Source organism: Pantoea sp. GL120224-02, assembly GCF_900215395.1.
Taxonomy (GTDB): Bacteria; Pseudomonadota; Gammaproteobacteria; order Enterobacterales; family Enterobacteriaceae; genus Pantoea; species Pantoea communis.
Window position 1 is genome coordinate 1 of record NZ_OBEC01000014.1, and the last position, 57671, is coordinate 57671.

A 57671-nucleotide genomic window follows, 5' to 3' on the forward strand; every position below is an offset into this window, starting at 1 on the left:
ACGAACTGACTCTTCGCCTTCAGAGATTTCCAGCTCGGAGATGCCGGACTCTTCAACCAGTTCGATCAGTTTCTTAATTTTACGAATATCCATGAGTGTGGTTCCGTACTCTGTTTAATTGGAATGTGACAGGCGTTTTACTGCCGTTTGTAAAGCCCATGAGTATCCATCAGCGCCCAGTCCACAAATGACGCCAGCAGATACATCAGAAAGATAGGAGTGATGTCGGAACGGCTCACGTGCATGCACGTTCGAGAGATGCACCTCAATAAAAGGGATGCTAACCGCCAACAGGGCATCACGCAGTGCAACGCTGGTATGCGTGAATGCAGCCGGGTTGATGATGATGTAATCCACATTGCCACGGGCCTCGTGAATACGATCAATCAACTGAAACTCTGCATTCGATTGCAAATGACTCAATTTCACATGGTGCTGATCGGCCTGCTGGGTCAAATCGCTGACAATTTCTGCCAACGTGGTGTGCCCATACTTCTCAGGCTCGCGCGTTCCCAACAAATTCAGGTTGGGGCCGTTTAAAAGCAGTATGTGAAATTCGTGCGCCATCTTGCTGCTATCTCCTGCAATCAGTAAGGCATCGCGTAAAATACCGCGACATCTGTCGTTTGTCACTCCTGAGAGTGAAAAAGACGACTTCGCTTGCAATAAAGCCGGGCATTATATCCGTTTCGTCGCAATTCGCAGCAAAATACTGGTCTTATCTGCGAAGTTGATCCGATGCGGCCCGAAGGCCACACCTTTTATCAGATTTCACAGCAGGAAGACAACCATGCGGGGATTATCGATGCAGAAGTTTACGCAACTTATTGTAACGCCAACCTAACAGCACTAAAGCCACCAGCGCATAAATCCAGGGCTGCGGGGAGAAGACTTTCACCGACCAAAGATAGTGGATAGGTGCGAGGATCGCGACAAGATAGATGCCGTTGTGCAGGGTTTGCCAGCGACGGCCAAGCTTACGTTGGGCACGTTGAAATGAGGTGATGGCGAGGGCAAACAGCACCAGCCAGCAGATCATACCCAGTAACAGATAAGGACGTGAAACGATCTCACTACCCAGCAGTTGCAGGTGGTTATAACCCAGTTCAAGCAGGTAATAGCTGGTCAAATGCAAACATGCCCAGGCAAAACACCACACGCCGAGCAGGCGGCGTGTGCGAATCAGCAGAGGCTGTTTCAGGTAACGCGTGAGTGGGCTCACCAGCAGCGTCGCCAGAAGCAACTTTAACGCCATTCTGCCGGTAAAATGCTGGATATCTTTCGCCGGATCGGCACTTAACCAGCCCTGGCTGGCTGCCATAAACAGATACACAAACGGCAGGAAATCCGCGAGATGCAGCACCACTTTTAACAGGGTGATATGGCGTAACGTCAGTCGCACTCAGTAATTCTCCCGTAAATCGAGCCCGCGATACAGTGAAGCCACCTCTTTAGCGTAGCCGTTAAACAGCAGGGTTGGCTGGCGTTCGACATTCAGAATGCCGCCGGAACCAATAAAACGCTCGGTGGCCTGCGACCAGCGCGGGTGATTCACATGGGGGTTAACGTTGGCATAAAATCCATATTCGTTATTGGCGATTTGGTTCCATGTGGTAGGAGGCTGGTCGCGCGTCAGGGTGATTTTAACGATGGATTTGATGCCCTTGAAACCGTATTTCCACGGCACCGTCAGGCGAATCGGGGCGCCATTCTGTGGCGGCAGCGCTTTACCGTACACGCCGGTGCTTAATAGTGTGAGAGGGTGCATCGCTTCATCAAGACGCAACCCTTCCACATACGGATAATCCAGCCCACCGCCAATAAAGCGATCTTTCTGACCTGGCATCTGGTCCGGAGCATATAACGTCTGAAAAGCGACAAAGCGGGCATTGCTGGTGGGTTCAGCCAGTTTGAGTAATTTATTCAGCTCAAAGCCCACCCAGGGGATCACCATCGACCACGCTTCAACACAGCGCATGCGATAAATACGCTGCTCCATGGCAAAACGTTTAAAGATGTCGTCCATATCCAGCGTGATCGGTTTCGCCACTTCACCTTCAATGCGCAACTGCCAGGGCTCAGTTTTCAGCGTGCCGGCGTTGGCAGCTGGATCGGCCTTATCCAGACCAAACTCATAAAAGTTGTTATAGCCAGAAACCTTGTCAAACGGTGTCATCGGCAGATCGGCCTGATACTGCGCGGGTTTGGTAAATTGCAGATCGCGACCTGCGGGGGCAGGTGGACGGTCATTGCCTTTAAACCAGCTCAGCACATCTGCCTGCGCCGCGCCGGGTAAACTTGCCGCAGCGGCGCCTAATCCCAGCGCTTTCAACACCTGACGGCGGCGCATATTAAAGATGCTCTCGGGCGTCACGTCGGATTCGGTAAGGTATTGCTTCAGCTTCATGGCATTCTCCGGCGAAAAAGGTGGTGTTGTACTCAGCATGATCAACTCGCGCTGGACACGCCACTTTGCCCGGAAAAATATGAAATTTCCTGGCAAGCGGGCTCTGTTGAGAATAGGACGAAAAAGTCCGTGTGAAACGCAAGCCATCACACTTTGCGGCTATACTCGCGCCGCAGGTCCGATTAGCATGGCGCACCGCCTAATTTGATGCGCGTCTGGCGCTGATTCAGACGATGTTTTGTGCTATTTTGCTCAGGTTTATGCCAATGAGCAGGTTGGCGCCGTCGGATGGCGACCGTTTAGAACCGCAGTGATACAGGCACAGGGATGCGATTAACAACTAAGTTTTCTGCGTTTATTACATTATTAAGCTTACTGGCAATGTTATTGATGCTGGTCGGCTGCGCTTTTAGTTTTATCTGGCTATCGCAACAGCGCGTTGAAACACGCGTCAATACGCTAGCGACCGAAGTCGATAAAGCGCTGACAACGCAATCGCCACAAGAACTGACGCAGTGGTTGACGCGCATCATGCCGGTGATCAATGCGGAACAAATTGAGATGCATAACGGCAATACCGTGGTGTTTCAACTCGCTCGCCATGAAAATCCTATGCTCGAAGATGAGCCGAATCGTTTTATTCAGTTCGATCTTCCGTTAGTGCACTCTCCCGGCCTTGAGCTGCGTGTAGTGGTACTCGATCCTGCGAAAACCTGGTTCCGTTCCTTTACCGGTGCCTATACGCTGATTGTCCTGCTCAGCGTGGTGGCGATTATGTCGGCTTTACTGGTGATGACGCATCGCTGGATCAATCGTCGCTGGCAGCACATGGAGCGTTTAGAAGCTCGCTCCGAGCGTATTCTGGCGGGTGAGCGCGTGCCCTACGTCGGCCATTATGCCGAATGGCCGCCAAAAGCCAGTCGCGCCATTGACACTTTGCTTAACGATCTTCAGGAAGCGGGCGAGCAGCGCTTACGCATTGATACGCTTATCCGTACGTTTGCCGCACAGGATTCACGCACCGGCCTGAATAACCGCCTGTTCTTCGATAACCAGTTAGCCACGCTGCTGGAAGATCAGGAAGATGTGGGCGCGCATGGCGTGGTGATGATGGTGCGCCTGCCCGATCTCGACACGCTTCATGAAACGCTGGGCCAAACGCTGGTGGATGAATACCTGTTTGACCTGATTAATATGCTGTCGACATTTGTTCTGCGATATCCAGGCGCTTTACTGGCACGCTATTTCCGCAGCGATTTTGCCGTGTTATTGCCGCACCGCACGCTCAAAGAGGCCAACAGTATCGCCGATCAGTTGATCAACGCGGTCGACTCATTGCCGCCGATGCGTATGGTCGATCGCGATGATTTAATCCACATTGGCATCAGCGCCTGGCGCAGCGGAGAAACCGTGCCGCAGGTGATGGAAAATGTCGAGATGGCGACCCGTCGTGCCGCCTTGCAGGGCGGTAACAGTTGGTCAGTCGGTGAAGGCAATACCTTAGACATGGGACGTGGTAGTGTGCGCTGGCGAACGCTGCTGGAAAACACGCTTAATCGCGGCGGCCCACGTCTTTACCAAAAACCGGCTGTGTTGCTGGATGGCAAAGTGCATCACCGGGAAATGCTGGCGCGCGTGTTCGATGGCGACAAAGAAGTGGTGTCGGCCGAGTTTATGCCACTGGTGCTGCAACTGGGTTTGACCGACAGTTGGGATCGCCAACTGGTGACGCGAATCGCGGCACTCTCTGAAGTGTGGCCTGATGAAACGCTGGCGTTACCCGTCAATATTGACTCCTTATTACAGCGTCCATTTCAGCGCTGGCTGCAAAAGCTTTTGCTGCAATGTACAAAATCGCAAAGAAAACGTTTTTTATTTGAACTTGCTGAGGCTGATGTTTGTCAACACATCAATCGCTTAGTGCCGGTTTTCCAAATGTTGACCGCGTTTGGTTGCCGTGTGGCGGTGGATCAGGCGGGCATGACCGTGGTGAGCAGTGCTTATATTAAGCAGTTCCCAATCGAAGTGATCAAACTCGATCCGGGGCTGGTACGTAATATTGAACGTCGTACTGAAAACCAGTTATTTGTGCAAAGTTTACTGGAAGTGTGCAAATCCACCTCGACACAAGTTTTTGCTGCGGGCGTGCGTACGCGCGCGGAGTGGCAAACGCTGGCGAATCTGGGCGTGGCAGGTGGGCAGGGCGACTTCTTTGCCCCATCATTGCCGGTGAACAGTAACGTGAAAAAACATTCACAACGTTATCGAATTTAGGTCTTCAGCCAGTAAAGTGGCGCTGAGGGGCCTTTTTCTGCCCTTTGGTGGATTACGTCCGCGCTTATGATGGCTGGAAATGTTAAATTTTATGTCGAAATTCGCCCGGTGATTAAGGGGGAATTTACGTTTAATAGGGCGGCTTAGCGCTATTTAACGGCGGCCAGGGATAAGCGAATCGGCCCAAAAAATTATTCAGCGTATTTTTTCACCGAAGCAGAACGTTTTTGCGCCTTGTAGCGGCTTCGCGTGGTTGGTAAAGTAGGCGGATTTTATTTTCCGCCCCCAGCTTGCAGGATTATCCCTTAGTATGTTTAAAAAATTTCGTGGCATGTTTTCCAATGACTTGTCCATTGACCTGGGTACCGCGAATACCCTGATTTACGTAAAAGGACAAGGCATCGTGCTGAACGAGCCTTCCGTGGTTGCCATTCGTCAGGATCGTGCCGGTTCGCCAAAGAGCGTTGCGGCCGTAGGTCATGACGCCAAGCAGATGCTGGGTCGTACTCCAGGCAACATCGCGGCCATCCGTCCTATGAAAGATGGCGTGATCGCCGATTTCTTCGTGACTGAAAAAATGCTCCAGCACTTCATTAAGCAAGTGCACAGCAACAGCTTTATGCGTCCAAGCCCACGTGTGCTGGTCTGCGTACCGGTTGGCGCCACTCAGGTTGAGCGCCGTGCTATTCGTGAATCTGCACAAGGTGCAGGCGCGCGCGAAGTGTTTCTGATTGAAGAGCCGATGGCTGCCGCAATTGGTGCAGGCCTGCCGGTATCTGAAGCAACCGGTTCGATGGTGGTGGATATCGGTGGTGGTACCACTGAAGTGGCCGTTATCTCCCTGAACGGCGTGGTCTACTCTTCTTCTGTACGTATCGGTGGTGATCGCTTCGATGAAGCTATCATTAACTATGTGCGCCGCAACTACGGTTCACTGATTGGTGAAGCCACTGCGGAACGTATCAAGCACGGCATTGGTTCTGCCTATCCGGGTGATGAAGTACACGAAATTGAAGTACGTGGTCGTAACCTGGCTGAAGGTGTACCGCGTGGCTTTACCCTGAACTCCAATGAAATCCTCGAAGCGCTGCAAGAGCCGTTGACCGGTATCGTGAGTGCAGTGATGGTCGCGCTGGAACAGTGCCCACCAGAACTGGCTTCTGATATCTCCGAGCGCGGCATGGTGCTGACCGGTGGTGGCGCATTGCTGCGCAATCTGGATCGTCTGCTGATGGAAGAAACCGGTATTCCGGTTGTCGTTGCAGAAGACCCGCTGACCTGCGTCGCGCGCGGCGGTGGTAAAGCGTTGGAAATGATCGACATGCACGGCGGCGATTTGTTCAGCGAGGAGTAAATCCTCATCGGCTGAGACCGTGGTCAAATTGCGCAGGGAGTCGCGCCTATCGACGCTGCGCACGACGGCGAGATGCGTCCAGCCCTGGAGGCGTTAGTCATAAGACTGGCGCTTCTTCCCTGATGTCGAGGAACACGCAGAATTTATGAAGCCGATTTTTAGCAGGGGGCCTTCCCTGCAGTTGCGTCTCTTTCTGGCAGTCATTGTGGCTATCGCGATTATTATCGCAGACAGCCGCGTGAGCTCCTTCTCCCAGATCCGCAACTACCTGGACACGTCGGTAAGTCCATTTTATTTTCTGGCCAATGGGCCGCGACAGCTTCTTGACGGCGTCTCAGAAACGCTGGCTTCACGCCAGCAGCTCGAGCTGGAAAACAAAGCGCTGCGCCGTGAGCTCTTCCTGAAAAACAGTGACCTGCTGATGCTGGGGCAATACAAGCAGGAAAACGCACGTCTGCGTGAGCTGCTCGGCTCGCCGCTGCGTCAGGATGAGCACAAGATGGTGACCCAGGTGATTTCAACCGGCACCGATCCGTATACCGATCAGGTGGTTATCGATAAAGGCAGCGTAAACGGTGTTTACGAAGGCCAGCCGGTGATCAGTGATAAAGGTGTAGTGGGTCAGGTGGTGGCTGTGGGTCAGGTGACCAGCCGTGTACTGCTGATTTGTGATGCTTCGCATGCGTTGCCGATTCAGGTGTTACGTAATGATATTCGCGTGATTGCGGCGGGTAACGGCTGCAGTGAAGATTTGCAGCTGGAACATCTGCCGGGCAACACCGACATTCGTGTCGGCGATGTGCTGGTGACGTCAGGTCTCGGCGGGCGTTTCCCTGAAGGCTACCCGGTTGGCGTGGTCTCTTCCGTGAAAGTCGATACCCAACGTGCCTACACCGTGATTCAGGCGCATCCGACGGCTGGCCTGCAACGTCTGCGTTACCTGCTGCTGTTGTGGGGCGCGGATAAGAATGGCGACATGCCAATGGCACCAGATGAAGTTCACCGCGTGGCGAATGAGCGTCTGATGCAGATGATGCCGCAGGTCTTGCCGCCAGCAGGCGAAATGGGCCCACCGGCACCGGATATGATGCAGCCTACGCAGCAAATGGGGCCGCCGGCACCCGCTAACAGCAGTCGTTCGCAAGGGATCCCAGCGAACACACGCGGAGGCCAGCCTTGAGTCGATATCGCAGCCAGGGCCGATGGGTTATCTGGCTGTCCTTTCTGATTGCCCTCATTCTGCAAATCATGCCCTGGCCGGAACAAATCTACATGTTCCGGCCTTCATGGCTTTTGTTGATCCTGGTTTACTGGGTTCTGGCATTACCTCACCGGGTTAATGTTGGTACAGGCTTCTTTTTAGGGGCCGTGATGGACCTGGTGGCCGGTTCGACGCTGGGGGTGCGCGCGCTGGCGTTCAGCATCATCGCGTATCTGGTGGCCTTCAAATTTCAGCTATTCCGAAATCTGGCGTTGTGGCAGCAGGCATTAATGGTTATGGTGCTGTCGCTCGCGGTGGATGTCATTGTTTTCTGGGCTGAATTCCTGGTCATCAACGTCTCATTTCGCCCGGAAATCTTCTGGAGCAGTGTGGTCGACGGCATTCTATGGCCCTGGCTATTCTTATTAATGAGAAAGATTCGCCGACAGTTCGCTGTTCAGTAAGGAAGACTATGATAAGCCTGTATCTCGCATCCGGTTCACCGCGTCGACGTGAACTGCTCACGCAATTGGGTCTGCAGTTTGAACGTCTGATTACGGACGTTGAAGAGCAGCGCCAGCCAGAAGAAGCGGCGGAAGTGTATGTTCGCCGTCTGGCTTTGGACAAAGCGCGAGCTGGCGTGGCGGTCGCGCCGCAGGATTTACCGGTGCTGGGTGCAGATACCATCGTGGTACTCAACAATGACGTGCTGGAAAAGCCGCGCGATGCTGCACACGCAGCGCAGATGTTGAGTCAACTCTCCGGGCAAACGCATCAGGTGATGACCGCCGTCGCGCTGGCTGACAGTGCACGCGAGCTGGATTGCCTTGTCACCACTGACGTGACATTCCGCAATATCACGGCAGAAGAAATCTCGCACTATATTGCTAGCGGCGAGCCGATGGACAAAGCCGGCGCGTACGGAATACAGGGTCTGGGCGGCAATTTTGTCCGCAAGATTAATGGAAGCTATCACGCCGTAGTGGGATTACCGCTGGTTGAAACCAATGAGTTGCTGAGCCACTTTCAGTCACTGCGTGCGTTAAGGGGACAAGATGACGGCTGAGCTGCTGGTTAACGTTACACCTTCTGAAACCCGTGTCGCCTATATTGATGGCGGCATTTTGCAGGAAATCCACATCGAGCGCGAAGCACGGCGCGGTATCGTGGGGAATATCTATAAAGGTCGCATCAGCCGCGTGTTGCCCGGTATGCAGGCTGCGTTTGTCGATATCGGCATGGATAAAGCCGCCTTCCTGCACGCTTCTGACATCATGCCGCACACCGAATGCGTGGCGGGTGATGAGAAGAAAAACTTTGTCGTACGCGATATCAGCGAGCTGGTGCGTCCCGGCCAGGATCTGGTGGTACAGGTGGTGAAAGATCCACTCGGCACCAAAGGTGCACGACTCACCACTGATATTACGTTGCCTTCTCGTTATCTGGTGTTTATGCCAGGTGCATCACACGTTGGAGTATCACAACGCATTGAAAGCGAAGCCGAACGTGATCGCCTGAAAGCCGTCGTGGCGGCCTACTGTGACGATCTCGGCGGCTTTATTATTCGTACTGCTGCCGAAGGCATCTGTGAGGAAGATCTGGCGCAGGATGCCGCCTTCCTCAAGCGTCTGTGGACCAAAGTCAGCGAGCGCAAAAAACGTAATCAGACGCGCTGTCTGCTGTACGGTGAATTAGCGTTGGCACAGCGCGTGCTGCGCGACTTTGCCGGCGCAGCGCTGGATCGCATTCGCGTTGATTCACGTCTGACCTGCGATCTGCTGGTGGAATTTACCGGCGAATATATCCCGGAAATGGCCAGCAAGCTGGAGCTGTACAGCGGCAAACAGCCAATCTTCGATCTGTTTGATGTTGAGAATGAAATCCAGCGCTCACTGGAGCGCAAGGTTGAACTCAAGTCGGGCGGCTATCTGATCATCGATCAAACCGAAGCCATGACCACCGTCGATATTAATACCGGTGCATTTGTTGGGCATCGTAATCTCGACGAAACCATCTTCAACACCAACATTGAAGCCACACAGGCGATTGCTCGCCAACTGCGTCTGCGCAATTTGGGCGGCATTATCATCATCGATTTTATCGACATGAGTAATGACGACCATCGTCGCCGCGTACTGCATTCGCTGGAAAGTGCGCTGAGCAAAGATCGGGTGAAAACCGGTATCAACGGCTTCTCGGCGCTCGGTCTGGTGGAAATGACGCGCAAACGCACGCGGGAAAGTATTGAACATGTGCTCTGTGCCGATTGCCCGGTGTGCAAAGGGCGCGGCACGCTGAAAACGGTGGAAACGGTCTGCTACGAAATCATGCGCGAAATCGTGCGTGTGCATCATGCTTATGATTCCGATCGTTTCCTCGTTTATGTTTCCCCGGCAGTGGGCGAGGCGTTAAAAAGCGAAGAGTCACATGCGCTGGCTGAAGTGGAAATCTTTGTCGGTAAGCAGGTTAAAGTCCATGTTGAGCCGCTCTATACTCAGGAGCAGTTTGACGTCGTCATGATGTAAGTCGTGAGGCTGAACGCCGTTATTCAACGGGAAGCAAGGAGAGGTGTGTGAGGCGGTTGCCGAGGATTTTGTTACTGCTGCTCGCCGCAATCATCGTTATTGTGGCGCTGCTAGTCAGCGGGTTGCGCCTCGTGATGCCGCATCTCAACAGCTATCGCAGCGACATACTGCAGACGATTTCACGCGTCAGCGGAGTGACGGTGGATGCCAGCGAGCTGCAGGGTAAATGGGAGAACTTCGGCCCAACCCTGCAGGTGCGTAATCTCAACGTTGTGATGCCGGAAGATGGCAAACTCACCATTGGCCGCGTAAATCTGGCGCTTAACGTATGGCAATCGCTGCTGCACTGGCGCTGGCAGTTCCGTGATCTTACCTTCTGGCAACTGCGTCTCGAAACCAATCATCCGCTGCTCACCAGCGATCAACAAAAAAATAGCTTTAAGCCGGCGCAAATCAACGATCTGTTTCTGCGCCAGTTTGACCACTTTGATCTGCGTGATAGCAGCATCCGTTTTCTCACGCCCTCTGGCCAGCACGCTGAGCTGGCGATTCCGCGCCTGACCTGGCTCAACGAAAGCACGCGTCACCGTGCGGAAGGGGAAGTCAATCTCTCCAGCTTTACCGGTCAGCATGGTGTAGTGCAGGTGCGACTCGATCTCAACGATACCAACGGATTACTCAACGATGGCCGCATCTGGATGCAAGCGGATGACGTCGATGTGCGTCCGTGGATCGGTCCGTGGCTGCGCGACAACACCAGCCTCGAAAGTGCCCGTTTCAGCCTGGCGGCATGGGTGAATCTGCGTGATGGCGATGTCTACGCCGGTGACCTCTTGCTCAGTAAAGGAGGTGCACGCTGGCGCGGCGAACAGGGCGATCACCAACTGCAGGTCGATGGCTTAACCGCGCATCTGGCGCGTTTCCAAAATGGCTGGAGTTTGTCCGTCCCGCAAACCCGACTCAGCACCGATGGCATCGCCTGGGCGCCGGGGCACTTCTCACTTCTGTGGAAGCCGGAAGACCAGCAGATGCTGGGCGTCAACAGTGGTGCGGAGGTGCGTGTGCGTGCCACGCAACTGGATCTGGAGCGTCTGGCACCGTTGGTGCCGCTGTTCAAACCCTTATCCCCTGCGTTACTGGATAACTGGCGTGCATTGCAGCCGCGCGGCAACATCGATGCGCTGGCGCTGGATATTCCGCTCAATCAGCCCGAACAAACCCGCCTGCAAGCCAAATGGCGCAACCTGGCGTGGCAGCATTGGGAGCTGTTGCCAGGGATCAGCAATCTAAACGGTACCGCCAGCGGCAGCGTGAGTAACGGTCGGTTGGATGTGGCGATGGGGCAAGCGGAAGTGCCTTATGGCGACATGTTCCAGGCGCCACTGCAAATTCAACAGATCACTGGCAAACTGAACTGGCAGCGCGATGCCAGCGGCCTCACGCTGGACGGTCAGAATCTTGATGTTCAGGCACGTTCCCTGTGGGCGCGCGGTGATTTCCGCTATCAGCAAAATATCGGCAAAGCGCCACAGCTGAATATTCTGGCGGGCATTCGCGTCACCGATGCGGGTGATGCCTGGCGCTACTTCCCGGAACCGCTAATGGGCCATGATCTGACCCATTTCCTCAGCGAGTCGATCAAAGGCGGGAAGGTGGACAATGCCACGCTGTTGTTCGCCGGTAATCCCAGCCTGTTCCCGTTTAAGCACAATGACGGCATGTTTGAAGTATGGGTGCCGCTGCGTCAATCCACCTTCCAGTTCCAGCCCGGTTGGCCCGCGCTGGAAAACCTCGATATCGACCTCGATTTTGTTAACGACGGCCTGTGGATGAAAGCCGAGAAAACCAAATTGGGAGAAGTGGATGCGCGTAACGTCAGCGCGGTGATCCCGGACTACCTCAAAGAGAAGTTGATTATTAATGGCGATCTTAGCGGTCAGGGCAAGCAGATTGCCGATTACTTCGAACAGACGCCTCTGAAATCGACGTTGGGCGCGGCACTGCAGCAGTTGCAAATCGGTGGCAATGTGCGCGGTTCATTGAATCTCGATATTCCGCTGGATGGTGAATTGGTACATGCCAGCGGTAATGTTGTGATGAACAATAACAGCCTGCACATTAAGCCGTTAAACACCACGCTGGAAAACCTCACCGGACGTTTCCGTTACAACAACGGCAACCTCGAAAGTGAAGAGATGCAGGCCAACTGGTTTGGTCAGCCCACTGGCGTCAGTTTTACCACTACCGAAAACCCTGACAACTTCGGTGTCAATGTGAAGCTGCTGGGCGACTGGCAGCCGTCGAAACTGAAAGTGTTGCCAACCAGCGTCAGCAGTCAATTGAGCGGCAGTCTGCCGTGGCAGGGCAATGTCGACATCACGCTGCCACACAAAGGGGGCGCGACCTATAAAGTCGATTTGCAGGGCGATGCAAAAACAGTAAGTAGTCACTTACCTTCGCCACTGGATAAGCAGGCGGGCGAAGCGATGCCGATCGCCATTAACGCCACCGGTGATCTGAAAGGATTCACGCTAAGCGGCAGCGTGCGCGAGCATAACCGTTTTAACAGCCGCTGGATTCTCGAACCTCAGCTGCGCGTGGATCGCGGCATCTGGCTCAACGATGCGAAAAGCACGCCGAAGCTGCCAGAAAAACGCGGGATGGAACTCAATTTACCGCCGCTGGATGGTGAAGCCTGGATGGGGCTGCTGGCGGGAAGCAGTGGTTCGCGTAATGCTCAGGGCGAAACGGAAGTCGGCGGCGCGCTGTTACCAGGCGATGTAACTCTGCGGACACCGGCACTTATGCTCGGTGGCCAGCAGTGGCATGACGTTAATGCCACCGTCACGCAAGGGCCGACCGGCAACACACAACTCCAGCTGGAAAGCCGCGAAGCGCGAGGCAGTTTGCAAACCGCACAGCATGCGCCATGGCAAATCGACCTTAGCTATCTTTACTACAATCCAGAATGGGCGAACAGCAGCGACAACAACGCCTCGCCGTTGGGTGACAACAGCAGCACAGTAGACTTCAGTAACTGGCCAGCGATGCAGCTAAACTGTGATGAGTGCTGGCTGCGCGGGCAGAAGTTTGGACATATGCAGGCCAGATTACAGCCGCAGGGAGATACGTTAGCACTTACTAACGGTAGCGTGGATTCCGGCAGTGCAAAGCTGAAGATCAACGGAGAATGGGTCAATAAGCCGGGCAATCAGCGTACCTCATTAAAAGGCAGTCTGAGCGGTAAAAACATTAATGATGCCGTTAACTGGTTTGGGATGAATACCCCACTTCGTGACGCGCCGTTTAACGTGGATTATGACCTGCACTGGCGTTCCGCCCCGTGGCAGCCTTCAGCGGAAACGTTGAGCGGTACGCTGAAAACCCATTTTGGCAAAGGCCAGATTGCGGATGTGAACACCGGGCGTGCGGGGCAGTTGTTGCGCCTGATGAGTTTTGACGCCTTGCTGCGCAAGCTGCGCTTCGATTTCAGTGACACCTTCAGTGAAGGCTTCTATTTCGATTCAATTAACGGCACGGCGTGGATCGAAAACGGTGTGATGCACACGGATAACCTGCTGGTTGATGGCCTTGAAGCGGATATCGCCATGCAGGGGCAGATCGACCTGGCAAAACGCCAGATTGATATGGAAGCGGTCGTTGCCCCTGAGATCTCCGCTTCGGTGGGAGTGGCAACGGCCTTTGTGGTCAACCCGGTGATCGGGGCCGCCGTATTTGCCGCCAGTAAAGTATTGGGCCCGCTGTGGAATAAGATCTCGCTACTGCGTTATCACATTAGCGGACCGTTGGATAAACCGGAAATCAATGAAGTGCTGCGCAAACCGCGCGAAGACGACAAGAAGTGAATTTGACGCCGTCGGGGAATTGCCGCAGGCTATGACTATCCGAGCACATAATGAGTGAGAAACGATGACTCTGAATCTGGTAAGTGAGCAGTTACTAGCTGCGAACAGCATTAATCAGCAGGACCTTTTTTCCCTGTTAGGGCAGCTTTCAGAACGTCGTCTGGATTATGCCGACCTCTACTTCCAGTCCAGTTTCCATGAATCCTGGGTGCTGGAAGACAAAATCATTAAAGATGGTTCTTACCACATCGACCAGGGTGTCGGTGTGCGAGCTATCAGTGGTGAGAAAACCGGTTTCGCTTACGCAGACCAAATCACCCTGAACGCCCTCCGGCAGTCTTCTGAAGCCGCGCGCAGTATTGTGCGTGAGCAGGGCAATGGCAAAGCGCATACACTTTCAGCTGTGATCAACCGTTCGCTATATGCGCCGGTGAATCCGCTGGACAGCCTGACGCGCGAAGACAAAATTGCACTGCTGCATCGTGTTGATACCGTGGCACGTGCGGCCGATCCGCGCGTGCAGGAAGTCAATGCCAGCCTGACTGGCGTGTACGAGCAGGTGCTGGTGGCGGCGACCGATGGTACGCTGGCTGCGGATATCCGCCCACTGGTGCGTCTGTCGATCAGCGTGCAGGTGGAAGATCAGGGTAAACGTGAACGCGGCTCCAGCGGCGGCGGCGCGCGTACCGGTTATGAGTTCTTCTATGCCGATGAAAACGGTGATGTGCGTGCCGATGCATGGGCGCGTGAAGCGGTGCGTCTGGCGCTGGTGAACCTGTCTGCCGTGGCCGCGCCTGCGGGCACCTTGCCGGTGGTATTGGGCGCTGGCTGGCCGGGCGTGCTGCTGCATGAAGCAGTCGGTCATGGTCTGGAAGGCGATTTCAATCGTCGTGAAACGTCGGTCTTCAGCGGTAAAATGGGGCAGCTGGTGGCCTCTGAACTCTGCACCGTGGTTGACGATGGCACCATCGAAGGCCTGCGCGGCTCACTGGCAGTGGATGACGAAGGCGTGCCAGGCCAGTATAACGTCCTGATCGAAAACGGTGTGCTCAAAGGCTACATGCAGGACAAGCTTAACGCGCGTCTGATGGGGGTTCCGCCAACCGGTAACGGGCGTCGTGAATCCTATGCGCATCTGCCGATGCCGCGTATGACCAACACCTATATGCTGGCAGGAAAATCCACGCCGCAGGACATCATTTCCAGCGTTGAGTATGGGATTTATGCGCCGAACTTTGGTGGTGGTCAGGTGGATATCACCTCCGGCAAGTTTGTGTTCTCAACCTCAGAAGCCTATCTGATTGAAAACGGCAAAGTCACCACGCCGGTGAAAGGTGCAACGCTGATTGGTTCGGGTATTGAAGCAATGCAGCAGATCTCAATGGTCGGTAACGATCTGGCGCTGGATAAAGGCGTTGGCGTGTGCGGTAAAGAGGGGCAGAGTGTGCCGGTCGGCGTCGGCCAGCCAACCTTGAAGCTGGATAAAATCACCGTCGGCGGAACTGCATAATCATTGCTGGTGCGCATCAATGCGCACCTTCCGAATGACAGTAAAGTCTGATGTCCCCATGACGCACCATTTCGAATGGCCGTGGAGTCTGATGATTCCACGGCGGTCTCTACGAATGACCGTAAGTTGATGTTCGCATGGCGGACTCTACAGATTATCGAACAGTCTGAGTTTCCCTATGGCGCACCTTACAAATAGTCGTTTCGCGCATCGTAGGGACACCCTGTATGGCGCCCAGACCGTTAACTCTTACGATGCTGCTGATACTGTTGCGCCACCTGCTTAAAGTACTCGGTCAGATAATCGATACATACCTGCACCTTCAACGGCATCTTGTCTTTCTCGGTATAGAGCGCATACACCGGACGCGGTTCTGAGTGATATTGCGGGAACAGAATATCGATCTCCCCGGCGTTAATCTCATCAATTACCCACATCAGGGGGACATAGGCGATGCCGCAACCGGCTTTCAGCCAGCGAATCAGCGTCTGTGAATCATTGGTGACGAAGCGACCCTGCGGCGTCAATCGCGTCACCAGACCTTCCGGTGCGACCAGTTCAAAGGTGTTATCCGGGCGTACGCTGTACTCCAGCCATGAAAAATTATCGATTTCACCCGGTTTGTCTGGCGTACCATGCTGTGCCAGATAACTTTTTGCGGCACAGACCACCATCGGCATCGCGCCCAGTCGGCGTGAGAACAGGTTTGAATCTTGCAACGCGCCTACGCGGACTACGAGATCCAAGCCGTTAGCGATCAAATCTGGCGCGGGAATGCCGGTAACCAGATTGACGCTCAGGCCAGGATATTCGCGCAGCATATCGCTGGTCATTGCAGACAACACGTTTTGCGCCATGGTGGAAGAGCAGCCGATACGCAGAATACCGATCGGCGTATTATTAAAGGCATAAAGCTGTTCGTGCACCTGAGACGCTTCAGCCAGCATGCGGCGGCAGCCCTGATAGTAGATCTTACCTGCTTCGGTCAGACCAATACTGCGCGTACTGCGATTTAACAATTTGACCTGCAACTCATCTTCCAGTTTGGCGACAATTTGGCTGATTGACGAAACGCTAAGATGAAGCTGACGTGCCGCGGCGGTAAAAGAACCTAATTCAACCACTTTGGCGAAAATGGACATGCCTTTAAGTCGTTCCATTGTTTACTCTGGCTAAAAAGTGATTTAGCTCACAATATGTAGAAAACGTATAGTCATGCGCGTTACTATACGCACGCTGGGTCTGTTCACCGCACCTTAACACGGCTGTGTTTACACGATGATACGCTATCATTAGCTCAACGCGGCCTGAATGTTGCCATCAGTCTCCCAATCATCCCCTGATTCTCAACCCGACGTGCCATGCGGCATGAGGGCAGGTATCGGTGCAATCCGGCAAGGTCGAACTAAGGAACCGTAATGAGTGTGCTTCCGGTATTTGTCGTATTCGGGCTGAGTTTTCCGCCCATCTTCATTGAACTACTGGTTTCTCTGGCGCTGTTCTGGCTGGTGAAACGCGTGCTGACGCCCAGCGGAATTTATGACCTGGTGTGGCATCCGGCACTTTTTAACACAGCGTTGTATTGCTGCGTGTTTTACCTTGTATCCCGTCTATTCGTCTGAGGTTTTTAAGTGAAAGCGCTCATAAGAAAAATCGCGCGTTACGCGATTACTATCCTGCTGGTTATCATCGCAATCGTGATCATCTTCCGCGCATGGGTGTTCTACACCGAATCGCCCTGGACGCGTGACGCCAAATTCTCCGCTGATGTGGTGGCGATCTCGCCGGACGTGACCGGCCTTATCACTGACGTGCCGGTGCACGACAACCAGCTGGTGAAACAGGGGGATACGCTGTTTGTCGTGGATCGCCCGCGCTACCAGAAAGCGCTGGATGAAGCCCAGGCGGATGTCGAATATTACCAGGCATTAGTCAATGAAAAGCGTCGTGAAGCGGCGCGCCGTAATCAACTTGGCACCAGTGCCATGTCGCGTGAAGCCATCGACCAGGCTAATAACGATCTGCAAACCAGCGAACATCAGCTGGCGAAATCGGTGGCAACGCGCGATCTGGCGGTGATCGACCTGGATCGCACCACCATCAAAGCGCCTTCAGATGGCTGGGTCACTAACCTGAACGTTTATCAGGGCGAGTTCATCACCCGTGGTTCCGTTGCCGTGGCATTGGTACAGCAGCACTCATTCTATGTGCTGGCTTATATGGAAGAGACCAAGCTGGATGGCGTGCGTCCGGGCTTCCGCGCTGAAATCACCCCGCTGGGCAGTAATACCGTATTGCGCGGCACGGTGGACAGCATCGCGGCGGGCGTGACCAACAGCAGCAGCAGCGTGGACAGCAAAGGTATGGCGACCATCGATTCCAACCTCGAATGGGTACGACTGGCACAGCGCGTACCGGTGCGTATTCGTCTTGACGATCAACCCGGCAACCGCTTCCCGGCGGGCACTACCGCCACGGTGGTGATCACCGGTGATAAAGATCGCCAGACCAAAGTCTCGCCGTTAACGCAGTTCTTTAACCGCCTGCGCGAGTTTGGTTAAGCGAGGGCGTTATGATTGAGTTTTTGCGTTTCCCGGTGAAGTTGACATTTGCGCTGGTTGCGGCGCTGATGATTGGCTTTCACTTTAACCTGGAAACGCCGCGTTGGGCGGTGATGACCGCCGGCATTGTTGCCGGTGGTACCGCCTTTGCTGCGGGGGGCGATCCCTATTCTGGCGCACTGCGCTATCGCGGCATTCTGCGCATCATTGGTACGTTTATTGGCTGTATTGCCGCCCTCACCATCATGATCGCCACGGTGCGTGCGCCAGTGGTGATGCTGCTGCTGTGCTGTTTATGGGCGGGCATGTGCGTCTGGCTCTCCTCGCTGATCAAAGTCGAGAACTCCTACGCGCTAGGTTTGGCTGGTTACACTGCGCTGATCATCGTGGTCACCGCCGATGCCAGCGGTGGCTTAACGCTGGCACCGCAATATGCCGTTGAACGTTGCAGTGAAATCGTCATTGGCATTCTGTGTGCGATTCTTGCGGATATGTTGTTTTCGCCGCGCTCGATCAAAAAAGTGATTGATGCTGAAGTCGATTCGCTGCTGGTGGCGCATTACAAACTGCTGCAATTGTGTGTCGCCCACGCGGATAAAGACGAGGTGGATCGCACCTGGAGCGCGCTGGTACGTCGCACCACGGCACTCAACGGCATGCGCAGCCAATTGCTGATGGAATCTTCGCGCTGGAAAAATACCAGCCGCCGGTTACAGATGCTGAATACGCTGTCGCTGACGTTAATTACGCAAGCCGCTGAAACCTTCCTGATTCAAAACGCTCGTCCGGATTATATTCCGACGCAGTATCGCCTGCTGATTGAGAAAGACGTCCATAACGTCGATGACGTGCATAAGCGTATGAAGGTAATGCGTCGTTTGATCAGCGTCAGCAACAAAAATGTGCCGATGACGGTGGCAAGTTGGGTCGGCGCAGCAACAGAGTATCTGCTGCTGATTAATGGTGTACGCAGTAACAGCCGCATTACCACGCTGGAAGAGAGTATCCTGCAGCGCGAAGTGGTGATTCAGGCACGTTCGGCGGAAACCCATCATGCGATGATCAACGGCGTGCGTACCTTTGTGGCGACCGCGCTCGGCTCTCTGTTTTGGCTCTATACCGGCTGGACTTCGGGCAGTGGCTGTATGGTGATGCTGGCCGTCATCACCGCGCTGGCGATGCGTATGCCGAATCCGTTGATGATGGCGAAAGACTTCTTCTACGGTATGGCCTTCGCCGTACCACTCGGCATGCTCTACTTCATCTATATCCTGCCAGCTACCCAGCAAAGCGCGTTGTTGTTGTGTATCGCGATTGGCGCACTCGGGTTTATCGGCGGTATCTTCGTGCAACGACGCCAGATTGGTACGTTAGGTGCGTTGATTGGCACCATCAACGTGCTGGTGCTGGATAATCCGATGAAGTTTGAGTTCAACGTCTTCCTCGATAATGCGTTGGGCCAGTGGATCGGCAGCTTTGTGGCGATGATGGTGATTCTGCTGATTCGCGATAAATCCAAAGCACGTACCGGCCGTAAACTGCTGAATCGCTTTATGTATGCGGCTGTGGCGGCCTTGACCACTAATCAGGCGCGCCGTCGCGAGAATCATCTGCCCGCGCTCTATCAGCAGCTGTTCCTGCTGCTCAATCTGTTCCCCGGCGATATCGACAAATACCGCATCGCGCTGACGCTGATTATCGGTCATCAGCGACTGCGTAATGCTGAAGTGCCGGTTAACGCGGAGCTTTCGGCTTATCACCGTCAGTTGCGATACACCGCCGATCGCGTGATTTCAGCCACTAGCGATGACAAGCGGCGCTACTACTTTGAGCGTTTGTTGAAGGAACTGGAGATTTATCAGGAAAAGCTCCATCACTATTCGGCACCGGAGAGCGTTACCGAACCGGTGAAACGGCTCTCGTTGATGCTGGATAAATACCAAAACACCCTCATCCAAATCTGAAATCGGCCGCTGCACGTTGCAGCGGCCTTTTTGATCCCACGCTGACACAAAACCCGATGATATTGGCATCTATACTTTCCTGACAGGATGCAAACTAGCAGGAGAAGAATAATGTCCACCTCTCTACAACAACACGCGCTGTTTAAAACCGGCTATTTCGCTGCGGGCCAGTGGCACAACGCCAGTGCCACCTTTGACGTCACTAATCCGGCAACCGGCGAAGTGCTGGCAAAAGTCGCACGCGCGGGTAAGGCGGAAACCGAGCAGGCCATCGCTGCCGCTCAGCAGGCTTTTCCGGCATGGCGTGATATAACCGCGAAACAGCGCGCAGAGATTCTTAATCGCTGGTATCAACTGATCATTGAGAACAAAAGCTGGCTCGGGCAACTGATGACCGCCGAGCAGGGCAAACCCCTGAAAGAAGCCGAAGGCGAAGTCGAGTACGCCGCCAGCTTTATTCAATGGTTTGCCGAGCAAGCTAAACGTGCCAACGGCGAAATCATCCCGCCAGCGAAACCCGGATCACGCATTTTGGCAACACGTGAACCGATTGGTGTGGTGGCGGCTATCACGCCGTGGAATTTCCCGATGGCGATGCTGACACGCAAGCTTGGCCCGGCGCTGGCAGCAGGCTGCACCGGCATCATCAAACCGGCCAATAACACTCCGCTGTGTGCTTTTGCGTTAGTCGCGCTGGCGCAGGAAGCCGGTGTGCCCGACGGCGTATTGAATGCGGTGGCGGGCGATACTCATGCCATCAGCGACGCCATTATGTCGAGCCAGGCGGTACGTAAAATCTCGTTTACCGGGTCGACCGCCGTGGGCAAAACGCTGATGCGCAACGCAGCAGACACCATGAAGAAAGTCTCGATGGAGCTGGGTGGCAATGCACCCTATATCGTGTTTGAGGATGCGGATATTGAGGCGGCGGTACAGGGCGCAATAGCCAACAAATTCCGCAATGCGGGCCAGGTCTGTGTCAGCGTTAACCGCTTTTATGTACACAACGCGGTCTACGATCGTTTCGTCAATCAACTGGCCGATGCCGTGGGCAAGCTGAAAGTGGGTAATGGCGTAGAGGAAGGCGTGATAGTCGGCCCGCTGATCGAGCAGTCGGCGCTGGAAAAAGTAGAAGAGCACGTTAAGGATGCGCTGAGCAAAGGCGGTAAGTTGCTGATTGGCGGCGAGCGTCATCCGCTGGGAGGCAACTTCTGGCAGCCGACGGTGATTGCCGAGGCGCATGAGGGGATGAAGCTGGCCCAGGAAGAGACCTTTGGTCCGGTCGCCGCCTGCTTCCGCTTTGATGATGAAGCCGATGTCATTCAGCGCGCCAATAACACGGAATACGGATTAGCCGCCTATTTCTATACGCAAAATCTGCAACGGGTGTTCCGCGTCTCGGCGGCGCTGGAGGCCGGGATGATTGGCATTAATGAGTGCGCCGTATCCACTGAACTGGCACCGTTTGGCGGTGTAAAAGAGTCCGGTTTGGGACGTGAAGGATCGGTGCTGGGAATGGAAGAGTACCTGGAAGTGAAAGCGCTGCATATTGGTGGGCTTGCCTGACGGGCGGCCCTGCCTGCAAGAGGGAATCACGATGAGAACCGAGCGTTTTGATTTTGACGAAATCGTCGATCAAGCCCATTTCTATCGCCAGTTCAGCGATCGTTTTGCGCTGGCGGATCTGGCCATCAGCGATCTTGACGATCTCTGGGATGCGATACTTGGGGAGCAGTTGCCGTTGCCGCTGGAAATTGAGTTTGTGAATCTGGGGACAGGGCAGAAACGCCGGTATGGCGCATTAATCCTGCTGTTTGATGAAGCAGAAGAGGAGCTGGAAGGCCAGCTCCGCTTTAATGTGAAGTGAGAAGCCGAAAAAGGGCCCCGGCGAGCGGGGCCAAAGGGTTCGTCAGAATTGACGAGGAATTATTTATACAGCTCGGCGGTCACGTGATAGCTGTCGCCGGTTTTCGCTTCAATCACTTTATAAGCACTGGCACCTTGTGCATCGGCTTTCTGAGAAAGCTCAGAACGGTAATCCATTGGCGAACCGCCGGTACCGCTGATGGTGATAGTGCTGCCGGTAGGTTGCAGATTTTGCGCCTGCTCATCCGTTACCAGTTGGGCTGCTGATGCACCAAAGGCAAACAAGGAAAGAAGGCTGGCGGCTGCGATGGTTGCTTTGATTTTCATGATTTTTTCTCCTCGTTGTAATCAACAACCTGCGGCAAAAGGTGGGTGAGGCGGGTCGTCGATCAATTGTCTGGCGCCGTTCAGGCGCCCGACGTTCGATGTAATCTTATTTGTACAGTTCTGCAGTCACGTGGAAGGTGTCGCCACGATTATTCTCAATGATGCGGTAATGGCTGGCACCCTGAGCATCGGCTTTCTGCGACAGTTCCTGACGGACGTTGGTCTGATCACCGTCAACACCGCTTACGCTGATGGTCTGATTCAACGGTTGCAGTTGCTCGGCTTGTTCGTTAGAAACCAGGCTGGCAGCACTGGCACCGAAGGACAATACGGAAGCCAGACCTACGATGGCGATAGCTAATTTGGTTTTCATGATTCACTCTCCTGAAATGGGGTTTGGCAACCTGAGAGGCAAATGCGTCTCAAACGGGTCGCCGTTCACACTGCGTCTTGTTCAGCAAACTTATTTATAAAGTTCAGCGGTGGCGTGATAGCTGTCGCCGGTATTCGCTTCGATCACACGGTAGGCTTTAACACCTTCCTCATCGGCTTTTGCATTCAGCTGCTCATGGATATCCATCGGAGAACCGCCCACGCCGCTCACACTAATGGTGCCGGCAGGTTGCAGATTCGCTGCCTGTTGGGCATTGATAGAATCTGCTGCAAAAGCACCAAATGACAGGGCAGATAGAACACTCAGGGTTGCGATAGTAGTTTTAACGTTCATGGTATTTTTCCTCGTCTTCTGTTTTTATCTTTTTCTTTCGTGTGATTTGCATCACGAAAACAAGTATAGATCTAATCACCCATGAAATTAATGTCTGGCTAATAATGTTTGGTTGTTATTCTTTATCCTTATGGCACCTTTTTAGAACTGGAAGTTATTAAAGCCGGTTGATTCTTAACCATTGGCTGTTATTTATTCGTAAAAACAATGATCTGCATCAAATTATCTTTTCGTGCGAAAGATCATGGTCGATCCCGCTGACTGATACGCCATAAGAAGCTATAACCACTGAGCATAATATGTAAAGCAGTGTAAAATAGCGCGAATGGTTAAGAAGGGGAAAAGGTCGTACCAATATTTCGTCGGATGCAGAACCGGCAGCTATATCGATAACTTATTATTAAAAAAAGGATTTTGTAACAAGCGTGGCGGGTAACGGATCATCAGGAAGGATGTTACCGGCAGATGATCTGCCGGTTAAGACCAGGGTTTTATAGTTCCTGTTCGAATAAAACCAGCACGGCATCGTGCAGCTGTTTTACGGAGAAACTACGCGCAGGGGTAATAAAGATGGTGTCATCCCCCGCGATAGTACCGAGAATGCCTTCCGCTTTACCGAGTGAATCCAGCAGGCGGGCAATCAGCTGCGCAGCACCCGGGCTGGTGTGAATCACCACTAAGGCATCGTTGTAATCGATATCCAGCACCAGATTCTTCAATGGGCTGGTGGTGGTCGGCACGCCAAGTTCGGCTGGCAAACAATAAACCATTTCCATTTTGGCATTACGGGTGCGCACGGCACCAAACTTTGTCAGCATACGAGAAACTTTTGACTGGTTGATGTTCTCGAAGCCGTCTTCCTGCAGCGCCTGTACAATTTCGCCCTGAGAGCTGAATTTTTCTTCTTTTAATAACGCTTTGAACGCTTTGATCAAGTCGTCTTGTTTTGATGGGTTTCGCATAAGCTACCAATAAAAGAGGGGTGCAGCAGGCAACAGGCCAGCAGCAGATAAATTATTATGCATTTAGATGAATTTTTATGCAATAAGCGTAGTGAGCGAATCGCGCTAATCAACTGCGGACAGGCATCATAGCAGAGTTTTGTGTTGCGCCAAAATCGCGGGCTGACGCGCAAAGCGAAGGTTGCAATGTTGTTATAGTATTGAAGTGGTAACAACTATATCGATGATCATTGCCGTCCATTGTCTTCTGGCTGCGATTGTATCATTCAGGCGACTTCTGAAGTGGAGATGTCTCGGGAGCCGATTGCGGCGTCATGTTATTGCGCGACAGGTTTGTCGCTATCGCCTGAGAAGTTGATTAAACTCGTAACCTGATGGATTTTCGGCATATCTCTGCCCCACCTTCATAAGGAGTTCAGGATGAAAGTTGCCGTTCTCGGTGCAGCCGGTGGTATTGGCCAGGCGCTCGCACTGCTGCTCAAAACTCAATTACCCGCAGGTTCCGCTCTCTCACTTTATGATATCGCCCCGGTCACGCCCGGGGTGGCGGTTGATCTCAGCCATATTCCTACCTCTGTGAAGGTGGAAGGGTTTAGTGGCGAAGACGCGACACCTGCGCTGCAGGGAGCCGATATTGTGCTGATTTCTGCGGGTGTGGCACGTAAACCCGGCATGGATCGCGCCGACCTGTTTAACGTTAACGCGGGCATTGTACGTAACCTGATCGAGCAGGTTGCCAGCACCGCGCCGAAAGCGCTGATTGGCGTGATCACTAATCCGGTTAACACCACGGTGGCCATTGCGGCTGAAGTGCTGAAGAAAGCCGGCGTGTATGACAAGAACCGTCTGTTTGGTGTCTCAACCCTCGACATTATCCGCGCCAACACCTTTGTTGCAGCGTTGAAAGGCAAGCAGCCCACCGAGATCGAGGTCCCGGTGGTGGGGGGGCACTCAGGCGTGACAATTTTGCCGCTGCTGTCGCAGGTTAAAGGCATCAGCTTCAGCGAACAGGAAGTGGCTGACCTTACTAAGCGTATTCAAAACGCCGGCACCGAAGTGGTGGAAGCGAAAGCCGGCGGTGGATCGGCGACCTTGTCCATGGGGCAGGCTGCTGCGCGCTTTGGTCTCTCACTGGTGCGTGCGCTGCATGGCGAAGCCAATGTAGTCGAATGCGCTTATGTTGAGGGAGATGGCGAATATGCGCGCTTCTTCTCACAACCGCTGCTGATCGGCAAGAACGGTATCGTGGAACGTCGCCCATTGGGTCCTTTGAGTGCGTTTGAACAGCAAGCGCTCAGCGGCATGCTGGATACGCTGAAGAAAGATATCGCGCAGGGCGAAGAGTTTGTGAAGTAACGCTCAGCAGAAAAAACAGCGCCCGGTGATTGCCGGGCGTTGTCATTTATAAGCCGCCAGATTTAAAGGTCTGGCTGGACGGTGAGCCATTGCTGGCCGACGTTTTACGTCCCAGCGTTTCCATACGCACCTGGAATGGTGGGAACGGCATCTCAATACCGTGCTCTTCAAAGCCGCGCAGAATCAACTGATGCAACTCATGACGCAGCGGCATGCGGTGGCCCATCTCAGCTGCGTGCACACGCAATTCAAACAGCTGAATGCCTTGCTGTAAATCCACCAGGAACACATCCGGTGCGGGCATATCCAGCACGTAGGTACAGCGCTCGGCCGCCTGCTTGAGAATGTTGGTGACTTCATCACTGTTGACGTGTGCCGGAGCCGGGATGGTCAGCACCACGCGCGTGACAGAATCCGACAACGACCAGTTAACGAACTGCTCAGTGATAAAGGCCTTGTTAGGCACGATGATCTCTTTACGGTCCCAATCGGTAATCGTGGTGGCGCGGGTATTGATGCGGGTAATGCTGCCGGTCAGATCGCGAATGGTGACGGTATCGCCGATGCGAATTGGCTTTTCGAACAAGATAATCAGACCAGAAATAAAGTTGGCGAAGATCTCCTGCATACCAAAGCCCAACCCCAGACCTAACGCCGCCACCAGCCACTGCAGTTTTGCCCACTCAACGCCAATGATCGAGAAGCCGACTAATCCGCCAATCAGCATCAGCACGTATTTGGTCAGGGTAGTAATGGCATAACCGGTGCCAGGTGACAGGCTGATGTGTTGCAGCAACGCCAGTTCCAGCAGGGCAGGCATATTACGCACCAGCTGAGTGGTGATAATGAACACCAGGATGGCAATCAGCACCGCGCCCAGCGTAATCGGCTGCACGCTCTCCACGCCCTGCACCGTGGTGCTGGCATCCCACAGTGGGATGTTGTCGAGGAAACTAAAGGCCGAGTGAATTTCTGACCACAGTACAATCACCGATACCAGCGCAATCAACGTGAGAATAGAGCGCACCAGACGCAACGACTGTGCACTGATCTCATCAAGATCCAGGCTCGGTTCATCGATCTCAATCGTATCGGCGTTGGCGGGAGTCTGTTGCTCTTTCTCTTCTTCACTGCGCGCGCGGTTCGCCAGCATATCGGCACGGCGTTGGCGGGCGCGATCAAAGGCGATGCGACGGCGTTGGATCAGCATCCAGCGGCGGATAATGTGGTAAATCACCAGCAGGAAGAACCAAATGCCTACCGAGGTTTCCAGGCGCGCCAGCAGTGCCTGCGCGGTCGCCAGATAGCCGATGCAGGAAGCCAACGCCGCTACCAGCGGGATGGCAATCATCAGGTTCCACAGAATACGGTTAACGAAGTTGTCGCCGTTGCCCTCTTTATCCAGATACAGCGGAATGCCTGCACGTTTAAGGCTGACGGTGACAATACTTAACGCACCGCAAATCAAAATGAAGCACAGGCGACCGAGCGTGCCGGAGAACTGTGGATCGTCGAGATTGGCAAAGGCAATCAGCAGCATGATCAGCGGCACAATCAGGCCAACCGTCAGCGAGTAGTAACGCATAGCACGCGCTACCCGCGCCTGCGGCCAGCGGAAGTGCACCACAAATAGCCCATCATGACGCGCAAAAGCAGCACTGATCATAAAGGCCCACAGCAGCGGCAGCGTGGCAGTGATGCCATCTCCAATCGCAACGGCAAACGGATAAGGCCAGGCATGCTGCAAACCAAAGCCCAGCGCGGCCCACAATACCGGCAGCGGCACGGCGACCAGAATCGACCAGAACACGGTGCGCAACGTCAGGCTAAAGCGGTCCTGAGTCACTTTGCCCACTTTGCTGGCGGAACGCGCCATAAAAGCATTGTAATGACGGCGCGAGCTGATGCTAAAGCCCACTAACAGCACTGCGCAGATGATTGGCATCACGGTTTCTTTGCTGGTAAACATCATCGCCAGCGCTTTACCGAGTTGCCCTAAGGTATCCAGCGACAGCAGGCGGGTTAAGTCACGCGCCACGTCAATCGGATACTTCAGGTCGATGGCGCTGACATCCGCCGTCCAGAACAGATAACGGTGGGTGGCTTCCTTCACTTCACCCAGGGCGTCCTGCAACTGCGTGTTCGACACCTTCAGCTTGGTGATTTCCAGAATTAGTGTATCGCAGCCGGAGATCAGTGAATTGAGCAGCTCGCGCTGGGTTTTCAACTGGGCTTCAAGAATACGGGTTTGCTCGCTGGTGAACGGCGTGCCGTCATCCTGCTTCTCTTTGCGCAGATCCTTTTGCCGCTCCAGCAAATCTTCATAATGCAGCCGTTGCACACGCAGTTGGCCCATCTCACTGTCTATCTGCTGCGACTTCGGCATATCCGGCAATCGGGCGACTTGCGCACGTAAGGCTTCACCCAGCAGATTCGAGGCGCCAAGCCATTGTGATTGTTCGCGCAGCGTGCTGAGAGCCTGGCGTACCTGTAGCGTTTGGTTGGTGGCCAGACGTTGCTGCGAAGCGACCAAATCCATACGTTGGGCTTGCGCATTCAGGTCGGCTGATAGCTCACGGTTGACACGGAATTGATCGCTGATCGAAGCCGGTAAATCGCCACTGTTTTCCGCCAGCTGTTCAGTGCGTTCGAGCGCCAGTTCCGCTTCTCGCTGACGCTGATTATTCAGCTGATTGCGCAACGATTGCAGATAGTTATCCAGCTGCGTCACTTTACGCTGATGCACTTCCGCCCGCATACGCGCCAGCTCCTGGCGATTATTGGCGGAGAGCTGTGCCAGTTCTAACTCATCCACACGGGCTTTATTGGCGGCATTCTCGGCCAGGCGGGCATAAATCTGCGCCTGAGCCAGCGGCGTAGCGGCCGCAGAAAAGCCCTGAGCACGGCGATCGCTTTCGGTCATCGCCCGGCGTGCGTCAGTCTGCTGCTGCGGTAACTGTGACAGTGAGTCACTGATTTCACGTGCGCGGTCCTGCTCTTGCTGCGCCTGGCGGCCTTCTTCCAGCAGCTGGCTGCTGATTTGCAGGATTTCCTGATCCAGCTCGGCGCTGCTCATGTTATTGCGCACCGTTTTACTGCTGTCGGTCAGTGTGGCGATCTGCTGACGCAGTTCACGTGCCAGCCGCGGAAAATCATCAATCACCTGCTGATACTGTTTAGCGCGCTCCAGCGATTCATCGCGCTCAGAGAGGAAATTGATCGCCGCTTCAATCGCCTGAACTTGTTCAGCTTGAGCAGGAGAGGCTTTGGCGGATTTGGCCGCATCCAGTTCCTGCTTCAACTGACTCGCGGGGGGAACGGTGGCTGCCAATACAGAACTGCTGAGCACCAGGCTCAGCAGTAGAGAGAGAAGAACGCGCACGGGAGAGGTTCCGGTTATTCAGCGAGCGGGGCGCTGTCGCCGGGCTGCGGCAGGGCAATCGCCAGCGGTTGGCCAAGGCGGGTTTTGCTCTCGGCTTCGAGACTTTCCGCCAGCTTGACGCGGCCCGGTGCGAACAGGTTAATCACCGTCGAACCGAGTTTGAAACGTCCCATTTCCTGACCTTTCAGCAGCACAACGGCCCCGTCATGATCCGCTGAAGGATAACGCCAGCGTTTAATCACCCCTTCACGTGGTGGCGTAATGGTGCCCGCCCACACGGTTTCGATGCTGCCCACAATGGTTGCCCCTACCAGGATCTGCACCATCGGGCCATGATCGGTATCGAAGACGCAGATCACACGCTCATTGCGTGCAAACAGGTTCGGGATGTTACGTGCTGTCAGTGGGTTCACAGAATAGAGATCGCCCGGCACATAAATCATTTCACGCAGTATGCCGTTACACGGCATGTGCACACGGTGGTAATCGCGCGGGGCAAGATAGGTGGTGATGAACTCACCATCGACGAACTTTTCTGCCAGATCGTCGTTACCGGCCAGCAAGGCCTGCAACGAATAGTAATGGCCTTTCGCCTGGAAGATCTGATCGCCTTCAATGCGGCCTAACTGGCTCACCGCGCCATCAGCTGGCAGCGCCAGCAGGGTCGCATCGGGATCAATCGGGCGCGCACCCTCTTTTAGCGGACGCACGAAGAAGTCATTGAAGGTGCGATAGCTACCAGTATGGGGTTTGCTGGCTTCGGCCATATCCACTTTGTAGTACCAGACAAACATGTCGATGACCGCTTTGGTCAGCCAGCCACCGCGACGACTGGCGCCCCAGCCGGCAAGTTCGGTCAGCCCTTTTTTAGGCAGAATATGATTCAGGCCGAGTTTAAAACGATCAAACACCGTTGCCTCCTGGCTTAATTACGCTTGGTTTACACAAAAGGGGGCGGATTGTAGCAGCGCCCCGGTCAGTTGGCGAATGTGCCGTTGTACCCGTTAATCTTCGCTGGCGGAAAAGTTTTTACGCGTTTTTACCTGCGCCATACTCTCCAGAATCCGGTGGTAGTTATCGAAGCGCGAGATGTTGATTGTTCCTTCCTCTACCGCTTCGCGAATGGCACAGCCGGGATCGGTATCATGCTTGCAGTCGCGGAAACGGCAACCGCCGATAAACTCACGAAATTCGACAAATCCACGGGTGATTTGTTCCGGCTCCAGATGCCATAAACCGAATTCACGTACACCTGGAGAATCTATCACGTCGCCGCCGTGCGGGAAGTGATACAGGCGTGAGGCGGTGGTGGTGTGTTGGCCCAGACCGGAGTTATCAGACACATCGTTGGTCAGAATCTCATCGCCCGCCAATTCCAGTCCCAACAGGTTGTTCAGCAAACTGGATTTACCCACACCAGATTGACCCGCAAAAATACTCACGCGATCGGTTAAGGCCTGTTCCAGCTCCGCCAGGCCATCTTTGGCACGGCTGGATACCATCAACACGCGATAGCCAATTTTGCGATAGATATCCATCTGCTCATCCACAAACGCGCGGGCTTCCGCGTCGAGCAGATCGGTTTTGTTCAGGACCAGCAGTGGCTCAACGCCCAGGGTTTCACTGGCCACCAGATAACGATCGATGATATTGAGCGACAGCTCCGGCAGGATCGCCGACACAATGATGATCTGATCGATGTTGGCCGCGATCGGTTTGACGCCATCATAGAAATCCGGACGCGTCAGTACCGTTTTACGTTCGTGAACTGCTTCCACAATGCCTTTACCGCCGCCAATCGCCGCACGCCACAGCACACGGTCACCGGTGACCAGTGAGCGAATGGTGCGACGGATATTGCAGCGATGCACTTCGCCCACGCCATCTTCCACATCTGCGTGCATGCCGAAACGGCTGATCACCACGCCTTCGCTCGCTTCTCCAAACAGGTTGTCATCCGGTTCCGGCTTTTCATTCCGTTGCTGCAGACGACGCTGATGGTTAGCGCTTACGCGACGTTGTTGACCCTTCGACAGTTTATTTTTGCTCACGCATCCTCTCACGGCTTTCGCCAGGCTTCGCCCCGCTGGGCAAAACGTCTATGATACACCTGAAACGAGTGTAATGACGACTTTGGCAACAGGCGGGAAACGCATGACAGCTGGAAATGAAAATAATCTGATTTGGATCGACCTGGAAATGACCGGATTGGATCCGGAGCAGGATCGCATTATTGAGATCGCCACGATCGTCACCGATGCCAACCTGAATATCCTGGCAGAAGGCCCGGTGTTTGCGGTGCATCAGTCTGATGAGCAATTGGCATTGATGGATGAGTGGAATGTGCGTACGCACACCAACAGTGGCCTGGTAGAACGTGTGAAAGCCAGCCAATACGACGACCGTGCTGCAGAGCTGGCGACCATCGAATTTCTCAAGCAGTGGGTTCCGGCTAACACTTCTCCGATTTGCGGCAACAGCATTGGCCAGGATCGTCGCTTCCTGTTCAAATACATGCCGGAGCTGGAAGCCTACTTCCACTACCGTTATCTGGATGTCAGCACGCTGAAAGAACTGGCGCGTCGCTGGAAACCCGATATCCTGCCGGGCTTCAAAAAAGCGGGCAGTCACCAGGCGCTGGATGATATCCGCGAGTCCGTTGCCGAGTTGGCCTACTACCGCGAACACTTCTTGCAACTTTAATCGCCTAAGGGTGCGCAGGAAATCATCAGGTTGCTGATTAAATCAGCAAACGCACTGAAAGCGCAAAATTTTGCTTTTAGACTCTTGCGACTGAAAGGATTTCTCGTATAATGCGCACCCCGTACCGGTGAAGAATTTATTACGGTGCGCAGCAGTAACACGAAGTTCCAGAATCAAGTATTTCGGTTTGCGGCAAGGCAGCAACTGAACGAATCACAGAGAGCTTACGTCAGAAAGTGACCTGTGTGAGTGAAGGAAGCTAACGCGGCAGCAAATTGAAAGACGAAGGTTATGCGGGAATAGCTCAGTTGGTAGAGCACGACCTTGCCAAGGTCGGGGTCGCGAGTTCGAGTCTCGTTTCCCGCTCCAAACTTCGTTAGCAGTAACCTCTTTGCGGGAATAGCTCAGTTGGTAGAGCACGACCTTGCCAAGGTCGGGGTCGCGAGTTCGAGTCTCGTTTCCCGCTCCAAAATCTCATATACACTAAAGTTATTTGCTCTCGGGCGTAATCAGACTTAAAACTGCTGCAGTCTTTATCGATCTCATGCGGCCTGGTTTTCTTTCTGGAAATTTTACGTACCGCATTAGCACCAACGATGCCTGTAGTCTGTTGCAGTTATCTTACAGGTTATCCACAATGCGCCTGCAACGTACCGACGGCGTTTTACCCTATCTGCAAAACTGTTTTGAACAGAGTTATCCACAAGCTCTGGACAAGCCCCTGCGCGCAATATTCTACTTAAATGTTTACAATAATCATTTAACTCATTGATTGTTAATGAATTAAAGGTATTTCAGTCTGTGAATAGTCTTGGTAGACGATATAATGATCCTCGTCACTATTCGGCTTTATAATTTTATTCACAGCATGTGGAAAAGGATTTTATCCTGCGCGATTGGTTAATCACGCATCACGGACCAGGCCTTTCTCGACGGCGCGCACTAAGCGCTGTTTCTTCGCGGGCTGAACATCCACGCTCTGTGCCGCACGCCTCTGTAATTGCTGCGTGATGGCCCAGTCAATATGCTCATCCAGCATGGCGTTTTCACCGCTACGCATTTGCAACGCCGCCAGATTTTCTTCTGCCCAGGGCGCATTGCCCAATGCTACTGCGATATTCCTCAGCCAGCGTAAGTGGCCGATGCGGCGGATCGCAGAGCCTTCAGTGACTCGCAAGAATTTCGCTTCATCCCACTTGAAGAGATCCACCAACGGCGGCGCGTGCAGCACCGCGCGCGGCGAGAAATCATCTTCATCGGTCAACTGACCATAACGATTCCACGGACAGATAAGCTGGCAATCGTCACATCCATAGATGCGGTTACCAATCAGCGGACGGAATTCTTCCGGTATCGCACCTTCCAGCTCAATAGTGAGATAGGAAATACAGCGCCGCGCGTCAACCACATAAGGCTCAACGATAGCGGAAGTCGGGCAAATAGTGATGCAGGCGACGCAGCGACCGCACTGTTCTTCCTGTGGCTGATCGACGGGCAACGGCAAATCAATCAGCAACTCGCCGAGAAAGAACCAGGAACCGGCTTCGCGATTGAGAATGAGCGAGTGTTTACCGGTCCAGCCCAAGCCTGCTTTGGCGGCAATCGGCCGTTCAAGGATGGGGGCGGAATCGACAAATGGGCGAAAGTTGAGTTCGCCACAATGCGCCTGAATCATTTCTCCAAGCTTTTTCAGGCGATTGCGCAATACTTTGTGATAATCGCGGCCCAGCGCATAGCGGCTGACATAGCCCAGCTGAGGATTTTTTAAGGTGCTGGCAAACGCCGCTTTGGCCGGAAGGTAGTTCATGCGCACGCTGATCACGCGCAGTGTGCCGGGCAGGAGTTCATGCGGACGCGCACGCATCATGCCGTGGCGCGCCATCCAGTCCATCTCTCCGTGATACTGCTTCTCCAGCCAATCCTGTAATTTGGGCTCTTCAGCGCTAAGATCGGTATCGCAAATACCAACCTGCTGAAAGCCGAGTTCGCGCCCCCACTGTTTAATTTGGTGGGCAAGCTGTTGAAGATCGAGAGGGTATGACATGAGAAACCAGGCAATTGAAGCAAACCCGCGCAGTTTACCACACTCTGTCTGGCCTGCGCAGGCGATAGGGCAACTGGAGCGCGATGCGGCGGATAGCCTGGGTTTAACCTTGTATGAATTGATGCTGCGCGCCGGACAGGCGAGCTACGAACGGGTGCGGGCGCAATGGCCGCAGGCGCAGCATTGGCTGATTCTGTGCGGACAGGGTAATAACGGGGGCGATGGCTATGTGGTGGCGCGGTTGGCACAGGCTGCGGGGCTAGAGGTGACACTGCTGGCATGTACCGGTAATAAGCCGCTGCCGGAAGAAGCGCAGCAGGCGCAAGAAGCCTGGCTGGCGGCGGGCGGGGTGATACATGCCCCGGATGCGTCATGGCCGCAAAACATTGATGTGATCATCGATGCATTGCTCGGTACCGGCATCAATCGTGCACCAGCCGCGCCTTACGCTGAATTGATTGATCTGGCCAATGCACATGCCGCGCCCATCTTCGCGATAGATATTCCATCGGGGTTGAATGCTGCCACTGGCACCACGCCGGGCAATGCCATCAACGCGGATGTCACCCTGAGTATGATTGTGTTGAAACCGGGATTGTTGACTGGTAAAGCTCGCGATCACGTGGGTCGATTACATTGTGATGCGCTAGGCCTGAACGCCTTCCTCGCGGGCGAGACGGATCCCATTCAACGCTACGATGCGGCTGATCTGGTGCACTGGCTGAAACCACGAAAAGCCACTTCGCACAAAGGTGACCATGGACGTTTAGTGGTAGTGGGAGGGGATACTGGCACCGCCGGGGCGATTCGAATGACGGCGGAAGCGGCGCTGCGCAGTGGTGCTGGGCTTGTGCGCGTGCTCACGCATGAAGATAATATCGGCCCGATTCTGACCGCGCGACCGGAGCTTATGGTCGATGCGCTAAATGATGAAACGCTGGAACAGGCCCTGCAATGGGCAGACGTGATCGCTATCGGGCCCGGACTGGGACAACGTGAGTGGGCTCAGAAGGCACTGAAAAAAGTCGCGTCTAGTGAAAAGCCGATGCTTTGGGATGCTGATGCGCTTAACCTGCTGGCAATCAAGCCGGATTACCGTCAGAATCGCATCATTACTCCGCATCCTGGCGAGGCCGCACGGCTGTTAGGCGTGAAGACCAGTGAGGTCGAGCGCGACCGCTTACAGGCGGCGCAAACGCTCGCTAAACGCTACGGCGGTGTGGTGGTGCTGAAAGGCGCAGGCACGATCGTGGCCAGCGCGGCAGGTGACATCGCGATTGCGGATGTAGGCAATGCAGGGATGGCATCCGGCGGCATGGGCGATGTCCTGAGCGGTATCATTGCGGCCATGCTGGGCCAGAAACTGACTTTACTTGAGGCAGCCTGCGCGGGCTGTGTCGCACACGGTGCAGCGGCAGATGCGGTTGCCCGGCAGCGCGGTACGCGCGGCATGTTAGCCACTGATTTGTTCGAACTGCTGTGGCAGTTTGTTAATCCAGAGATGATCCAACAATAAAGCATGAAAACCTGTGTTATCCCTTTGCCCGATGAGGCGGCAACCCTAAATCTGGGTGCGCAACTTGCCCGCGTTTGCAGCAGCGCGTTGGTGATCTATCTTTATGGCGATCTCGGCGCCGGTAAAACCACGTTTAGCCGCGGCTTTTTGCAGGCGCTTGGCCATCAGGGTAATGTGAAAAGCCCAACCTATACGCTGGTGGAGCCCTACGAACTCGGCTCACGCACGCTGTATCACTTCGATCTTTATCGCCTGGCCGATCCTGAAGAGCTGGAGTTTATGGGTATCCGCGATTACTTCAGCGGGGATGCATTGTGCCTGGTCGAATGGCCGCAGCAGGGCGCTGGCGTATTACCCGAGCCCGATCTGGCATTGACGCTGCGCTACGTGGACGCGGCGCGAGAAGCGGAGATCAGCGCGGTTTCTGCAGTGGGTGAAACGCTGCTGGCCCAGTTCCAGCAAGGCAGGGAGTCGGCATGACCGCATGGATGAAAGGGATTCTGCTGGCTGCGCTCTGTATCGTTTCTGCTTCTGCGTTATCTGCCACCTTGTCAGATATCAAAGTCGAAAACGGCGACAGTCAGGCAACCGTCACGCTGAGTTTTAATGGTCAACCCGTGTATGGTTTCTTCCCGCTGCATAACCCCAATCGTGTGGTGCTGGATATTCGGCAAAGTGGCGCGATTAAGGGCTTGCCGCTGAACTTTAGCGGCGAAAACATCGTACAACGCATTCGCAATAGCCAGCCGAAAGATAAACAGAGTATTCGTTTGGTGTTCGAACTGACGCAGGCGGCACACACGCGTGCCAGCACCCAACGTGACGGCAATCAGTATCGCGTGGTGTTTACCATTCGCGGTACGCAACCGGCAAAACGCAGCACTGCTGCCGCACCGGTGACCACCGCTCGCCAGAGCGAGAGTGCGGCGAATCCCTTTAATGCCAATCCGGTGACCACCGTCACCAACAGCAACACCACGGTACGTCCGGGTGGCGCCGTTTCACGCAATGACACGGTGATTGTGGCGATTGATGCCGGCCACGGTGGTCAGGATCCCGGCGCATCGGGCCAGCATGGCCTGCACGAGAAGAACGTCACCATTGCCATTGCGCGCAAACTGAAAGCGCTGATGGATCAGGACCCGATGTTTAAGCCCGTGCTGACGCGAAACGGCGATTACTTTATCTCGGTGATGGGGCGTTCCGAGGTGGCGCGAAAAGAGAATGCCAATTTACTGGTATCGATTCACGCCGACGCCGCGCCCAACCATTCGGCGACCGGCGCATCCGTTTGGGTGTTATCAAACCGCCGCGCCAATAACGAAATGGCGAACTGGCTGGAACAGAAAGAGAAGCAGTCCGAATTGCTGGGCGGTGCCGGTGATTTACTGGCAAACAGCCAGGCTGATCCTTACTTAAGCCAGGCGGTACTGGATCTGCAATTCGGGCATTCACAGCGCGTTGGCTATGATGTCGCGGTGAAAGTGCTGCAGCAACTGCGCGGAGTGACGCCGTTGCACAAACGTTTACCGGAGCATGCCAGCTTAGGCGTGTTGCGTTCCCCGGATATCCCTTCTTTACTGGTTGAGACTGGCTTTATCAGTAACGCGGCGGAGGAGCGGCTGCTTGGCAGCAGCGCGTATCAGGAGAAAATTGCTCAGTCGATCTATAAAGGACTGCGCAACTATTTCCTCGCGCATCCGCTGCAATCCATCCCAAAGGAGGAAAACCGGCCGCTGGACAGCGCACCAGCGGTTAGCGTTGCCAGCAACCCGGCAACCGGAACCGTGCAATACACTGGCGCGACGCAGCGCCATACGGTGACGCGTGGTGAGACGTTGTCAGGTATTGCCGCCAAATACGGTGTCAGCATGGCAACTCTGCGTGACCTCAATAGCCTGAAACGCGATGTGGTGTGGGTCGGGCAACACTTGAAAGTCCCGGCAAAATCGGGCGTGAGCGTGACCGCTGCGAGGCGTCCTACCCGACACAAAGTGGTACGCGGTGATTCACTCACTGGGATCGCCGCTCATTATGGTGTCAGCCCCAAAGCCATCATGCAGGCGAATAATATGAAGTCGAGCAACGTGATGCTGGGGCAAAACTTAAAGATTCCACAATCCTGATTGCTGGCGCTGCGGCGCCAGTCTGCTTAAAGGATCACCACCATGCCAATACAGATTTTACCGCCGCAGCTGGCGAACCAGATTGCCGCCGGCGAAGTGGTTGAGCGCCCGGCATCGGTCGTAAAAGAGCTGGTGGAAAACAGTCTTGATGCCGGCGCGACGCGCATTGACGTTGATATCGAAAAAGGCGGCGCGAAGTTGATTCGCATCCGCGATAACGGTTGTGGCATCGCCAAAGCCGAACTGGCCATGGCATTGGCTCGCCATGCCACCAGTAAAATTGCTTCGCTGGATGATCTTGAGGCGATTATGAGCCTCGGTTTTCGCGGCGAAGCCCTCGCCAGTATCAGTTCGGTTTCACGCCTCACGCTAACCTCTCGCACCGCGGATCAACACGAAGCCTGGCAAGCCTATGCGGAAGGACGTGATATGGATGTCACGGTGAAACCTGCAGCACATCCTGTCGGGACGTCGCTGGAAGTGCTCGATCTGTTTTACAACACCCCGGCGCGCCGCAAGTTTATGCGCACCGAGAAGACCGAATTTACCCATATTGATGAAGTGATTCGCCGTATCGCGCTGGCGCGCTTTGACGTGGCAATTTCGCTGACCCACAACGGCAAGATGATTCGCCAGTATCGTGCGGTGGATCAGGAAGCGCAGCGTGAACGCCGTCTTGGCGCTATCTGTGGCACCCCCTTTATGCAACATGCTCTGCGCATTGACTGGCAGCATGACGATTTGGCGTTGCGTGGATGGGTGGCCGATCCCGCCGGGTCACGTCAGGTGACGGATCTGCAATATTGTTACGTCAATGGCCGCATGATGCGTGACAAGCTGATCAACCATGCGATTCGGCAGGCGTATCAGACGCAGTTGGGGGAAGATCAACAACCCGCTTATGTGCTGTATCTGGAGATCGATCCCCATCAGGTGGATGTCAACGTTCATCCCGCCAAGCACGAAGTCCGTTTTCACCAGTCACGGCTGGTGCATGATTTCATCTGGCAGGGCGTCATGAGTGCGTTGCAGGCGAGCCGTGCCGCAGAGTTGCCCATCGCGCATGCGGAAGAGCCCGCGCCAAAGTGGCAGCCAGAGAACCGACAGGCCGCGGGTGCGAATCACTTTGCGCAACCCGTGAGCCCATCACGCAATAGCACCAGCTCCAGCTCCAGCAGCAGCGGTGCGGCTGCGGCGGGAACGCACGCGGGTTGGCAGAATAAAGAGCCGGTGTATCGTGCACGTGAAGGGGCCGCCTACCAGCAGTTAATGAAAACGCCTGTGGCCGAAGCCCCTCGCGCCGCCGCGCCGCAACCGGCTCCCGTGCGTCAGCCTGAAGCACGCGAAGCGCCGTTGGCTGCACATGCGCAAAGTTTTGGTCGTGTGCTGAGCGTGATGCATGAGCAATATGCGCTGCTGGAACGGGGTCATCAATTACAGTTGTTGTCACTGAATGTGGCCTCACGCTGGCTGAAACAGGCCCAGTTACAACCGGGAGAAGAGGGCTTGAAACCTCAACCTTTACTGATCCCGGTCCGGCTGAAAATTGCCAAAGAAGAGTTGAATGTGATCGATGTTCAGGGCGCGTTATTGAGGCTGATGGGCATTGATTTACAACGAGAAGGTCAGCACGTCACCTTACGCGCCGTCCCTTTACCGTTACGCACACAAAATTTACAAATCTTGATTCCAGAACTGTTAGGCTACTTGGCCCGGCAGCAAGAGGTTTCTGCATCTGCGTTGGCCCAATGGCTGGCACGTCGTGATGATGCAGAACACGCTCACTGGAATCACTCGCAGGCGATTGCACTGCTGGCAGAGCTGGAAAGGCTATGCCCGCATCTGCTCAAGTCGCCGCCTTCAGGTCTGTTACAGACCATTGAGATTGAGAGCGCGATTAACGCGTTGAAGCATGAGTGAACTAAACCAGGCTAGCCGGCCAAAGGCAATTTTTTTGATGGGGCCTACCGCCTCCGGTAAGACGGCATTAGCGATTTCGCTGCGTCAGCAACTTCCGGTGGAACTTATCAGCGTTGACTCTGCCTTAATCTATCGCGGGATGGATATTGGCACGGCGAAACCGTCGGCAGAAGAGTTAGCACTGGCGCCCCATCGTTTGCTGGACATTCGCGATCCGGCGGAAGCGTATTCCGCCGCTGAGTTTCGTCGCGATGCGCTGGCAGAAATGGCGGAGATTACCCAAAAGGGTAAGATTCCGTTGCTTGTTGGTGGAACCATGCTCTACTTCAAGGCGTTGCTTGAAGGATTGTCGCCGTTGCCCTCGGCCGATCCCGAGGTGCGTCAGCGGATAGAGCAAATGGCGGCGGAGAAAGGGTGGGAAGCCCTACACCGCCAGCTGTGTGAAATCGATCCGGTCGCCGGTAGTCGTATTCATCCGAATGATCCGCAGAGACTTTCGCGAGCACTGGAAGTTTTTTTTATTTCGGGTAAAACTTTAACGGAACTGACAAAAACATCCGGCGAAGCGTTACCCTACGACGTGTACCAGTTTGCTATCGCTCCGGCAAATCGTGAACTGATACATCAACGCATTGCGTTGCGTTACGACCAGATGCTAGCGTCAGGATTTGAAGCGGAGGCTCGTGAACTGTTTGCACGAGGTGATTTGCATACGGATATGCCTTCCATTCGTTGTGTAGGTTATCGCCAGATGTGGTCTTATCTCTCTGGTGAAATCGATTACGACGAAATGGTTTATCGGGGAATTTGCGCCACCCGGCAGCTCGCTAAACGCCAGATGACCTGGTTACGTGGCTGGCCAAACGTCCATTGGTTAGACAGTGACGAGCCAGAATTAGCCCGTAATGCGGTGCTTCAGGTAGTTAGTGCGTAGCAGGGATGATTGTGTACAATTGGTCCGTTATCGTGCGCAAATTTTTACGCAGTTTTTCTGAACCACGGTTCTTAAAGTAACAAACAACAAGCATATAAGGAAAAGATAGAATGGCTAAGGGGCAATCATTACAAGACCCGTTTTTGAACGCATTGCGTCGTGAACGTGTACCGGTTTCGATCTATTTGGTGAATGGTATTAAGCTGCAAGGACAAATTGAATCCTTTGATCAGTTCGTCATTCTGTTGAAAAACACGGTTAGCCAGATGGTGTACAAGCACGCCATCTCTACAGTGGTTCCTTCTCGTCCGGTTTCGCACCATAGCAACAACCCGGGCGGTAGCGGTGGCAGCAGCAATTACCACCATAGCGGAAGCAACCAGGGCGCTCAGTCGCAGCCACAACAAGACGGCGATAACGCAGAATAATTTTGCGCTGCCGTAAAGCCAGGGCTGGGGAGCGAAAGCGTTTTCCCGTCCTGGTTATTTTATTTTAGCGAGGTTATAGCTTGTTTGACCGTTATGATGCCGGTGAGCAGGCCGTACTGGTACACATCTGGTTCTCCCAAGACAAAGAGCTGGAAGATTTGCAGGAGTTCGAAACTCTTGTCTCTTCTGCGGGCGTCGAAGCGCTGCATGTGATTACTGGCAGCCGTAAAGCGCCACATCCCAAATATTTTGTCGGTGAAGGAAAGGCAGTTGAAATTGCCGATGCGGTGAAAGCGAGTGGAGCATCGGTCGTATTATTCGATCATGCCTTATCGCCTGCCCAGGAACGTAATCTCGAGCGAGTGTGTGAATGTCGCGTTGTCGACCGCACTGGCTTAATTCTCGATATTTTTGCTCAGCGCGCCCGTACCCATGAGGGTAAATTACAGGTCGAGCTGGCACAGTTACGCCACATGGCAACCCGTTTGGTGCGTGGATGGACGCACCTTGAGCGCCAAAAAGGCGGTATTGGTTTACGTGGTCCCGGTGAAACGCAGCTGGAAACGGACCGCCGCTTACTGCGTAATCGCATTAGTCTCATCCTTTCTCGCCTTGAGCGTGTGGAGAAGCAGCGCGAACAGGGCCGACAAGCACGCGCCAAAGCCGATGTGCCGACCGTTTCGCTGGTGGGATACACCAACGCCGGCAAATCTACCCTGTTCAATGCGGTGACGTCAGCCAATGTATATGCGGCCGATCAGCTGTTTGCGACTCTCGATCCGACACTGCGTCGCCTGAATGTGGCAGACGTGGGTGAGGTGGTTTTAGCGGATACCGTTGGGTTTATTCGCCACTTACCGCATGACTTAGTGGCGGCCTTTAAAGCCACACTGCAGGAAACACGTCAGGCGACGCTCTTGCTGCACGTGATTGACGCTGCCGATTTGCGCGTCAACGACAACATCGACGCCGTTAATGAAGTATTGGCAGAAATCGAATCGGATGAAATTCCCATGCTGTTGATTATGAATAAAATCGACATGCTGGACGGTTTTGTGCCGCGTATTGATCGTGATGAAGAGAATAAGCCGACACGCGTCTGGCTTTCTGCTCAGAGCGGTGAAGGTCTACCCTTACTTTGGCAGGCGCTGTCTGAACGCTTAGCCGGTGAAATTGCGCAGTATGATTTACGTCTGCCGCCAGAAGCGGGCCGTTTGCGCAGCCGCTTCTACCAACTGCAGGCGATTGAGAAAGAATGGAATGAAGATGATGGTTCTGTAGGTATGCACGTGCGAATGCCAATCGTTGACTGGCGTCGTTTGTGCAAACAGGAACCGTCATTAGCCAGTTATATTGTTTGATATTGCCCTAACGCCTTTACCTAACTTGTTGAAAATTGCTGCAATTATTTCTCTGGGCCGCAATTCGAAAGAGGAAGGGTAAAAAACGTAAATACAATAAATGGAGTAGAAACATGGCGTGGAATCAGCCCGGAAATAACGGACAGGACCGCGACCCGTGGGGAAGCAGCAATAATCAAGGCGGCAACTCTGGGGGAAATAAGGGAGGGCGCGATCAGGGGCCTCCTGATCTGGATGATATCTTCCGTAAGTTGAGTAAAAAACTCGGCGGACTGGGCGGTGGCAAACAGAGTGACAACAATGGCCAGCGCGGCGGCGGTAGCGGTGGCAAACTGGTTGGCATCGTTGCCGTAGCCGCAGTGGTCATCTGGGCTGCCAGCGGTTTCTACACCATCAAAGAAGCAGAACGTGGCGTTGTGACCCGTTTTGGTAAGTTCAGCCATCTGGTTGAACCGGGCCTGAACTGGAAGCCAACCTTTATCGATCAGGTGCGTGCCGTTAACGTTGAAGCCGTGCGTGAACTGGCCGCCTCTGGCGTGATGCTGACGTCGGACGAAAACGTGGTGCGCGTGGAAATGAACGTGCAGTACCGCGTAACCAATCCTGAGCAGTATTTGTATGCGGTCACCAGCGCTGACGACAGTTTGCGTCAGGCCACCGACAGTGCGCTGCGCGGTGTGATTGGTCGTTCTACCATGGATCGTATCCTCACTGAAGGCCGTACCGTGGTGCGTAGCGAGACGCAACGTGAGCTGGATGAAACCATCCGTCCTTACAACATGGGGATTACCCTGCTTGACGTCAACTTCCAGGCGGCACGTCCACCGGAAGAAGTGAAGGCCTCGTTTGACGATGCCATCGCCGCACGTGAAAACCGCGAGCAGTACGTGCGTGAAGCAGAAGCCTATTCGAATGAAGTGCAGCCGCGTGCGAACGGTCAGGCGCAACGTATTCTGGAAGAAGCCCGCGCTTACAAAGAGCGTACGGTGTTAGAAGCGCAGGGTGAAGTGGCACGCTTTGCTTTACTGCTGCCGGAATACAAAGCCGCACCGCAAATCACCAAAGAGCGTCTGTATATCGAAAGCATGGAACGCGTGCTGAGCCATACACGTAAAGTCCTGGTTAACGACCGTGGTAACAGCCTGATGGTGCTGCCACTGGATCAACTGATGCGTGGTGGTCAGATTTCTGGCAGCCAGGCTGGCCAGAAAAACACTAATTTGATGAAGCTGCCTTCGTCTGGCAGCAGTGCCAGCAATGATGACTCTTCGTCTTATAGTCCGAGCAGCATCATGGACCAGCGTCGCGCCAATGCGTTACGCAACGATACCCAGCGCGCAGGGAGGGAGTAATCGATGCGTAAGCCAATTATTGCCGTAATTATTGTCGTCCTGGTGGCGCTGTACGCATCGCTGTTCGTGGTGCAAGAAGGTGAGCGCGGTATCGTGCTGCGCTTCGGTAAAGTTCTGCGCGATAGCGAGAACAAGCCGCAGGTTTATGAGCCGGGTCTGCATTTCAAGATCCCATTCATTGAAACTGTGAAGTCGCTGGATGCACGTATCCAGACCATGGACAACCAGGCCGATCGCTTTGTTACCAAAGAGAAGAAAGACCTGATCGTTGATTCCTACATCAAGTGGCGTATCAGTGATTTTAGCCGCTACTACCTGGCAACGGGCGGTGGTGATGTTTCTCAGGCTGAAGTGTTGCTGAAACGTAAGTTTAGTGACCGTCTGCGCTCTGAGATGGGGCGCCTGGATGTGAAAGACATCGTGACGGATTCACGTGGTCGTTTGACTACCGACGTGCGTGATGCGTTGAACACCGGTACCGCAGGCAGTGATGACGAAGTGCAGACGCCAGCCGCAGATGATGCGATTGCCAGCGCGGCAGCCCGCGTAGAGCGTGAAACCAACAGCAGCGAGCCAGCACCGAACCCGAACAGTATGGCTGCCCTGGGTATTCAGGTGGTTGACGTACGCATCAAGCAGATCAACCTGCCAGCTGAAGTGTCTGATGCTATCTACAACCGTATGCGCGCTGAGCGTGAAGCGGTTGCCCGTAGCCAGCGTTCACAAGGTCAGGAAGAGGCTGAAAAACTGCGTGCTCAGGCGGATTACCAGGTCACACGTACTTTGGCTGAAGCCCAGCGTCAGGCATTGATTTCACGTGGTGAAGGTGATGCGCAGGCAGCAAAACTGTTTGCAGATGCTTTCGGTCAGGATCCTGATTTCTATGCCTTTATCCGCAGCCTGCGTGCTTACGAGAACAGCTTCTCTGATAACCAGGATGTGATGGTGTTGAGCCCGGATAGCGATTTCTTCCGCTTTATGAAGGCACCGACTAACACCGCGCGTTAAGAACTGATATAACCTTGAGGCCGACAATGTTGTCGGCCTTTTTTTTGGGAAAAATAGAATGAACACAACCATCTGGATGGCGCTGGCATTAGTTCTGGTGCTGGAAGGGCTGGGTCCGATGTTTCTGCCGCGTATCTGGCGCCGCATGATTCTGTCTATGGCGCAGTTGCCCGATCGCATCCTGCATCGTTTTGGTGGTGGATTAGTGGTAGCGGGCGTGGTGATTTATTACATGCTGAGCGTGCACGCGAGCGCATAGCATTAAATTTGAGCGATAACGCACGCCTAAATTGTGTCTTGCAGTCTATGTTTCCCCCAACATGTTGTATTGATCAAAACGCGGGCAAAAAACCGCGCAATCGTATGCTAAAAGTGCTGAAAGTGAGCAAAACCGATGGTAGAATCCATTTTTAAGCAATCGGTGATTTTGAAAAAATGGGTAAGAACGTCGTCGTACTGGGCACCCAATGGGGTGACGAAGGTAAAGGTAAGATCGTAGACCTTCTGACTGAACGCGCGAATTACGTTGTGCGTTACCAGGGTGGCCACAATGCAGGCCATACACTTGTCATCAACGGTGAAAAAACCGTCCTCCACTTAATTCCATCTGGCATCCTGCGTGATAACGTGACCAGCATCATTGGTAATGGTGTTGTATTGTCGCCTGAAGCGCTGATGAAAGAGATGAAAGGTCTGGAAGAGCGCGGTGTGCCGGTACGTGAACGTCTGCTGATCTCTGAAGCATGTCCACTGATTCTGCAATATCACGTCGCGATGGACGTGGCGCGCGAAAAAGCGCGTGGCGCCAAAGCGATTGGTACCACCGGTCGTGGTATCGGTCCAGCTTACGAAGATAAAGTTGCACGTCGCGGTCTGCGCGTGAGCGACCTCTTCAATAAAGAAACCTTCGCCGTTAAGCTGAAAGAAATCGTCGATTTCTACAACTTCCAGCTGGTTAACTACTACAAAACTGATGCGGTTGACTACGAAAAAGTGCTGAGCGATACGTTGGCTGTGGCTGACATTCTGACCAGCATGGTGGTTGACGTTTCTGACCTGTTGGACGGTGCGCGCAAGCGTGGCGATCTGATCATGTTCGAAGGCGCACAGGGTACGCTGCTGGATATCGACCACGGTACTTATCCGTATGTGACCTCGTCTAACACCACCGCAGGTGGCGTGGCGACGGGCTCCGGTATTGGCCCACGTTATGTTGATTACGTGCTGGGTATCGTTAAAGCTTACTCAACGCGTGTTGGTGCGGGTCCATTCCCTACCGAACTGTTTGACGAAACTGGCGAGTTCCTGTGTGCACAGGGCCACGAATTTGGCGCGACCACCGGTCGTCGTCGTCGTACCGGCTGGCTGGATGCGGTTGCCGTTCGTCGCGCAGTACAGATCAACTCCCTGTCAGGTTTCTGCATGACCAAACTGGACGTGCTGGATGGCCTGAAAGAAGTGAAAATCTGTGTGGCTTATCGCATGCCGGATGGCCGCGAGATGACCACCACGCCACTGGCTGCGGAGGGTTGGGAAGGTATTGAGCCAATCTACGAAACCATGCCTGGCTGGAGCGAAACCACCTTTGGTGTGAAAACGCTGGAAGGTCTGCCACAGGCCGCGCGTGACTACATCAAGCGTGTAGAAGAAGTGACCGGTGTGCCGATTGATATTATTTCAACTGGCCCGGACCGTAGTGAGACCATGATTCTGCGCGACCCGTTCGACGCATAATCTTACATGGCCGGACACTGTCCGGCCTTTGTTTATCCGCTCTTTGACTCCGCTCACTCTCTTTTTTCTTGCAATTATCGATACTTGCTTAAGAAAAAACGCACCGGCTTCCACGCTCTGGTTTATCATCATACTTAAATACCACGCCGACCGGCGCATAACCCTAACGCCCGATGATTCACCGAGGTATATGTGCAGCTAACGAGTTTCACCGATTATGGTCTGCGTGCGCTGATTTACATGGCGACGTTGCCGGAAGGTAAGCAGACCAACATTACCGAAGTCACCGATACCTACGGGGTGTCGCGTAACCATATGGTTAAAATCATCAACCAACTCAGCCGGGCTGGCTTTGTCGCCGCGACACGCGGTAAAAACGGCGGAATTCGTTTAGGCATGGACCCGGAAAAAATCGTCATTGGTCAGGTAGTGAGAAAAATGGAGCCTTTGCAGCTGGTGAACTGTGAAGAGTGCGCCATCACACCGGCCTGTCGTCTGCGCAAGGCGCTGCACGATGCGGTCCAGTTATTCCTCAAAGAGCTGGATAACTATACGTTGGCCGATCTGGTCAAAGATAACGATTCACTGTACCAAATTTTATTGTCCGAACCGCCGGTGGCAATCCAAATTAAATGACATCGGAGGAACCGTAATGTCAAAAGATCCTTATCAGGATAGAGAAGCAGAAAAGTACGACAACCCCATTCCAAGCCGCGAATTTATTCTGGCGCTGTTAGAAAAGCGTGAGAAACCCATCAATCGCGATGAAATTGCCCAGGAATTGAATATCACCAGCGAAGAGCAGCTCGAAGCGCTGCGCCGTCGTCTGCGCGCCATGGAGCGTGACGGTCAGCTGGTGTTTACCCGTCGTCAATGTTACGCCCTGCCAGAACGCCTCGACTTACTGCGCGGCAAAGTGATTGGTCACCGTGATGGCTATGGCTTCTTGCGCGTCGAAGGCCAGAAAGATGATTTCTATCTCTCTGCTGAGCAGATGAAATTCTGCCTGCACGGTGATGTGATTCTGGCACAGCCGGGTAGTGCAGACCGTAAAGGTCGCCGTGAAGCGCGCGTGGTGCGCGTGCTGGAACCACGCAACAGCCAAATTGTTGGCCGTTACTTTACCGATGCCGGCACCGGTTTTGTGGTGCCGGATGACAGCCGCCTGAGCTTCGACATCCTGATTCCGCAGGAAGAAACCCAAGGCGCGCGCATGGGCTCGGTGGTGGTTGTAGAGATCGTCCAGCGCTCAACCCGTCGCACCAAAGCCATTGGTAAGGTCACCGAGATTCTCGGCGATAACATGGGCACCGGTCTTGCGGTCGATATGGCGCTGCGCACCCACGAGATCCCACATACCTGGCCAGAAGAAGTTGAGAAAGAGATTTCGAAACTGCAAGAACAGGTGCCAGAAGCGGCTAAGAAAGGCCGCGTCGATCTGCGTGAGTTACCGCTCGTCACCATCGATGGTGAAGATGCGCGTGACTTCGATGATGCCGTTTACTGCGAGAAAAAACGCGGTGGTGGCTGGCGTCTGTGGGTGGCGATTGCGGATGTCAGCTATTACGTGCGTCCAGGCACGGCGTTAGATGACGAAGCGCATCAGCGCGGCACGTCGGTTTACTTCCCGTCACAAGTGGTGCCGATGCTGCCGGAGATCCTCTCCAACGGTTTGTGCTCGCTGAACCCGCAGGTGGATCGTCTGTGCATGGTGTGCGAGATGACCATCTCTTCCAGCGGCAAGCTCACCGGCTATAAGCACTACGAGGCGGTGATGAACTCCCACGCGCGTCTGACCTACACCAAGGTGTGGAACATTCTGCAGGGCGATACCGAGCTGCGTGAGCAGTATGCCGCGCAGGTGAAACACCTTGAAGAGCTGCATCACATGTATCAGGAGCTGGAAACCGCACGTGAGCAGCGTGGCGGCATCTCCTTCGAAACGGAAGAGGCCAAATTTATCTTCAATGCGGAGCGTCGTATTGATCGCGTTGAACGTACCGTGCGTAACGATGCGCACAAGCTGATCGAAGAGTGCATGATTCTCGCCAACATCGCCTCGGCGCGTTATGTTGAGAAGCATCAGGAACCGTCACTGTTCCGCGATCACGATCGTCCAACCGAAGATAGCATCAAAAGCTTCCGCACCGTATTGAACGAGCTGGGCTTGAGCCTGCCAGGAGGCGCGAAACCGCAGCCTGTCGACTATGCCGAATTGCTCAAGCAAGTAGCCGATCGCCCCGATGCAGAAATGCTGCAAACCATGTTGCTGCGCTCAATGAAGCAAGCGGTGTACGATCCTGAAAACCGTGGTCACTTTGGCCTGGCGTTGCAGTCCTATGCGCACTTCACCTCACCGATTCGCCGCTACCCTGATCTGCTGTTGCACCGCGCGATCAAATACCTGCTGGCGAAAGAGCAGGGCACGCTGAAAGGTAACACCACGCCAAACGGCGGCTATCACTACGATATGCAGCAGATGTTGCAGCTCGGTCAGCACTGTTCGATGACCGAACGCCGTGCTGATGAAGCCACGCGTGATGTCGCGGACTGGCTGAAATGTGACTTTATGCAGGATCAGGTTGGCAACGTGTTTAGCGGCGTGATCTCCAGCGTGACCGGATTTGGCTTCTTCGTGCGTCTCAACGATCTGTTTATCGATGGCCTGGTGCACGTCTCTTCGCTGGACAACGATTACTACCGTTTCGATCCAATTGGTCAGCGTCTGATTGGCGAATCTGGTGGCCGTACTTATCGTTTAGGCGATACGGTGGAAGTGCGTGTGGAAGCGGTGCACATGGATGAGCGCAAAATCGACTTTGCGCTGATCTCCAGTAAGCGTGCGCCGCGCGGTGAAGGTAAAACCGAGCGCGAACGTGAGAAGCGCGGCGGCAAGCCACCGGCCAGACGTCGTCGCGATGCGGGTAAGAAGGGCACATTCGAGCCAGATTCAGCGTTCCGCAGCGAGAAGAAGCAGCATGCGCCTGCTGAAAAATCGGCTAAAACTGAGAAAAAAGGCAAAAAAGTCTCTGAGAAAACCCGTAAAATCGCCGCCGCCACCAAGGCCAAGCGCGGGTCGAAGAAGAAACCTAACGAAGCTTGAGGGTTGGCTCGCGAAGCCTGAAGACCTGATCGCACTTTGAAGGTGGGGTCGCCTTAAACGGCGCCCCAAAGTTAGGCTAGCGTGCTTTGATGGCGCCCGCTCGACAGATCATGGATAAGTGCGTAGTGATGGCGACTTTAAGTTAGTTCAGCGTGTTGTGACGACGAGCGTACGTTAAATCAGCACGTTTTGTAGGGTGCGCAGTTATGTGCACCGAAATTAATACTCAAATTTTCAAATCGATACATCCAACCTTGAGCAAACAAATGAGTGAAATAATTTTTGGTATTCATGCCGTGCAGGCGCTGCTGGAACGTGATCCTCAGCGTTTCCAGGAAGTCTTTATTCTCAAAGGCCGTGACGATCGTCGCCTGCAGCCGCTGATTGCCGCACTGGAAGCTCAGGGAATTGTGGTTCAGGTGGCCAACCGCCAATGGCTCGACAGCCAGGTGGAAGGCGGTGTGCATCAGGGCATCGTGGCACGCGTTAAACAGGGTAAAAACTATCAGGAAGGCGATCTGCCGGATCTGCTGCAAAGCCTGGAAAAACCGTTTCTGCTGGTACTGGATGGCGTCACCGATCCGCATAACCTCGGTGCCTGCCTGCGTAGCGCCGATGCGGCGGGCGTGCATGCCGTCATCGTGCCGAAAGATCGTGCCGCCCCGCTGAATGCCACGGCGAAAAAAGTCGCCAGTGGTGCAGCAGAGAACGTGCCATTGATTCGCGTCACCAACCTGGCACGTACCCTGCGTTTACTGCAGGAGTACAACATCTGGGTGGTTGGCACCGCAGGTGAAGCCGATCACACCGTTTACCAGAGCAAAATGACTGGCCCGATGGCGTTGGTGATGGGTGCGGAAGGCGAAGGCATGCGTCGTCTGACCCGTGAACACTGTGATGAGCTGATCAGCATCCCAATGGCGGGCAGCGTGTCTTCACTGAACGTCTCTGTCGCCACCGGCGTCTGCCTGTTCGAAGCGGTACGCCAGCGTTTGGCGTGATCCCCTCCGCAAAAGTGTTTCTGAGCCAGGCATAACTGCACATCCCCCTCATACTTGAACCATGCGTTTTATGAGGGAGATGCCACATTATGACCTGGACAACCCACAGTGTTTTCAATCAGCCCCATCCTCTCAGTAACAGCAATTTATTCACCCGCGATATCGCTTTGTGCGAGGCAGTGGCACGTGAGGGTGCTGGCTGGGACCGCGAATGGCTGGCCTCTGTCGGATTACAACTGGGCAGCGCCGAATCACTGGAGTTAGGCCGGCTGGCGAATACCCAACCGCCGGAACTGCAGCGCTACGACGCACGCGGTGAGCGGCTGGACGAGGTGCGCTTTCACCCGGCCTGGCATCTGTTAATGCAGGGATTGTGTGCCAGCCGTTTGCATAATCTCAGTTGGCAGCCCGATGTGCAGCCCAATGCGATGGTGGCGCGTGCAGCGCGATTTATGCTGCATGCTCAGGTCGAAGCGGGTTCGCTCTGTCCGGTGACCATGACTCACGCCGCCATTCCGCTACTGCAAAATCATCTGCCGGAAGCCTACGCGGATTGGCGCGAGGCGCTGCTGAGCGATCGCTACGATGCGCATCACCAGCCGGGCAACAAAAAGCGCGGCCTGTTGATTGGCATGGGCATGACCGAGAAACAGGGCGGAACCGATGTGCTCAGCAACAGTACGCGCGCGGAACCCATTGGGGCACGCGGCACGGGCGAACCATTTAGGATCACCGGTCACAAATGGTTTTTCTCTGTGCCGCAAAGCGATGCGCATCTCATTCTGGCGCAGACTTCGCAAGGGCTGAGCTGTTTCTTTCTGCCGCGTCTGCTGCCTGATGGCACGCGCAACGCCATTCGCATCGAGCGCCTGAAGGACAAGCTAGGCAACCGCTCCAACGCCAGCGCCGAGGTGGAATTTCAGGATGCGATTGGCTGGCTGATGGGCGAAGAGGGCGATGGCGTGCGGCTGATCCTGAAAATGGGCGGCATGACACGCTTTGATTGCGCATTGGGCAGCCATGGCTTAATGCGCCGCGCCTTATCGATTGCCCTGCATCACGCGCAGCAGCGTCAGGTGATGGGCAAAAACCTTAGCGATCAGCCATTAATGCGCACCGTGCTGGCGCAGCAGGCATTGCAGTTAGAGGGGCAAACCGCGCTGCTAATGCGATTAGCGCGTGCATGGTCCACCCCCGCCAGCGAGCACGAACGTTTATATGCGCGACTGTTCACCCCCGCCGCCAAGTTTGGCATCTGCAAAGCGGGCATGCCGTTTGTGGCAGAATCGATGGAAGTGCTGGGCGGCATCGGCTATTGCGAAGAGAGTGAACTGCCGCGTCTGTACCGTGAGATGCCGGTTAATAGCATCTGGGAGGGTTCTGGCAACGTGATGTGCCTCGACGTGCTGCGCGTGCTGGGTCGCCAGGCGGACGTCATGACCATGCTCAACGATGAATTTGAAGCGGTAAAAGGCAGCAATCGCCACTTTGATCGTCGCTGGCGCCAGTTAAGGCTGCAGCTCAACCATGTGCGGGAAGGTATGGCACGTGAGGTGACGCAGGAACTGTTACAACTGGCGAGCGCGGCGATTCTGTTAAAAGTGGCAGAACCGCCGTTGGCTGATGGCTGGTGCGATCAACACCTGGATATGCGGGGGCGGCGTTCGTTGAGTGACGACCTCTGCACGCGCTTACTGTTGCGCGCCAGCGCTGGTTGAAGGCGCACCATAGAGAATCGCAGTACCGTACCAAAAACCGGGCAGCGTGGTTTCATCCAGCATCAGGATTTGGTAGTAAACCGCGCCCGCCTGATTCGCGCGTGCGGCCAGTGCGCGCTCGGCATCATCCGGTGAACCACGGGTAGAGACCGTAATATTGCCCAGCTTGCGCAAGCCATAACTTTGCGCACGACTAATCTCCTGCGCGTGGCTGGTGGGCGGCGGTGGGGCTTCCGGCGTGGTTTTAAACGCAGCACATCCGGTTAGTAATAGGCTCAGCACCAGTAAAAAGCGACGCATAACACGCTCCTGGAAAGGAAGATGGCTCCAGTTTAGGCCATCTTCCTTCTTCACATCAGTCTTTAAGATGAAAAACACTCACCAGCTGCGTCAAATGATGACCTTGCTGGCTTAGCGTCTGCGCGGTGGTTTCCGATTGGCTGATCATATCGCTGCTTTGGTGCGTCGCCTGGCCAATATGATTCATCGCCAGATTAACCTGACCAATGCCCGCTGCCTGCTCTTGTGCGGCGATATTGATCTCGCCCATCAGCGTTTTCACCTGCTCAATATGGCTGACGATATGCTGCATTGCATCGCGCGTTTGCTCGGACAGCGCATGGCCAGCCGCTACTTTATCGATGGAGGTGGCGATCAAGTTATCGATCTCTTTAGCCGCATTGGCACTGCGTTGCGCCAGCGCACGGACTTCCGCTGCGACCACGGCAAAGCCTTTGCCATGCTCACCGGCACGCGCCGCTTCCACCGCCGCGTTAAGTGCCAGAATATTGGTTTGGAAAGCGATCGATTCAATCACATGGGTGATATCAGCAATGCTCTGTGAAGCCACGCGGATCTCCGCCATAGTTTCGACCGAGCGTGCCACCGTACTGCCGCCATGATTGACGGTGCTGGCCGCTTCACCGACCAGCGCCATCGCCTGGCGGACGTTGGCCGCGGTTTGCGCCACCGTCGCGCCAAACTGCTCCATGCTGGCAGAGGTCTCTTCCACGCTACTCGCCTGACGATTGATCTGTTCGCTAATGCTGGAGCTGCTGGCGGCGATAGTGTCAGTGCCACGACTGATATCGCGTGCCACATAGCGAACCTGACTCACCACTTTTTCCAGCCCATCGCCGATACCGTTTATGGCCGCGACCAGTTGACCGATTTCGTCACGGCGGGTGGAATCCAGATGCGCCTGCAAATTACCGGCCGCATACTGCTCTGCCAGATGAATCACCTGCTGCAACGGGCGCGTAATGGCGCGTCGGCTGTACCAGATAAAGCCCACGGCAAAAGCGATGACCAGGGCAAGCCCAATGACGATAAACAGGTTACGGCTCTGGGTTATCGGGGCCAGCAGGCTGGCACGACTCACTTCTCCGGCAATAATCCAGTTTCAGCCCGGCAGTTGCTGCCACGCCAATAACTTAGTCTCGCCATCGAGCTCAATACTCATTAACCCTTTTGGCTGGGTTAACAGTTGCTGCTGGACGGTCTGATCCCAACGCGGCAATTTGCCTTCTGATTGACGATCAAACAGATACTGTCCCTGCGTGCTGCCGGTGGCACCGTTCAACACAAAGAAGTTGCCACTGTCGCCGAGATGGCGCGCCAGCACTTTGTCACGCATCAGGGCGTATTGCGTATCGATCTGTACGCCAACGAACAGAATAGCGATCACCGCGCCGCTCTCATCCTGCACCGGCTGATACTGGGTGATATAACGATGGCCAAATAGCGTGGCCAGTCCGCGATAAACTTCGCCCTGATTGACGCTGCGCCATGCCGCGCTGCTGCGATCCAGTTTGGTGCCGATGGCGCGGTTACCGTCCTGTTTTTTCAGCGAGGTGGCGATACGAACATAGTCTTCACCGTCACGCACAAAGATGGTCGACACCGCACCGGTGCGATCGAGAAAATCATCCACCGCGATTTGATCGAGGTTGAGGGTTTTCAGCCCGGCGCGCAGCGTAGGCGTGCTGAATTCGCCGACCTGAATGCGATCGTTCTCATCACGACTAAAGCGCTTGGGCAGGAAGCTCTGGAAAAGTTTGGTGTAGTTCGCCACTTCTTCAGACAACGTGGCGTTAAACATGGTGGCCATTTCATTAATGCCCAGCACCTGATTTTGCATATCGTCAGTCGCCAGCTGCTCCAGTTGACGGGCCGCGTTATGACTCAGTGTTAGGGTCAGGGTAAACAGCACAATCGCCACGCTTAAAGACGTCAATACAGACAGTTTAATGCCGAGACCCATGGCGCTGAGAGAGAGACGCTTCATAAAGTACCTATTTCAAGACTATTGGAGGGGTACAAGATCAACGGCAAATGCGGCAAAAGGTTTAGTACAGAAATTATTCTGATTAAATGTGAAGTCGCTCGCGTTTTGTCGCTCAGCGCTTACACTGTGACGGGTGATAATCATTCTCAACGGAGGCGGTATGATTGAGTTGGCAACGGAAAACCTGGCAGGTATTGAGTGTATCCATGCGGCTCCCGCAGGACAGCGGCAGGCACGGTTACCCACCATCCTGTTTTATCACGGCTTTACCTCATCCAAAGAAGTGTACAGCTACTTCGCGGTGGCGCTGGCGCAGGCTGGGTTCCGCGTCGTGATGCCGGATGCCGACATGCACGGCGCGCGCTACAACGGGGATACTGAAGCGCGTATGACGCACTTTTGGGAGATCCTCAAACAGAACATCGACGAAGTACCACAGTTAGAAGCGGCGCTGCGTGAGAAAGATTTGATTGCCGATGAGCGCTTTGCAGTGGCTGGTGCTTCGATGGGCGGCATGACGGCGTTGGGCGCGATGGTGCGCTATCCGCAGATTCATAGCGTCGCTTGTATGATGGGCTCCGGTTACTTTATGCAGCTCAGCCACACGCTGTTCCCACCGCTGGTGGCGCGCACGCCAGAACAGAAAGAGGCCTTCGCTGCTCGCCTCGCGCCGCTGGCACCTTACGATCCCAGCCAGCAACTGGATAAGCTGGCCAATCGCCCGCTGCTGTTGTGGCACGGTGAAGCCGATGAAGTGGTGCCGTTCGCTGAAACCGTCCGGCTGGAGAAAGCGCTGCGTGAAGCCGCGTTGAATGAAAAAATGACTTACCTGTCGGAAAAGCACATCGGCCACAAAATCACGCCTTCAGCCCTGACTGCACTGGTGAGTTTTTTCAAACATCAGCTGTAGAAACAACTCGGGCTGGCAAAGTGAGCCAGCCCGTTACGTCATCCGATTTACAGTTGTGAAGACAGACGATCTGCTGCACTGGTATTCGCACTGACTGGGTTACTGCCAGGCGCATCCAGCCGGTTGACATAGACATAGCCTGAAGCCGCATTGCTGCTGTTACTTCTCATCTGCTGCGCGTAGTCAGCGGAGCTGGCGAAAGCGGGTGGAGACAGGAAGAGACCCAGTAAAGTGGCGAAAATGATGGTTTTCATATTCGACTCCTCACTCCAGGGATTACACTCTCAGACGCCGCGAATAAGCCAAACCGTTGCGCCTGTAAATAGTTTAGTTCTTCGCCACATTGATGCCAGATCGCCCTGTTGAACGCCTCCATCAGCAATTTTGAATAAACCCTCGCTAACCCGCTGAATCTTAATCCTTAGCACAAAAGGTGCGCTTAACTGGCACGACCCACGCGATTTGATGAATTGTGCGCTTGAGTTTCCAGGGGGACGCCAGTATGATTACGCGTCAATTTTTCAGCTGCATTCAGAGGTGTGTTTCATTTAAATGATTCACAACCTATAACGTTCCTTGCTTCCATGGGCCGCAGCTGACCCCGACAGGAGGCTGAATAATCCGTAAGGAGCTATCGATGCGTCATTACGAAATCGTATTTATGGTCCATCCTGACCAGAGCGAACAGGTTCCAGGTATGATCGAGCGTTACACTGGTGCTATCACCGGTGCACAGGGCACGATTCACCGTCTGGAAGACTGGGGCCGCCGTCAGCTGGCTTACCCAATCAACAAACTGCACAAAGCTCACTATGTTCTGCTGAACGTAGAAGCACCGCAGGAAGTGATTGACGAGCTGGAAACTAACTTCCGCTTCAACGACGCCGTTATCCGCAGCATGGTTATGCGCGTTAAGCACGCGGTAACTGAAGCATCTCCGATGGTTAAAGCGAAAGATGAGCGTCGTGATCGTCGCGAAGACTTCGCTAACGAATCATCAGATGACTCAGATGCTGGGGATTCTGAAGAGTAATCCGACATGACGGCAAATCGACTGCGCCTGTCAGGCACTGTGTGCAAGACGCCAGTTCGAAAAGTCAGTCCGTCAGGGATTCCTCACTGCCAGTTCGTGCTTGAGCACAGTTCTGTGCAGGAGGAGGCCGGTTTTCACCGGCAAGCCTGGTGTCAGATGCCGGTGATTATCAGCGGCAGCACCCATCAGGTGATTACTCAACATATAACGGTCGGTACGCAACTCGTTCTCGAAGGTTTCATTAGCTGCCATCAGGCACGCAATGGTCAGAGCAGAATGGTGTTACATGCCGAGCAGATTGAATTGATAGATTCTGGAGACTAGCCAAATGGCACGTTATTTCCGTCGTCGCAAATTCTGCCGTTTCACCGCGGAAGGCGTTGTAGAGATTGATTACAAAGACATCGCTACACTGAAAAACTACATTACCGAAAGCGGTAAAATTGTCCCGAGCCGTATCACCGGTACTCGTGCAAAATACCAGCGTCAGCTCGCTCGTTGCATCAAGCGCGCTCGCTACCTGTCCCTGCTGCCATACACTGATCGTCATCAGTAATTGGTAGTTGTCCATTAACGACTTTAAGAGGATAAGGTAATGCAAGTTATTCTGCTTGATAAAGTAGCAAACCTGGGCAGCCTGGGTGATCAGGTTAACGTTAAAGCGGGCTACGCTCGTAACTTCCTGGTTCCACAGGGCAAAGCTGTTCCTGCTACCAAGAAAAACGTTGAGTTCTTCGAAGCGCGTCGCGCTGAACTGGAAGCCAAACTGGCTGACGTTCTGGCTGCTGCTAACGCACGTGCAGAGAAAATCAACGCACTGGGCACCGTTACCATCGCGTCTAAATCAGGCGACGAAGGTAAACTGTTCGGTTCAATCGGTACCCGCGACATCGCTGATGCAGTAACTGCAGCTGGCGTTGAAGTGGCTAAGAGCGAAGTGCGTCTGCCAAACGGCGTTCTGCGTTCTACCGGTGAGCACGAAGTTGACTTCCAGGTTCATAGCGAAGTGTTCGCTAAACTGGTTGTGAATGTAGTGGCTGAGTAATTTTTTACTCGGTAACGCGAAAACGCCGGCCATGTGCCGGCGTTTTTGTATCTGCGATTTACTGAGCGCGGATAAAGCTGCCGTCGGGCTGGCGAGTAAATAACACCGGGCCGTTGCTGCCATCCACCGTTAATCCTGTCACCACGCCTTGCGCGTTCTGACGAACCTTCACCTGCTGGCCATTCTTCAATGCGCTAAGCGGCTGATCGTCACCCTCGACGCGTGCCATCGCGAACACATCATTCACCGGCAGATTATTGTCGCGGAACAACTGTGCCAGCGTCTGACCTGATGCCACCGTGTAGTTATGCCATTCGCCCTGAGAATCGGTTTTCGGTTGGGTGTTCTGCGGCTGCTTGTTATCGTAAATCTCTGCCTGTAACGGCACCTCTTTGCTGCTGTTATCTGCCGGGCGCTCAATCGGATATTGCGGCGTACTGCTCGGCCAGAGAAACGCTAATAGCAGAACCAGTAAGGCAATCACAATGCCACGGCGATGGAAGGCCGGTAGCGGGTTCATCCAGCGCACATCATCCAGCAGATGCCAGACGCGCAGCAGCACGGCGGGAACGCGGGAAGGGGTATCAGAAGCCATTCGTGAATCCTCCTCGCTGGCGGCCTTGCGCGAAAATTGCGGCAGCCAACGTTGCAACCTCGATAAAGTAAAAGCACGCGGTGCGCGCGTCCTGCGGCGTCGTGGGGCGATCTGGCCCATGTATTCTCTCTTTCTTAGCGCTGTACGACGAAAACGTTGCCACAGCTATAGTATGGGCAATGCGGGCGCGAAGTGCCTGCCAGCATTGAAAAATTTGACCTGCGTATTGTTTCTCTTTCCCTGGTAAATGTCATCTGCGGCGCTGCAGATTTTACGCCAGCCGCCTGCGCTGTTATGCTGCCGTTTCTATTTTCTCCGGGATTAAGGAATCAAGATGACCACCCCTTCATTCGACAGCGTCGAATCACAAGCAAGTTACGGTATCGGTTTACAGGTCGGCCAGCAGCTGCAGGAATCTGGACTGCAGGGCCTGCAGCCAGAAGCACTGCTCGCGGGTCTGCGCGACGCGCTGGAAGGGAACTCACCGGCTGTGCCTGTTGACGTGGTACATCGCGCGCTGCGTGAAGTGCACGAACGTGCAGAAGGCGTGCGCCGTGAGCGTGTGGAAGCC

The 57671-nt window shown here is 54.4% G+C and carries 51 protein-coding genes, 2 tRNA genes and 2 pseudogenes (1 of these 55 running past the window's edge); 38 read left to right on the plus strand and 17 right to left on the minus strand.

Annotation, left to right across the window (positions count from 1 at the left end; translation table 11 throughout):
- The 4 genes and pseudogenes from CRO33_RS21080 to msrP form a co-directional block, all read right to left on the minus strand.
- A pseudogene (locus CRO33_RS21080) lies at positions 1-93 on the minus strand (acetyl-CoA carboxylase biotin carboxyl carrier protein); the annotation flags it as partial.
- A 21-nt stretch (positions 94-114) separates the two neighbouring features.
- Positions 115-567 (minus strand): type II 3-dehydroquinate dehydratase, encoded by a 453-nt coding sequence (gene aroQ / locus CRO33_RS21085; RefSeq protein ID WP_058959566.1) that lies wholly within the window; start codon positions 565-567, stop codon positions 115-117.
- Between the two features lie 232 nt (positions 568-799).
- On the minus strand, positions 800-1402 hold the full coding sequence (msrQ, locus tag CRO33_RS21090; protein WP_097119474.1) for a protein-methionine-sulfoxide reductase heme-binding subunit MsrQ: 603 nt from the start codon (positions 1400-1402) through the stop codon (positions 800-802).
- Positions 1403-2407, minus strand: coding sequence for a protein-methionine-sulfoxide reductase catalytic subunit MsrP (msrP, locus tag CRO33_RS21095; RefSeq protein WP_034831065.1), 1005 nt, complete (start codon positions 2405-2407; stop codon positions 1403-1405).
- Positions 2408-2734: 327 nt separating this feature from the next.
- On the opposite strand from msrP, the gene csrD reads away from it, so the two are divergent.
- From csrD to tldD, 8 genes are all read left to right on the plus strand, one after another.
- Positions 2735-4681, plus strand: coding sequence for an RNase E specificity factor CsrD (gene csrD / locus CRO33_RS21100; RefSeq protein WP_097119475.1), 1947 nt, complete (start codon positions 2735-2737; stop codon positions 4679-4681).
- A 310-nt stretch (positions 4682-4991) separates the two neighbouring features.
- Positions 4992-6035, plus strand: a complete 1044-nt coding sequence (gene mreB / locus CRO33_RS21105) for a rod shape-determining protein MreB (RefSeq protein WP_007891976.1) — start codon at positions 4992-4994, stop codon at positions 6033-6035.
- Positions 6036-6180: 145 nt separating this feature from the next.
- Complete coding sequence (gene mreC, locus CRO33_RS21110) at positions 6181-7215, plus strand: rod shape-determining protein MreC (protein ID WP_034830877.1); 1035 nt, start codon at positions 6181-6183, stop codon at positions 7213-7215.
- Positions 7212-7700: a rod shape-determining protein MreD gene (gene mreD / locus CRO33_RS21115; protein ID WP_034830875.1), complete on the plus strand. Its 489-nt coding sequence runs from the start codon at positions 7212-7214 to the stop codon at positions 7698-7700. The genes mreC and mreD overlap by 4 nt, the downstream gene beginning before the upstream one ends.
- A gap of 8 nt (positions 7701-7708) precedes the next feature.
- Positions 7709-8302, plus strand: coding sequence for a Maf family protein (locus CRO33_RS21120; RefSeq protein ID WP_034830874.1), 594 nt, complete (start codon positions 7709-7711; stop codon positions 8300-8302).
- Positions 8292-9761 carry a ribonuclease G gene (rng, locus tag CRO33_RS21125; protein ID WP_097119476.1) on the plus strand — a complete coding sequence of 490 codons (1470 nt, stop codon included), beginning with the start codon at positions 8292-8294 and terminating at the stop codon, positions 9759-9761. The genes CRO33_RS21120 and rng overlap by 11 nt, the downstream gene beginning before the upstream one ends.
- Before the next feature lie 47 nt (positions 9762-9808).
- Positions 9809-13627: an AsmA2 domain-containing protein YhdP gene (yhdP, locus tag CRO33_RS21130; RefSeq protein ID WP_097119477.1), complete on the plus strand. Its 3819-nt coding sequence runs from the start codon at positions 9809-9811 to the stop codon at positions 13625-13627.
- A gap of 64 nt (positions 13628-13691) precedes the next feature.
- A complete protein-coding gene (gene tldD, locus CRO33_RS21135) occupies positions 13692-15137 on the plus strand; it encodes a metalloprotease TldD (protein ID WP_038644371.1) in 1446 nt (481 codons plus the stop codon).
- 242 nt (positions 15138-15379) lie between these two features.
- Here the strand turns inward: tldD and aaeR are convergent, their stop codons facing one another.
- Positions 15380-16297: an HTH-type transcriptional activator AaeR gene (gene aaeR, locus CRO33_RS21140; protein WP_038644372.1), complete on the minus strand. Its 918-nt coding sequence runs from the start codon at positions 16295-16297 to the stop codon at positions 15380-15382.
- A gap of 258 nt (positions 16298-16555) precedes the next feature.
- On the opposite strand from aaeR, the gene aaeX reads away from it, so the two are divergent.
- From aaeX to CRO33_RS21165, 5 genes are all read left to right on the plus strand, one after another.
- The gene (gene aaeX, locus CRO33_RS21145) at positions 16556-16759 is read left to right on the plus strand and encodes a p-hydroxybenzoic acid efflux pump operon protein AaeX (protein WP_021508145.1); all 204 of its coding nucleotides are present in this window, start codon (positions 16556-16558) and stop codon (positions 16757-16759) included.
- Between the two features lie 9 nt (positions 16760-16768).
- Positions 16769-17698: a p-hydroxybenzoic acid efflux pump subunit AaeA gene (gene aaeA / locus CRO33_RS21150; protein WP_058959562.1), complete on the plus strand. Its 930-nt coding sequence runs from the start codon at positions 16769-16771 to the stop codon at positions 17696-17698.
- Positions 17699-17709: 11 nt separating this feature from the next.
- Positions 17710-19662, plus strand: coding sequence for a p-hydroxybenzoic acid efflux pump subunit AaeB (aaeB, locus tag CRO33_RS21155; RefSeq protein WP_097119478.1), 1953 nt, complete (start codon positions 17710-17712; stop codon positions 19660-19662).
- Positions 19663-19773: 111 nt separating this feature from the next.
- Complete coding sequence (locus CRO33_RS21160; protein WP_097119479.1) at positions 19774-21228, plus strand: NAD-dependent succinate-semialdehyde dehydrogenase; 1455 nt, start codon at positions 19774-19776, stop codon at positions 21226-21228.
- A 31-nt stretch (positions 21229-21259) separates the two neighbouring features.
- Positions 21260-21529, plus strand: a complete 270-nt coding sequence (locus CRO33_RS21165; protein WP_034831139.1) for a barstar family protein — start codon at positions 21260-21262, stop codon at positions 21527-21529.
- A 59-nt stretch (positions 21530-21588) separates the two neighbouring features.
- Here CRO33_RS21165 and yhcN (CRO33_RS21170) read toward each other — a convergent pair whose 3' ends face one another.
- The 4 genes from yhcN (CRO33_RS21170) to argR form a co-directional block, all read right to left on the minus strand.
- Positions 21589-21855 (minus strand): peroxide/acid stress response protein YhcN, encoded by a 267-nt coding sequence (gene yhcN, locus CRO33_RS21170; RefSeq protein ID WP_038644381.1) that lies wholly within the window; start codon positions 21853-21855, stop codon positions 21589-21591.
- Between the two features lie 106 nt (positions 21856-21961).
- On the minus strand, positions 21962-22228 hold the full coding sequence (locus CRO33_RS21175) for a YdgH/BhsA/McbA-like domain containing protein (RefSeq protein ID WP_034831135.1): 267 nt from the start codon (positions 22226-22228) through the stop codon (positions 21962-21964).
- Between the two features lie 90 nt (positions 22229-22318).
- Positions 22319-22582, minus strand: coding sequence for a peroxide/acid stress response protein YhcN (gene yhcN / locus CRO33_RS21180; RefSeq protein WP_097119480.1), 264 nt, complete (start codon positions 22580-22582; stop codon positions 22319-22321).
- Between the two features lie 491 nt (positions 22583-23073).
- On the minus strand, positions 23074-23544 hold the full coding sequence (argR, locus tag CRO33_RS21185; RefSeq protein WP_034831131.1) for a transcriptional regulator ArgR: 471 nt from the start codon (positions 23542-23544) through the stop codon (positions 23074-23076).
- Positions 23545-23964: 420 nt separating this feature from the next.
- On the opposite strand from argR, the gene mdh reads away from it, so the two are divergent.
- Positions 23965-24900: a malate dehydrogenase gene (mdh, locus tag CRO33_RS21190; protein ID WP_097119481.1), complete on the plus strand. Its 936-nt coding sequence runs from the start codon at positions 23965-23967 to the stop codon at positions 24898-24900.
- A 46-nt stretch (positions 24901-24946) separates the two neighbouring features.
- On the opposite strand, the gene mscM is transcribed toward mdh, so the two are convergent.
- The 3 genes from mscM to rsgA form a co-directional block, all read right to left on the minus strand.
- The gene (gene mscM / locus CRO33_RS21195; RefSeq protein WP_097119482.1) at positions 24947-28282 is read right to left on the minus strand and encodes a miniconductance mechanosensitive channel MscM; all 3336 of its coding nucleotides are present in this window, start codon (positions 28280-28282) and stop codon (positions 24947-24949) included.
- A 14-nt stretch (positions 28283-28296) separates the two neighbouring features.
- Complete coding sequence (gene asd, locus CRO33_RS21200; RefSeq protein WP_034829399.1) at positions 28297-29193, minus strand: archaetidylserine decarboxylase; 897 nt, start codon at positions 29191-29193, stop codon at positions 28297-28299.
- 93 nt (positions 29194-29286) lie between these two features.
- Entirely contained in the window at positions 29287-30333 is a 1047-nt protein-coding gene (rsgA, locus tag CRO33_RS21205) for a small ribosomal subunit biogenesis GTPase RsgA (protein ID WP_034829385.1), read from the minus strand.
- A 103-nt stretch (positions 30334-30436) separates the two neighbouring features.
- Between rsgA and orn the strand changes: the two genes are divergently transcribed.
- The 3 genes from orn to CRO33_RS21220 all read left to right on the plus strand — a co-directional run bounded on the left by orn (position 30437) and on the right by CRO33_RS21220 (position 31454).
- A complete protein-coding gene (orn, locus tag CRO33_RS21210; RefSeq protein ID WP_034829381.1) occupies positions 30437-30985 on the plus strand; it encodes an oligoribonuclease in 549 nt (182 codons plus the stop codon).
- 293 nt (positions 30986-31278) lie between these two features.
- A tRNA-Gly gene (locus CRO33_RS21215) sits at positions 31279-31354 on the plus strand.
- Positions 31355-31378: 24 nt separating this feature from the next.
- Positions 31379-31454: transfer RNA gene (locus CRO33_RS21220), tRNA-Gly, on the plus strand.
- A 435-nt stretch (positions 31455-31889) separates the two neighbouring features.
- Here CRO33_RS21220 and queG read toward each other — a convergent pair.
- Entirely contained in the window at positions 31890-33029 is a 1140-nt protein-coding gene (queG, locus tag CRO33_RS21225) for a tRNA epoxyqueuosine(34) reductase QueG (RefSeq protein ID WP_097119483.1), read from the minus strand.
- Between queG and nnr the strand changes: the two genes are divergently transcribed.
- The 15 genes from nnr (at position 33028) to CRO33_RS21300 (ending at position 51230) form a co-directional block, all read left to right on the plus strand.
- Positions 33028-34545, plus strand: coding sequence for a bifunctional ADP-dependent NAD(P)H-hydrate dehydratase/NAD(P)H-hydrate epimerase (gene nnr / locus CRO33_RS21230; RefSeq protein WP_097119484.1), 1518 nt, complete (start codon positions 33028-33030; stop codon positions 34543-34545). The two genes, queG and nnr, sit on opposite strands and share 2 nt — an antisense overlap.
- 3 nt (positions 34546-34548) lie before the next feature.
- On the plus strand, positions 34549-35025 hold the full coding sequence (gene tsaE, locus CRO33_RS21235; protein WP_034829377.1) for a tRNA (adenosine(37)-N6)-threonylcarbamoyltransferase complex ATPase subunit type 1 TsaE: 477 nt from the start codon (positions 34549-34551) through the stop codon (positions 35023-35025).
- A gap of 8 nt (positions 35026-35033) precedes the next feature.
- Positions 35034-36671 (plus strand): N-acetylmuramoyl-L-alanine amidase AmiB, encoded by a 1638-nt coding sequence (gene amiB, locus CRO33_RS21240; RefSeq protein WP_441339738.1) that lies wholly within the window; start codon positions 35034-35036, stop codon positions 36669-36671.
- A gap of 42 nt (positions 36672-36713) precedes the next feature.
- A complete protein-coding gene (gene mutL / locus CRO33_RS21245; RefSeq protein ID WP_097119486.1) occupies positions 36714-38591 on the plus strand; it encodes a DNA mismatch repair endonuclease MutL in 1878 nt (625 codons plus the stop codon).
- Positions 38584-39525, plus strand: a complete 942-nt coding sequence (miaA, locus tag CRO33_RS21250) for a tRNA (adenosine(37)-N6)-dimethylallyltransferase MiaA (RefSeq protein ID WP_034829369.1) — start codon at positions 38584-38586, stop codon at positions 39523-39525. Before mutL ends, miaA begins: the two co-directional genes overlap by 8 nt.
- A gap of 110 nt (positions 39526-39635) precedes the next feature.
- Positions 39636-39953 (plus strand): RNA chaperone Hfq, encoded by a 318-nt coding sequence (gene hfq, locus CRO33_RS21255; protein WP_034829366.1) that lies wholly within the window; start codon positions 39636-39638, stop codon positions 39951-39953.
- An 80-nt stretch (positions 39954-40033) separates the two neighbouring features.
- Complete coding sequence (hflX, locus tag CRO33_RS21260) at positions 40034-41314, plus strand: ribosome rescue GTPase HflX (RefSeq protein WP_097119487.1); 1281 nt, start codon at positions 40034-40036, stop codon at positions 41312-41314.
- A 113-nt stretch (positions 41315-41427) separates the two neighbouring features.
- Complete coding sequence (hflK, locus tag CRO33_RS21265) at positions 41428-42666, plus strand: FtsH protease activity modulator HflK (protein ID WP_034829354.1); 1239 nt, start codon at positions 41428-41430, stop codon at positions 42664-42666.
- Positions 42667-42669: 3 nt separating this feature from the next.
- Complete coding sequence (hflC, locus tag CRO33_RS21270) at positions 42670-43674, plus strand: protease modulator HflC (protein WP_034829352.1); 1005 nt, start codon at positions 42670-42672, stop codon at positions 43672-43674.
- A gap of 58 nt (positions 43675-43732) precedes the next feature.
- On the plus strand, positions 43733-43933 hold the full coding sequence (locus CRO33_RS21275) for a DUF2065 domain-containing protein (protein WP_034829350.1): 201 nt from the start codon (positions 43733-43735) through the stop codon (positions 43931-43933).
- 176 nt (positions 43934-44109) lie between these two features.
- Positions 44110-45408, plus strand: coding sequence for an adenylosuccinate synthase (locus CRO33_RS21280; protein WP_097119488.1), 1299 nt, complete (start codon positions 44110-44112; stop codon positions 45406-45408).
- Positions 45409-45600: 192 nt separating this feature from the next.
- Positions 45601-46044, plus strand: a complete 444-nt coding sequence (gene nsrR, locus CRO33_RS21285) for a nitric oxide-sensing transcriptional repressor NsrR (protein ID WP_034829346.1) — start codon at positions 45601-45603, stop codon at positions 46042-46044.
- Between the two features lie 16 nt (positions 46045-46060).
- Positions 46061-48511 carry a ribonuclease R gene (gene rnr, locus CRO33_RS21290; protein WP_097119489.1) on the plus strand — a complete coding sequence of 817 codons (2451 nt, stop codon included), beginning with the start codon at positions 46061-46063 and terminating at the stop codon, positions 48509-48511.
- A 266-nt stretch (positions 48512-48777) separates the two neighbouring features.
- Positions 48778-49512 carry a 23S rRNA (guanosine(2251)-2'-O)-methyltransferase RlmB gene (gene rlmB, locus CRO33_RS21295; RefSeq protein ID WP_034829342.1) on the plus strand — a complete coding sequence of 245 codons (735 nt, stop codon included), beginning with the start codon at positions 48778-48780 and terminating at the stop codon, positions 49510-49512.
- An 89-nt stretch (positions 49513-49601) separates the two neighbouring features.
- Positions 49602-51230 (plus strand): isovaleryl-CoA dehydrogenase, encoded by a 1629-nt coding sequence (locus tag CRO33_RS21300; RefSeq protein WP_097119490.1) that lies wholly within the window; start codon positions 49602-49604, stop codon positions 51228-51230.
- Here CRO33_RS21300 and bsmA read toward each other — a convergent pair.
- Together bsmA and CRO33_RS21310 are read right to left on the minus strand one after the other, a co-directional pair.
- Entirely contained in the window at positions 51204-51530 is a 327-nt protein-coding gene (gene bsmA / locus CRO33_RS21305) for a biofilm peroxide resistance protein BsmA (RefSeq protein ID WP_097119492.1), read from the minus strand. The genes CRO33_RS21300 and bsmA overlap by 27 nt on opposite strands.
- Before the next feature lie 55 nt (positions 51531-51585).
- Positions 51586-53517 (minus strand): annotated as a pseudogene (locus tag CRO33_RS21310) (methyl-accepting chemotaxis protein).
- Positions 53518-53677: 160 nt separating this feature from the next.
- On the opposite strand from CRO33_RS21310, the gene yjfP reads away from it, so the two are divergent.
- Entirely contained in the window at positions 53678-54427 is a 750-nt protein-coding gene (yjfP, locus tag CRO33_RS21315) for an esterase (RefSeq protein WP_097119493.1), read from the plus strand.
- Positions 54428-54474: 47 nt separating this feature from the next.
- Here yjfP and CRO33_RS21320 read toward each other — a convergent pair whose 3' ends face one another.
- Positions 54475-54681, minus strand: a complete 207-nt coding sequence (locus CRO33_RS21320; protein ID WP_034829327.1) for a hypothetical protein — start codon at positions 54679-54681, stop codon at positions 54475-54477.
- Positions 54682-55064: 383 nt separating this feature from the next.
- On the opposite strand from CRO33_RS21320, the gene rpsF reads away from it, so the two are divergent.
- The 4 genes from rpsF to rplI are packed head-to-tail and all read left to right on the plus strand — an operon-like array spanning position 55065 to position 56505.
- The gene (gene rpsF, locus CRO33_RS21325; protein WP_034829324.1) at positions 55065-55460 is read left to right on the plus strand and encodes a 30S ribosomal protein S6; all 396 of its coding nucleotides are present in this window, start codon (positions 55065-55067) and stop codon (positions 55458-55460) included.
- Between the two features lie 6 nt (positions 55461-55466).
- Positions 55467-55784 carry a primosomal replication protein N gene (gene priB, locus CRO33_RS21330; RefSeq protein WP_097119494.1) on the plus strand — a complete coding sequence of 106 codons (318 nt, stop codon included), beginning with the start codon at positions 55467-55469 and terminating at the stop codon, positions 55782-55784.
- Positions 55785-55788: 4 nt separating this feature from the next.
- Positions 55789-56016: a 30S ribosomal protein S18 gene (gene rpsR / locus CRO33_RS21335; RefSeq protein ID WP_002210155.1), complete on the plus strand. Its 228-nt coding sequence runs from the start codon at positions 55789-55791 to the stop codon at positions 56014-56016.
- Positions 56017-56055: 39 nt separating this feature from the next.
- A complete protein-coding gene (gene rplI / locus CRO33_RS21340) occupies positions 56056-56505 on the plus strand; it encodes a 50S ribosomal protein L9 (protein ID WP_034829315.1) in 450 nt (149 codons plus the stop codon).
- Between the two features lie 58 nt (positions 56506-56563).
- Here rplI and CRO33_RS21345 read toward each other — a convergent pair whose 3' ends face one another.
- Positions 56564-57220, minus strand: coding sequence for a LysM-like peptidoglycan-binding domain-containing protein (locus tag CRO33_RS21345; protein WP_160834422.1), 657 nt, complete (start codon positions 57218-57220; stop codon positions 56564-56566).
- 214 nt (positions 57221-57434) lie between these two features.
- Here CRO33_RS21345 and fklB point away from each other — a divergent pair, with 214 nt between their 5' ends.
- Positions 57435-57671: the start of an FKBP-type peptidyl-prolyl cis-trans isomerase gene (gene fklB / locus CRO33_RS21350; protein WP_038644441.1), read on the plus strand. 384 nt of this gene lie beyond the right edge of the window; the window shows 237 of its 621 coding nt (coding positions 1-237); its start codon is at positions 57435-57437; its stop codon lies beyond the right edge, outside the window.

Excerpts from the sequence above, each read along its gene's own strand:
- aaeB (WP_097119478.1), top strand. The coding sequence starts at position 17,710 with ATGATTGAGTTTTTGCGTTTCCCGGTGAAGTTGACATTTGCGCTGGTT.
- hflK (WP_034829354.1), top strand. The coding sequence starts at position 41,428 with ATGGCGTGGAATCAGCCCGGAAATAACGGACAGGACCGCGACCCGTGG.
- CRO33_RS21345 (WP_160834422.1), bottom strand. The coding sequence starts at position 57,220 with ATGGGCCAGATCGCCCCACGACGCCGCAGGACGCGCGCACCGCGTGCT.
- rlmB (WP_034829342.1), top strand. The coding sequence starts at position 48,778 with ATGAGTGAAATAATTTTTGGTATTCATGCCGTGCAGGCGCTGCTGGAA.
- hflC (WP_034829352.1), top strand. The coding sequence starts at position 42,670 with ATGCGTAAGCCAATTATTGCCGTAATTATTGTCGTCCTGGTGGCGCTG.
- mreB (WP_007891976.1), top strand. The coding sequence starts at position 4,992 with ATGTTTAAAAAATTTCGTGGCATGTTTTCCAATGACTTGTCCATTGAC.
- CRO33_RS21175 (WP_034831135.1), bottom strand. The coding sequence starts at position 22,228 with ATGAAAACCAAATTAGCTATCGCCATCGTAGGTCTGGCTTCCGTATTG.
- amiB (WP_441339738.1), top strand. The coding sequence starts at position 35,034 with ATGAAAGGGATTCTGCTGGCTGCGCTCTGTATCGTTTCTGCTTCTGCG.
- mutL (WP_097119486.1), top strand. The coding sequence starts at position 36,714 with ATGCCAATACAGATTTTACCGCCGCAGCTGGCGAACCAGATTGCCGCC.
- miaA (WP_034829369.1), top strand. The coding sequence starts at position 38,584 with ATGAGTGAACTAAACCAGGCTAGCCGGCCAAAGGCAATTTTTTTGATG.
- aroQ (WP_058959566.1), bottom strand. The coding sequence starts at position 567 with ATGGCGCACGAATTTCACATACTGCTTTTAAACGGCCCCAACCTGAAT.
- argR (WP_034831131.1), bottom strand. The coding sequence starts at position 23,544 with ATGCGAAACCCATCAAAACAAGACGACTTGATCAAAGCGTTCAAAGCG.
- bsmA (WP_097119492.1), bottom strand. The coding sequence starts at position 51,530 with ATGCGTCGCTTTTTACTGGTGCTGAGCCTATTACTAACCGGATGTGCT.
- aaeR (WP_038644372.1), bottom strand. The coding sequence starts at position 16,297 with ATGGAACGACTTAAAGGCATGTCCATTTTCGCCAAAGTGGTTGAATTA.
- CRO33_RS21300 (WP_097119490.1), top strand. The coding sequence starts at position 49,602 with ATGACCTGGACAACCCACAGTGTTTTCAATCAGCCCCATCCTCTCAGT.
- priB (WP_097119494.1), top strand. The coding sequence starts at position 55,467 with ATGACGGCAAATCGACTGCGCCTGTCAGGCACTGTGTGCAAGACGCCA.
- rnr (WP_097119489.1), top strand. The coding sequence starts at position 46,061 with ATGTCAAAAGATCCTTATCAGGATAGAGAAGCAGAAAAGTACGACAAC.
- mreC (WP_034830877.1), top strand. The coding sequence starts at position 6,181 with ATGAAGCCGATTTTTAGCAGGGGGCCTTCCCTGCAGTTGCGTCTCTTT.
- CRO33_RS21160 (WP_097119479.1), top strand. The coding sequence starts at position 19,774 with ATGTCCACCTCTCTACAACAACACGCGCTGTTTAAAACCGGCTATTTC.
- rng (WP_097119476.1), top strand. The coding sequence starts at position 8,292 with ATGACGGCTGAGCTGCTGGTTAACGTTACACCTTCTGAAACCCGTGTC.
- aaeX (WP_021508145.1), top strand. The coding sequence starts at position 16,556 with ATGAGTGTGCTTCCGGTATTTGTCGTATTCGGGCTGAGTTTTCCGCCC.
- rplI (WP_034829315.1), top strand. The coding sequence starts at position 56,056 with ATGCAAGTTATTCTGCTTGATAAAGTAGCAAACCTGGGCAGCCTGGGT.
- tsaE (WP_034829377.1), top strand. The coding sequence starts at position 34,549 with ATGAAAACCTGTGTTATCCCTTTGCCCGATGAGGCGGCAACCCTAAAT.
- CRO33_RS21280 (WP_097119488.1), top strand. The coding sequence starts at position 44,110 with ATGGGTAAGAACGTCGTCGTACTGGGCACCCAATGGGGTGACGAAGGT.
- nnr (WP_097119484.1), top strand. The coding sequence starts at position 33,028 with ATGAGAAACCAGGCAATTGAAGCAAACCCGCGCAGTTTACCACACTCT.
- queG (WP_097119483.1), bottom strand. The coding sequence starts at position 33,029 with ATGTCATACCCTCTCGATCTTCAACAGCTTGCCCACCAAATTAAACAG.
- mdh (WP_097119481.1), top strand. The coding sequence starts at position 23,965 with ATGAAAGTTGCCGTTCTCGGTGCAGCCGGTGGTATTGGCCAGGCGCTC.
- rpsR (WP_002210155.1), top strand. The coding sequence starts at position 55,789 with ATGGCACGTTATTTCCGTCGTCGCAAATTCTGCCGTTTCACCGCGGAA.
- rpsF (WP_034829324.1), top strand. The coding sequence starts at position 55,065 with ATGCGTCATTACGAAATCGTATTTATGGTCCATCCTGACCAGAGCGAA.
- yjfP (WP_097119493.1), top strand. The coding sequence starts at position 53,678 with ATGATTGAGTTGGCAACGGAAAACCTGGCAGGTATTGAGTGTATCCAT.
- orn (WP_034829381.1), top strand. The coding sequence starts at position 30,437 with ATGACAGCTGGAAATGAAAATAATCTGATTTGGATCGACCTGGAAATG.
- csrD (WP_097119475.1), top strand. The coding sequence starts at position 2,735 with ATGCGATTAACAACTAAGTTTTCTGCGTTTATTACATTATTAAGCTTA.
- CRO33_RS21120 (WP_034830874.1), top strand. The coding sequence starts at position 7,709 with ATGATAAGCCTGTATCTCGCATCCGGTTCACCGCGTCGACGTGAACTG.
- CRO33_RS21320 (WP_034829327.1), bottom strand. The coding sequence starts at position 54,681 with ATGAAAACCATCATTTTCGCCACTTTACTGGGTCTCTTCCTGTCTCCA.
- tldD (WP_038644371.1), top strand. The coding sequence starts at position 13,692 with ATGACTCTGAATCTGGTAAGTGAGCAGTTACTAGCTGCGAACAGCATT.
- msrP (WP_034831065.1), bottom strand. The coding sequence starts at position 2,407 with ATGAAGCTGAAGCAATACCTTACCGAATCCGACGTGACGCCCGAGAGC.
- CRO33_RS21165 (WP_034831139.1), top strand. The coding sequence starts at position 21,260 with ATGAGAACCGAGCGTTTTGATTTTGACGAAATCGTCGATCAAGCCCAT.
- yhcN (WP_097119480.1), bottom strand. The coding sequence starts at position 22,582 with ATGAACGTTAAAACTACTATCGCAACCCTGAGTGTTCTATCTGCCCTG.
- yhcN (WP_038644381.1), bottom strand. The coding sequence starts at position 21,855 with ATGAAAATCAAAGCAACCATCGCAGCCGCCAGCCTTCTTTCCTTGTTT.
- hfq (WP_034829366.1), top strand. The coding sequence starts at position 39,636 with ATGGCTAAGGGGCAATCATTACAAGACCCGTTTTTGAACGCATTGCGT.
- CRO33_RS21275 (WP_034829350.1), top strand. The coding sequence starts at position 43,733 with ATGAACACAACCATCTGGATGGCGCTGGCATTAGTTCTGGTGCTGGAA.